This window comes from Citrobacter sp. wls716, assembly GCF_005280975.1.
GTDB lineage: Bacteria > Pseudomonadota > Gammaproteobacteria > Enterobacterales > Enterobacteriaceae > Citrobacter > Citrobacter youngae.
In genome coordinates this window covers 1-57,671 of record NZ_SZWX01000038.1, presented here as the reverse complement: position 1 = coordinate 57,671, position 57,671 = coordinate 1, and the positions used below count along the sequence as shown (strand labels likewise).

General features: G+C 52.9%; 49 protein-coding genes (1 of these 49 running past the window's edge). 16 read left to right on the top strand and 33 right to left on the bottom strand.

Annotated elements, in window-relative coordinates; genetic code table 11:
• The 3 genes from FDX24_RS13770 to aegA form a co-directional block, all read right to left on the bottom strand.
• Positions 1 to 565 carry the 5' portion of a DUF1176 domain-containing protein gene (locus tag FDX24_RS13770; RefSeq protein ID WP_048212548.1) on the bottom strand. 479 nt of this gene lie to the left of the window's left edge, so the window shows 565 of its 1,044 coding nt (coding positions 1-565); the start codon lies at positions 563 to 565; its stop codon lies off the left edge, out of view.
• A 124-nt stretch (positions 566 to 689) separates the two neighbouring features.
• Positions 690 to 1,265 carry a GDP-mannose pyrophosphatase NudK gene (gene nudK, locus FDX24_RS13765; RefSeq protein ID WP_137364483.1) on the bottom strand — a complete coding sequence of 192 codons (576 nt, stop codon included), beginning with the start codon at positions 1,263 to 1,265 and terminating at the stop codon, positions 690 to 692.
• A gap of 156 nt (positions 1,266 to 1,421) precedes the next feature.
• Positions 1,422 to 3,401, bottom strand: coding sequence for a formate-dependent uric acid utilization protein AegA (gene aegA, locus FDX24_RS13760; RefSeq protein ID WP_137364482.1), 1,980 nt, complete (start codon positions 3,399 to 3,401; stop codon positions 1,422 to 1,424).
• A gap of 264 nt (positions 3,402 to 3,665) precedes the next feature.
• Between aegA and narQ the strand changes: the two genes are divergently transcribed.
• Both narQ and acrD read left to right on the top strand, forming a co-directional pair.
• On the top strand, positions 3,666 to 5,363 hold the full coding sequence (narQ, locus tag FDX24_RS13755) for a nitrate/nitrite two-component system sensor histidine kinase NarQ (RefSeq protein ID WP_048210954.1): 1,698 nt from the start codon (positions 3,666 to 3,668) through the stop codon (positions 5,361 to 5,363).
• A 184-nt stretch (positions 5,364 to 5,547) separates the two neighbouring features.
• Positions 5,548 to 8,661, top strand: a complete 3,114-nt coding sequence (gene acrD / locus FDX24_RS13750) for a multidrug efflux RND transporter permease AcrD (protein WP_137364481.1) — start codon at positions 5,548 to 5,550, stop codon at positions 8,659 to 8,661.
• Between the two features lie 74 nt (positions 8,662 to 8,735).
• Here acrD and ypfM read toward each other — a convergent pair whose 3' ends face one another.
• On the bottom strand, positions 8,736 to 8,795 hold the full coding sequence (ypfM, locus tag FDX24_RS13745; RefSeq protein ID WP_001386977.1) for a protein YpfM: 60 nt from the start codon (positions 8,793 to 8,795) through the stop codon (positions 8,736 to 8,738).
• A gap of 388 nt (positions 8,796 to 9,183) precedes the next feature.
• On the opposite strand from ypfM, the gene FDX24_RS13740 reads away from it, so the two are divergent.
• The 3 genes from FDX24_RS13740 to FDX24_RS13730 are packed head-to-tail and all read left to right on the top strand — an operon-like array spanning position 9,184 to position 10,899.
• Positions 9,184 to 9,540 (top strand): ArsC family reductase, encoded by a 357-nt coding sequence (locus FDX24_RS13740; RefSeq protein ID WP_115601680.1) that lies wholly within the window; start codon positions 9,184 to 9,186, stop codon positions 9,538 to 9,540.
• 3 nt (positions 9,541 to 9,543) lie between these two features.
• Complete coding sequence (gene dapE / locus FDX24_RS13735; protein ID WP_061068318.1) at positions 9,544 to 10,671, top strand: succinyl-diaminopimelate desuccinylase; 1,128 nt, start codon at positions 9,544 to 9,546, stop codon at positions 10,669 to 10,671.
• Positions 10,672 to 10,698: 27 nt separating this feature from the next.
• Positions 10,699 to 10,899, top strand: a complete 201-nt coding sequence (locus FDX24_RS13730; protein WP_003835080.1) for a YpfN family protein — start codon at positions 10,699 to 10,701, stop codon at positions 10,897 to 10,899.
• A 98-nt stretch (positions 10,900 to 10,997) separates the two neighbouring features.
• Here the strand turns inward: FDX24_RS13730 and ypfH are convergent, their stop codons facing one another.
• From ypfH to dapA, 6 genes are all read right to left on the bottom strand, one after another.
• Positions 10,998 to 11,696, bottom strand: a complete 699-nt coding sequence (gene ypfH, locus FDX24_RS13725) for an esterase (RefSeq protein WP_048210950.1) — start codon at positions 11,694 to 11,696, stop codon at positions 10,998 to 11,000.
• A gap of 73 nt (positions 11,697 to 11,769) precedes the next feature.
• Positions 11,770 to 13,785, bottom strand: coding sequence for a tRNA(Met) cytidine acetyltransferase TmcA (locus tag FDX24_RS13720; RefSeq protein WP_137364480.1), 2,016 nt, complete (start codon positions 13,783 to 13,785; stop codon positions 11,770 to 11,772).
• Between the two features lie 15 nt (positions 13,786 to 13,800).
• Entirely contained in the window at positions 13,801 to 14,667 is an 867-nt protein-coding gene (locus FDX24_RS13715; protein WP_137364479.1) for a neutral zinc metallopeptidase, read from the bottom strand.
• A gap of 128 nt (positions 14,668 to 14,795) precedes the next feature.
• On the bottom strand, positions 14,796 to 15,509 hold the full coding sequence (gene purC, locus FDX24_RS13710) for a phosphoribosylaminoimidazolesuccinocarboxamide synthase (RefSeq protein ID WP_003835086.1): 714 nt from the start codon (positions 15,507 to 15,509) through the stop codon (positions 14,796 to 14,798).
• A 111-nt stretch (positions 15,510 to 15,620) separates the two neighbouring features.
• Positions 15,621 to 16,655, bottom strand: a complete 1,035-nt coding sequence (gene bamC / locus FDX24_RS13705) for an outer membrane protein assembly factor BamC (RefSeq protein ID WP_048210947.1) — start codon at positions 16,653 to 16,655, stop codon at positions 15,621 to 15,623.
• A gap of 16 nt (positions 16,656 to 16,671) precedes the next feature.
• Positions 16,672 to 17,550 (bottom strand): 4-hydroxy-tetrahydrodipicolinate synthase, encoded by an 879-nt coding sequence (dapA, locus tag FDX24_RS13700; protein ID WP_137364478.1) that lies wholly within the window; start codon positions 17,548 to 17,550, stop codon positions 16,672 to 16,674.
• 145 nt (positions 17,551 to 17,695) lie between these two features.
• Here dapA and FDX24_RS13695 point away from each other — a divergent pair, with 145 nt between their 5' ends.
• Together FDX24_RS13695 and bcp are read left to right on the top strand one after the other, a co-directional pair.
• Positions 17,696 to 18,268 carry a glycine cleavage system transcriptional repressor gene (locus FDX24_RS13695; protein ID WP_197081302.1) on the top strand — a complete coding sequence of 191 codons (573 nt, stop codon included), beginning with the start codon at positions 17,696 to 17,698 and terminating at the stop codon, positions 18,266 to 18,268.
• Positions 18,268 to 18,738, top strand: a complete 471-nt coding sequence (gene bcp / locus FDX24_RS13690; RefSeq protein ID WP_048210945.1) for a thioredoxin-dependent thiol peroxidase — start codon at positions 18,268 to 18,270, stop codon at positions 18,736 to 18,738. The genes FDX24_RS13695 and bcp overlap by 1 nt, the downstream gene beginning before the upstream one ends.
• Positions 18,739 to 18,856: 118 nt before the next feature.
• Here bcp and iadA read toward each other — a convergent pair whose 3' ends face one another.
• The 4 genes from iadA to FDX24_RS13670 form a co-directional block, all read right to left on the bottom strand.
• Positions 18,857 to 20,020 (bottom strand): beta-aspartyl-peptidase, encoded by a 1,164-nt coding sequence (iadA, locus tag FDX24_RS13685; protein ID WP_137364477.1) that lies wholly within the window; start codon positions 20,018 to 20,020, stop codon positions 18,857 to 18,859.
• Between the two features lie 11 nt (positions 20,021 to 20,031).
• A complete protein-coding gene (locus tag FDX24_RS13680; protein ID WP_003037948.1) occupies positions 20,032 to 20,493 on the bottom strand; it encodes a YjiG family protein in 462 nt (153 codons plus the stop codon).
• Position 20,494: 1 nt separating this feature from the next.
• On the bottom strand, positions 20,495 to 21,154 hold the full coding sequence (locus FDX24_RS13675) for a nucleoside recognition domain-containing protein (protein ID WP_121584886.1): 660 nt from the start codon (positions 21,152 to 21,154) through the stop codon (positions 20,495 to 20,497).
• A gap of 166 nt (positions 21,155 to 21,320) precedes the next feature.
• A complete protein-coding gene (locus tag FDX24_RS13670; protein ID WP_116360859.1) occupies positions 21,321 to 22,385 on the bottom strand; it encodes an AI-2E family transporter in 1,065 nt (354 codons plus the stop codon).
• 226 nt (positions 22,386 to 22,611) lie between these two features.
• Between FDX24_RS13670 and bepA the strand changes: the two genes are divergently transcribed.
• Positions 22,612 to 24,075: a beta-barrel assembly-enhancing protease gene (gene bepA / locus FDX24_RS13665; protein ID WP_137364476.1), complete on the top strand. Its 1,464-nt coding sequence runs from the start codon at positions 22,612 to 22,614 to the stop codon at positions 24,073 to 24,075.
• 12 nt (positions 24,076 to 24,087) lie between these two features.
• Positions 24,088 to 24,447, top strand: a complete 360-nt coding sequence (gene arsC, locus FDX24_RS13660; protein ID WP_003037937.1) for an arsenate reductase (glutaredoxin) — start codon at positions 24,088 to 24,090, stop codon at positions 24,445 to 24,447.
• A 34-nt stretch (positions 24,448 to 24,481) separates the two neighbouring features.
• Here arsC and FDX24_RS13655 read toward each other — a convergent pair whose 3' ends face one another.
• The 4 genes from FDX24_RS13655 to FDX24_RS13640 form a co-directional block, all read right to left on the bottom strand.
• Positions 24,482 to 25,183 (bottom strand): DnaA inactivator Hda, encoded by a 702-nt coding sequence (locus FDX24_RS13655; RefSeq protein WP_211924219.1) that lies wholly within the window; start codon positions 25,181 to 25,183, stop codon positions 24,482 to 24,484.
• Between the two features lie 95 nt (positions 25,184 to 25,278).
• Complete coding sequence (gene uraA, locus FDX24_RS13650; RefSeq protein ID WP_137364475.1) at positions 25,279 to 26,568, bottom strand: uracil permease; 1,290 nt, start codon at positions 26,566 to 26,568, stop codon at positions 25,279 to 25,281.
• A 96-nt stretch (positions 26,569 to 26,664) separates the two neighbouring features.
• Positions 26,665 to 27,291, bottom strand: coding sequence for a uracil phosphoribosyltransferase (upp, locus tag FDX24_RS13645; RefSeq protein WP_003037929.1), 627 nt, complete (start codon positions 27,289 to 27,291; stop codon positions 26,665 to 26,667).
• 183 nt (positions 27,292 to 27,474) lie between these two features.
• The gene (locus tag FDX24_RS13640) at positions 27,475 to 28,905 is read right to left on the bottom strand and encodes a 6-phospho-beta-glucosidase (protein WP_137364474.1); all 1,431 of its coding nucleotides are present in this window, start codon (positions 28,903 to 28,905) and stop codon (positions 27,475 to 27,477) included.
• Between the two features lie 295 nt (positions 28,906 to 29,200).
• On the opposite strand from FDX24_RS13640, the gene purM reads away from it, so the two are divergent.
• The 4 genes from purM to ppx all read left to right on the top strand — a co-directional run bounded on the left by purM (position 29,201) and on the right by ppx (position 34,703).
• Positions 29,201 to 30,238 carry a phosphoribosylformylglycinamidine cyclo-ligase gene (gene purM / locus FDX24_RS13635; RefSeq protein WP_020996702.1) on the top strand — a complete coding sequence of 346 codons (1,038 nt, stop codon included), beginning with the start codon at positions 29,201 to 29,203 and terminating at the stop codon, positions 30,236 to 30,238.
• Positions 30,235 to 30,876 carry a phosphoribosylglycinamide formyltransferase gene (purN, locus tag FDX24_RS13630; protein ID WP_137364473.1) on the top strand — a complete coding sequence of 214 codons (642 nt, stop codon included), beginning with the start codon at positions 30,235 to 30,237 and terminating at the stop codon, positions 30,874 to 30,876. Before purM ends, purN begins: the two co-directional genes overlap by 4 nt.
• A 214-nt stretch (positions 30,877 to 31,090) precedes the next feature.
• Entirely contained in the window at positions 31,091 to 33,157 is a 2,067-nt protein-coding gene (ppk1, locus tag FDX24_RS13625) for a polyphosphate kinase 1 (RefSeq protein ID WP_101741994.1), read from the top strand.
• A gap of 4 nt (positions 33,158 to 33,161) precedes the next feature.
• Positions 33,162 to 34,703, top strand: coding sequence for an exopolyphosphatase (ppx, locus tag FDX24_RS13620; protein WP_061068325.1), 1,542 nt, complete (start codon positions 33,162 to 33,164; stop codon positions 34,701 to 34,703).
• On the opposite strand, the gene FDX24_RS13615 is transcribed toward ppx, so the two are convergent.
• A complete protein-coding gene (locus tag FDX24_RS13615) occupies positions 34,683 to 36,953 on the bottom strand; it encodes a sensor domain-containing phosphodiesterase (protein ID WP_137364472.1) in 2,271 nt (756 codons plus the stop codon). The two genes, ppx and FDX24_RS13615, sit on opposite strands and share 21 nt — an antisense overlap.
• 366 nt (positions 36,954 to 37,319) lie before the next feature.
• On the opposite strand from FDX24_RS13615, the gene FDX24_RS13610 reads away from it, so the two are divergent.
• Together FDX24_RS13610 and mscS are read left to right on the top strand one after the other, a co-directional pair.
• Complete coding sequence (locus FDX24_RS13610) at positions 37,320 to 37,523, top strand: YfgG family protein (RefSeq protein WP_071887371.1); 204 nt, start codon at positions 37,320 to 37,322, stop codon at positions 37,521 to 37,523.
• A gap of 363 nt (positions 37,524 to 37,886) precedes the next feature.
• Positions 37,887 to 38,765 (top strand): small-conductance mechanosensitive channel MscS, encoded by an 879-nt coding sequence (gene mscS / locus FDX24_RS13605; RefSeq protein WP_137364471.1) that lies wholly within the window; start codon positions 37,887 to 37,889, stop codon positions 38,763 to 38,765.
• A gap of 97 nt (positions 38,766 to 38,862) precedes the next feature.
• Here the strand turns inward: mscS and guaA are convergent, their stop codons facing one another.
• Both guaA and guaB read right to left on the bottom strand, forming a co-directional pair.
• The gene (guaA, locus tag FDX24_RS13600) at positions 38,863 to 40,440 is read right to left on the bottom strand and encodes a glutamine-hydrolyzing GMP synthase (RefSeq protein ID WP_048224996.1); all 1,578 of its coding nucleotides are present in this window, start codon (positions 40,438 to 40,440) and stop codon (positions 38,863 to 38,865) included.
• A gap of 63 nt (positions 40,441 to 40,503) precedes the next feature.
• Positions 40,504 to 41,970 carry an IMP dehydrogenase gene (gene guaB, locus FDX24_RS13595; RefSeq protein ID WP_048210934.1) on the bottom strand — a complete coding sequence of 489 codons (1,467 nt, stop codon included), beginning with the start codon at positions 41,968 to 41,970 and terminating at the stop codon, positions 40,504 to 40,506.
• A 160-nt stretch (positions 41,971 to 42,130) separates the two neighbouring features.
• On the opposite strand from guaB, the gene xseA reads away from it, so the two are divergent.
• Complete coding sequence (gene xseA, locus FDX24_RS13590) at positions 42,131 to 43,504, top strand: exodeoxyribonuclease VII large subunit (RefSeq protein WP_137364470.1); 1,374 nt, start codon at positions 42,131 to 42,133, stop codon at positions 43,502 to 43,504.
• Here the strand turns inward: xseA and FDX24_RS13585 are convergent.
• The 12 genes from FDX24_RS13585 to pbpC form a co-directional block, all read right to left on the bottom strand.
• Entirely contained in the window at positions 43,501 to 43,716 is a 216-nt protein-coding gene (locus tag FDX24_RS13585) for a zinc ribbon domain-containing protein (protein ID WP_061068331.1), read from the bottom strand. The genes xseA and FDX24_RS13585 overlap by 4 nt on opposite strands.
• A gap of 52 nt (positions 43,717 to 43,768) precedes the next feature.
• Positions 43,769 to 44,803 carry a Gfo/Idh/MocA family oxidoreductase gene (locus FDX24_RS13580; RefSeq protein WP_137364469.1) on the bottom strand — a complete coding sequence of 345 codons (1,035 nt, stop codon included), beginning with the start codon at positions 44,801 to 44,803 and terminating at the stop codon, positions 43,769 to 43,771.
• 63 nt (positions 44,804 to 44,866) lie between these two features.
• On the bottom strand, positions 44,867 to 46,408 hold the full coding sequence (locus FDX24_RS13575; RefSeq protein ID WP_115601669.1) for a peptide MFS transporter: 1,542 nt from the start codon (positions 46,406 to 46,408) through the stop codon (positions 44,867 to 44,869).
• Positions 46,409 to 46,697: 289 nt separating this feature from the next.
• Positions 46,698 to 48,170, bottom strand: coding sequence for a ribosome biogenesis GTPase Der (der, locus tag FDX24_RS13570; RefSeq protein WP_048210929.1), 1,473 nt, complete (start codon positions 48,168 to 48,170; stop codon positions 46,698 to 46,700).
• Between the two features lie 118 nt (positions 48,171 to 48,288).
• Positions 48,289 to 49,467, bottom strand: coding sequence for an outer membrane protein assembly factor BamB (bamB, locus tag FDX24_RS13565; RefSeq protein ID WP_048210928.1), 1,179 nt, complete (start codon positions 49,465 to 49,467; stop codon positions 48,289 to 48,291).
• 10 nt (positions 49,468 to 49,477) lie between these two features.
• The gene (locus FDX24_RS13560) at positions 49,478 to 50,098 is read right to left on the bottom strand and encodes a YfgM family protein (RefSeq protein ID WP_005120429.1); all 621 of its coding nucleotides are present in this window, start codon (positions 50,096 to 50,098) and stop codon (positions 49,478 to 49,480) included.
• A 13-nt stretch (positions 50,099 to 50,111) separates the two neighbouring features.
• Positions 50,112 to 51,386: a histidine--tRNA ligase gene (hisS, locus tag FDX24_RS13555; protein ID WP_061068334.1), complete on the bottom strand. Its 1,275-nt coding sequence runs from the start codon at positions 51,384 to 51,386 to the stop codon at positions 50,112 to 50,114.
• A gap of 110 nt (positions 51,387 to 51,496) precedes the next feature.
• Positions 51,497 to 52,615: a flavodoxin-dependent (E)-4-hydroxy-3-methylbut-2-enyl-diphosphate synthase gene (gene ispG / locus FDX24_RS13550; RefSeq protein WP_040233471.1), complete on the bottom strand. Its 1,119-nt coding sequence runs from the start codon at positions 52,613 to 52,615 to the stop codon at positions 51,497 to 51,499.
• A 26-nt stretch (positions 52,616 to 52,641) separates the two neighbouring features.
• Positions 52,642 to 53,634: a cytoskeleton protein RodZ gene (gene rodZ / locus FDX24_RS13545; protein ID WP_137364468.1), complete on the bottom strand. Its 993-nt coding sequence runs from the start codon at positions 53,632 to 53,634 to the stop codon at positions 52,642 to 52,644.
• Between the two features lie 285 nt (positions 53,635 to 53,919).
• On the bottom strand, positions 53,920 to 55,086 hold the full coding sequence (locus tag FDX24_RS13540; protein ID WP_003037713.1) for a bifunctional tRNA (adenosine(37)-C2)-methyltransferase TrmG/ribosomal RNA large subunit methyltransferase RlmN: 1,167 nt from the start codon (positions 55,084 to 55,086) through the stop codon (positions 53,920 to 53,922).
• A gap of 290 nt (positions 55,087 to 55,376) precedes the next feature.
• Complete coding sequence (ndk, locus tag FDX24_RS13535) at positions 55,377 to 55,808, bottom strand: nucleoside-diphosphate kinase (RefSeq protein ID WP_003037710.1); 432 nt, start codon at positions 55,806 to 55,808, stop codon at positions 55,377 to 55,379.
• A 137-nt stretch (positions 55,809 to 55,945) separates the two neighbouring features.
• A partial coding sequence (pbpC, locus tag FDX24_RS13530; protein WP_137364467.1) for a penicillin-binding protein 1C occupies positions 55,946 to 57,671 on the bottom strand: 1,726 nt, incomplete at its 5' end.

Here is a 57,671-nt window from a genome sequence, read left to right as displayed (position 1 = left end):
TAACCACCGCCACACCTTTCAGAGCGGGAGCTGGCGGAACGCTGAGCGGCGGCTCGTCACCTTTCTCAATCCAGGCGGTTTCGCTACCGACGCGCTTTTGTTGCGCATCAATAAACAACAATGCTGCTTTCAGCCCAGACAGAGAAAGCGTTTGCGTACCTTTTTGCAGGGTAATGGCTTTCGCATCCTGCACGGCTTGTAAAAATGTAGCGATGGTAGCCGGATCATCCGTCATCAAATGCCAGGGCGTAAGACGCCAGTGTTCACCGGCCAGTGGGAGTGGCGCGCCGTCCAGCAGCAAGCGCGGCGCAATATCTGCCTCTTTGACATCAGGAGAATCCATACCGCCAAGTTCAATACGCAACACGGCATCGGTATGTGCCCCGGCGCTGCGGCTCAGGGTCATCACCAGACCGTGATGATCTCCCGTATTTCGCGCAACGCAGAAGTTTTGGTTATTGCACGTCACCTGCCAGTCAGCAAACGCCTGTTGCGCAGGCGCCGCCCACAGCAAATGGGCCGGTAGCAGGCCGAGCAGGAACACGAAAATAATGCGATAGCGCATGGACGGTACAACTCCGAAATCAAAACACACAGCCCAGGCGGTATCTTCCTTGCGCGACTAATGAGGCTCAATAAGAATCGTCGGATTGGCCTGTATCTTTGTAAAGAAATATAAGCCCTGATCGCTAATCCATAAGATGCGACGATTGCAGGTAGTTCAGTAGCAGCACCGTTTTCCCGTCGCGAATCTCGCCCGTTTTGATCATCGACAGTGCCTGTTCAAAAGGTAATTCCAGTACTTCAATATCCTCATCTTCAATACCGCCACCCGCATTTGCGCGCTGATTGTCACTGTATTGCGCGATAAAAAAGTGGATTATCTCCGTCACGCCACCCGGCGACATATATAACTCAAAAAGTTTCCGTGCTTCGCCCACTTCATAGCCAGTCTCTTCAATGGCTTCTTTACGAATGCAAACTTCCGGCTCATCGTTGTCCAGCAACCCGGCGCAGGCTTCAATCAATTGTCCACTTTCATTGCCGTTAACCCAGGTCGCAATACGAAACTGACGGGTCAGCACGACGTTTTTTTTCTCCGGGTTATACAGCAAAACTGTGGCGCCGTTACCGCGATCGTAAACCTCTCGTTTGTGGCGAATGACCTCGCCATTGCTGCGGGTCAGGTCATAGGTGATATTGCGCAGGATGAAGTAGTTATCGGACAGGACTTTATCTTTGATGAGGGTGATTTTTTGCGACATACCGACTCCACGGTGAGAAGTGAGAAATAATACTACGCCGTGAAACCGGGTTTGTCCTGGAACTATGAATGCCTGATAAGCAAAGCGCCATCAGGCATTCATCCGGCACATTGCCGGATGGCAACGCTAACGCGTTTTATCCGGCCTGGACGCTGATTAGTGAGATTTGACTGATTTTACACCCAGCCAATCAATGATGCCTTGTGCGGCATGCCGCCCTTCCGCCATCGCTGTAACAACCAGATCCGCACCGCGAACCGCATCACCACCGGCAAAGATTTTCGGGTTGCTGGTTTGATAACGGTATGCGCTTTCAACATCGGCGGCAATACGTCCCCAGTTATCGACCTTCACACCCTGACTCTCGAGCCACGGCATGCCATGCGGGTGAAAACCAAACGCCATGATCACCGCATCTGCTGGCATGACAAACTCACTCCCGGCGATGGGAACCGGGCGACGACGCCCCTGCGCATCAGGCTCACCAAGCTGGGTTCGTAAGAAACGCACGCCGCTGACGCGGCCGTCGGCATTCAGCACCAGCTCCACCGGCTGGACGTTAAACTCGAAATTGGCCCCCTCTTCACGCGCGTTCTTCACCTCTTTTTTCGAACCTGGCATGTTGGCTTCATCACGACGATAGGCGCAGGTCACCTGGCTTGCACCGTGACGCAGCGCGGTACGTACACAATCCATCGCCGTATCACCGCCGCCCAGCACGACCACGTTCAGCCCTGCGGTGTCGATAAACGGCTCTTCAGGCAACTCGTCCAGCCCCATCACCTTCTTGGTATTGGCAATCAGGAACGGCAGCGCGTCATACACGCCAGGCGCGTCTTCATTCGGCAGATCTGCCTTCATCGAGCGATAAGTCCCGACGCCCACAAACACGGCATCGTAGTCCTCGAGTAACGCGGCCAGCGCCACGTCCTTGCCGACCTCACAGTTCAGCTCGAAATGAATACCCATGGCGCTGAAGATTTCACGGCGACGCGTCAGCAGCGATTTGTCCAGTTTGAAGGCCGGAATGCCGAACGTCAGCAAACCGCCGATTTCGGGGTGGCGATCGTACACGGTAGCGCTGATACCGCTACGCGCCAGCACATCCGCGCAGGCCAGGCCCGCCGGACCTGCGCCGATGATGGCAACGCGTTTATCGACTTTCTGCACATGGCTTAGGTCGGGTCGCCATCCTTTGCTCAGCGCCCGATCGGAGATGTAACGCTCAATATTACCGATAGTCACCGCGCCATGCTCGTTACGCACGGTACAGGCTCCTTCACAGAGTCGGTCCTGCGGGCACACGCGCCCGGTCACTTCGGGCAAGCAGTTGGTTTGATGTGAAAGCTCAACCGCCGCATCGATATTCCCGGCTTTTACCAGTTCAATCCACTGCGGGATGTGGTTATGCAACGGACAGGTCCATTCGCAAATACTGTGGTCGCCGCATTTCAGGCAGCGGGACGCTTCCCGTTCAGCCTGCACTGTGCGAAACGGCAGATAGATCTCTTCAAAACTGGTTTTACGCGCCTCAATCGGCAGTTTATCCGGCTCGCCACGCGCAGGCATCGCCTGCATTTGCTCACGTTTGGTGATGATATGTGGAACAAAATCGGTAGCGCTGGTATGCCATGGCTGGCTTTCCAGACTGGCGGTACGCAACCTGCGCGCTTTTGACAGACCGGTAAGCGAATTCTCCGTCACCAGTTGCAACGCCTGCGCCGGACAGTTCTCCACGCAAGCCGGGCCCTCTTCACGCCCATGACACAGGTCGCATTTGTGCGCCGTTGCTTTTACCTTTCCTTTAGCGACCGGAGTGAGTACGATCTGCATCGTACCAAAAGGACAGGCCACGGCGCACGATTTGCAGCCAATACACTTTTGCGCATTTACCTGAACGCTGTCGTACTCATGACTAATGGCCCCATTCGGGCAACTTCTGGCGCAGGGGGCATCTTCACAGTGGTGGCAGGTGACTGCACTGCGTTGTTGCTGATGCTTGATGACAGTAATTCGGGGCTGAAAATGCCGTTGGCTCAGGACATGCTGCTCGCCGTTGTGGGCCATGACACAGGCGACCTCACAGGCGTGGCATCCCAGGCACTGTTGGCTATTGACCATAATAAAACGATTCATGGCTTCCTTCTTTTTTGGTTGCGAAAACCTTATTCTTTATATGACTGTTGTTATTAACCGACCCTGAAGAGGGCGGCAATGTTCATTTGCCCAGGAAGCACAACTATTTATCCAGAACCTGTGGCAGATCAATTTATTTCATCGAATATGAAATTGTGTTTCATTTAACAATCAGTTTCATGATTACTTTTTTAACATTTATCAAATACGCTGAATCGTTCAGGTTGAGTCGGAGCGTGGCGTGAATTGTGTGAGGGTGCGCAAGTGACGGTAAAGCGTCCGGTCTCAGCCAGCCTGGCTAAGGCTTTTTTCTATATAGTGTTGCTGTCGATTCTCTCAACGGGTATTGCACTGCTTACGCTGACCAGCAGCTTGCGGGATGCTGAGGCCATCAACGTTGCGGGCTCATTGCGCATGCAAAGCTACCGTTTGGGTTACGATCTGCAAAGCCAAAGCCCACAGCTCAACGCTCACCGCCAGCTTTTCCAGCAGGCGTTAAACTCGCCCGCATTACAAAATCTGAACGCATGGTATGTCCCGCAAGCGGTAAAAAGCCGCTATGGCCGCCTGCATGCCAACTGGCTGGAAATGAACGCCCGTCTGATCGATGGCGATTTAAAATGGTACCAGGCCAATATCAATAGCTATGTCGATCAAATCGATCTCTTCGTGCTGGCACTTCAGCATTATGCCGAACGCAAGGTGATGTTGGTTTTTGGCATATCGCTGGCGGGGGGGATCGGCATCTTCACCCTCGTCTTCTTTACGCTACGGCGTATTCGCCAGCAGGTGGTGCGTCCGCTGAATAAGCTGGTGATGGCCAGCCAGCATATTGAACACGGTCGGTTTGATATCTCACCGCTGGATACACAACTCCCCAACGAACTGGGATTACTGGCAAAAACGTTTAGCCAGATGTCGAGTGAGTTGCATAAGCTGTACCGTTCACTGGAAGCCTCCGTCGCCGAGAAAACCCACGATCTCCACGAAGCCAATCGCCGCCTGGAAGTGTTATATCAATGTTCCCAGGCACTGAATACCAGCCAGATTGACGTGTACTGCTTCCGCCATATTTTACAGATTGTCCGCGAACATGACGCCGCGTATTTCCTGGAGCTCACCGTCGGTGATAACTGGCGAATCAGCGAAGGAACGGCAAGCCCTGAACTGCCAATGCAGATCCTGCCCGTCACGATGCAAGATACAGTTTACGGTGAACTGCACTGGCAAAGCCCGAATGTGAATGCTTCCACACCACTGCTCAACAGCGTATCAACTATGCTCGGGCGCGGGCTGTACTTCAACCAGGCGCAAAAGCATTTTCAGCAACTGCTGCTAATGGAAGAGCGAGCAACTATCGCCCGCGAGCTGCACGACTCGCTGGCGCAGGTGCTCTCTTATTTACGTATTCAGCTTACGCTACTGAAACGTGCTATTCCGCAGGATAACGTTCCGGCGCAAAGCATCATGGCGGACTTCTCCCAGGCGCTGAATGATGCTTATCGCCAATTGCGCGAACTGCTTACCACCTTCCGCCTGACCTTACAGCAGGCCGATTTGCCTTCTGCCCTGCATGAAATGCTGGAAACGTTGCAAAATCAAACATCGGCTAAACTGACTCTCGATTGTCGACTGCCAACACTGGCACTGGACGCGCAAATGCAGGTACATCTGTTACAGATCGTCCGTGAAGCGGTGCTGAATGCCATTAAGCATGCCAATGCCAGCGAAATTGCTGTCAGCTGTGTGACCGCGCCGGATGGTAATCATACCGTTTATATCCGTGATAACGGTGTCGGTATCGGTGAGCCTCATGAGCCTACGGGGCACTACGGTCTGAATATCATGCGTGAGCGTGCAGAGAGACTCAGCGGTACGCTGACCTTCTCGCAACCTTCCGGCGGGGGAACGCTGGTGAGTATCAGTTTCCGTTCAGCTGAATCAGACAGTGAGCTAACGTAAAGAACCGCAAAGCGCCGTCGGGTCTGGATCCAGGCCTGACGGCGTTGGCACGAAAGGTATGCTGTAAACGGGCATGATAATTTACATTATCTTCTTTTTTTCTCCACGTTTGACCCGTACCTTGCCGCTAAAGTGAAGCAAGCCATACCCATAACGATACGCAGAAACACGAGGTCCTCTTTTAATGGCGAATTTTTTCATCGATCGCCCCATTTTTGCCTGGGTGTTAGCTATCCTGTTGTGCCTGACAGGAGCCCTGGCTATTTTTTCGCTGCCCGTTGAGCAATATCCCGACCTGGCACCGCCAAACGTGCGGGTCACCGCCAACTATCCTGGCGCATCGGCTCAGACTCTGGAAAACACCGTCACCCAGGTGATCGAGCAGAACATGACCGGCCTCGACAATCTGATGTATATGTCGTCGCAGAGCAGCGGGACAGGCCAGGCTACGGTGACGCTTAGCTTCGTTGCCGGAACCGATCCTGACGAGGCCGTCCAGCAGGTGCAAAACCAGCTGCAATCGGCAATGCGTAAGCTGCCGCAGGCGGTACAGGATCAGGGGGTCACGGTGCGTAAGACCGGGGACACCAATATTCTGACAATCGCCTTCGTCTCCACCGATGGCTCAATGGATAAGCAGGACATCGCCGACTACGTGGCGAGTAATATTCAGGACCCGCTTAGCCGTATTAACGGTGTAGGGGATATTGATGCTTACGGTTCACAGTACTCGATGCGTATCTGGCTCGACCCGGCCAAACTTAACAGCTTTCAGATGACCGCCAAAGATGTGACTGACGCTATTGAATCACAGAATGCGCAAATTGCGGTTGGGCAGCTTGGCGGTACGCCTTCGGTGGACAAACAGGCGCTAAATGCGACGATCAACGCCCAGTCCCTGCTGCAAACGCCGGATGAATTCCGTGCAATTACGCTTCGCGTTAACCAGGACGGGTCTGAAGTTAAACTGGGCGACGTCGCCACGGTTGAAATGGGTGCGGAAAAGTACGACTACCTTAGCCGGTTTAATGGCAACCCGGCTTCCGGTCTGGGGGTGAAACTGGCCTCCGGCGCCAATGAAATGGCAACGGCAGAGCTGGTGCTTAACCGCCTTGACGAACTGTCACAGTATTTCCCGCACGGGCTGGAATACAAGGTCGCGTATGAAACCACCTCCTTTGTTAAAGCCTCAATTATCGACGTGGTGAAAACGCTGCTGGAAGCCATCGCGCTGGTATTCCTCGTGATGTATCTGTTCCTGCAAAACTTCCGCGCCACGCTTATCCCGACCATCGCCGTTCCCGTCGTCCTGATGGGCACCTTCTCCGTGCTTTATGGTTTTGGCTACAGCGTTAACACCTTAACAATGTTTGCAATGGTGCTGGCAATTGGCCTGCTGGTCGATGATGCCATCGTGGTGGTGGAAAACGTCGAGCGTATTATGAGTGAGGAAGGCCTCTCACCGCGTGAAGCGACGCGAAAATCGATGGGGCAAATCCAGGGAGCGCTGGTCGGTATCGCCATGGTGCTGTCGGCGGTGTTTATCCCGATGGCCTTCTTCGGTGGCACGACAGGGGCTATTTACCGCCAGTTCTCAATTACTATCGTCTCCGCAATGGTGCTGTCTGTTCTGGTGGCGATGATCCTGACCCCTGCCCTGTGCGCTACGCTACTTAAACCGCTGCATAAAGGTGAGCATCATGGTCAAACAGGCTTCTTCGGCTGGTTTAATCGGATGTTTAACCGCAACGCCGAGCGTTACGAAAAAGGCGTTGCGCGGATCCTGCATCGCAGCCTGCGCTGGATACTGATCTACGGACTGCTGCTTGGCGGCATGGTGTTCCTGTTCCTGCGCCTGCCAACGTCCTTCTTGCCGTTAGAAGACCGCGGGATGTTTACCACCTCTGTACAGTTGCCGAGCGGCTCCACGCAGCAGCAAACGTTGAAAGTGGTTGAGGAAGTGGAGAAGTATTACTTCACCCATGAGAAAGACAACATTATGTCGGTCTTTTCCACGGTCGGTTCCGGCCCTGGCGGGAATGGTCAAAACGTAGCGCGTATGTTTGTCCGCTTAAAAGACTGGGATGAGCGAGATACCACTACCGGTACCTCCTTTGCCATTATCGAGCGTGCAACCAAAGCCTTCAATAAGATTAAAGAAGCCCGCGTCTTCGCCAGTAGCCCTCCGGCTATCAGTGGCCTCGGAAGCTCTGCCGGTTTCGATATGGAGCTGCAGGATCACGCTGGTGCGGGACATGACGCGTTAATGGCCGCACGCGACAAATTAATTGAGCTTGCCGGGAACGACTCTTCACTGACCCGTGTTCGTCATAACGGCCTGGATGACAGTCCGCAACTGCAAATTGATATCGATCAGCGTAAAGCTCAGGCGCTGGGCGTTTCCATTGATGACATCAACGACACATTGCAAACGGCGTGGGGCTCCAGTTACGTAAACGACTTTATGGACAGGGGCCGCGTGAAGAAGGTTTACGTCCAGGCTGCGGCAAAATACCGCATGCTCCCGGACGATATAAACCTGTGGTACGTGCGCAACAATAGCGGCGGCATGGTGCCTTTCTCGGCCTTTGCCACATCGCGCTGGGAAACCGGTTCACCGCGTCTGGAACGCTATAACGGCTACTCCGCCGTCGAGATCGTCGGCGAAGCCGCCCCCGGCATCAGCACTGGTACTGCGATGGACATCATGGAATCGCTGGTCCATCAGTTGCCGACCGGATTTGGCCTCGAATGGACTGCGATGTCTTATCAGGAACGGTTATCAGGATCTCAGGCTCCTGCCCTGTACGCTATTTCACTGTTGGTCGTGTTCCTGTGTCTGGCTGCGCTGTACGAGAGCTGGTCGGTACCGTTCTCCGTTATGCTGGTCGTACCGTTGGGTGTCATTGGCGCGCTGTTGGCGACCTGGATGCGTGGTCTGGAAAACGATGTGTACTTCCAGGTCGGGTTACTCACCGTTATCGGGCTTTCGGCAAAGAACGCGATATTGATTGTTGAATTCGCCAATGAGATGAACGAAAAAGGACACGATCTGCTCGATGCCACACTGCATGCCTGTCGCCAGCGCTTGCGTCCGATTCTGATGACGTCGCTGGCGTTTATCTTCGGGGTACTGCCGATGACAATCAGCAGTGGTGCTGGCTCCGGCGGCCAGCATGCGGTGGGGACTGGCGTAATGGGCGGGATGATTTCAGCCACGATCCTGGCGATTTACTTCGTGCCTCTGTTCTTTGTGCTGGTACGCAGACGCTTCCCGTTGAAACCACGCCCGGAATAATCGGGCACAAAAAAGGCGACTTACGATGAGTCGCCTTTTTCATCCTTTGCAGGATATGAATTTCTTCCAGAAAATTATTTACGAAGCATCACTTCGATAAAGTCTTTCCAGTTCCCCAGTTCACGTTCAATCATAACAACCTCTCTTATTATTATGAGCATTCTACGAAATCATCCTCATTAAAAGAAGATAATTTAACCGATGGTTGTGATTACATCCTCCAGTGCTTGGGGTCATGTCATCACTATGCGCTATACCCATAAATTTTATGTGACTCACTGCAATATTTTGAAATATTCACACATAATCTACGACTTTGACAATTTTGATGGAAAAACAGACTGATGCAAACAGGTTAATTCTGAAATACCGATCGACGTGAAATTTTGGAACTTTCAGGAATCATTATTCACCGTTGTTCAACAATGTTATATTTTTCTATAACGAATGAATGACAATATGTATTATCAGAAACGCGAGAATACAAGAATAAGTATTCAAAATACGTTAATAAGGATTCACATGATCACCCTCTACGGCATTAAGAATTGCGATACAATTAAAAAGGCCCGACGCTGGCTGGAAACGCAGGGTATTGACTACCGCTTCCATGATTATCGTGTCGACGGTCTGGACAACACGCTGTTACAGTCCTTTATCAACGAGTTAGGCTGGGAGGCGCTGCTCAATACGCGGGGAACCACCTGGCGCAAACTGGATGAAGCAACGCGTAATCAAATCACTAATGCCACTGCTGCCGCCTCATTGATGATTGAAATGCCTGCAATTATCAAACGCCCATTGCTCTGCGCGCCGGGTAAGCCTATGCTGCTTGGTTTCAGCGAATCCAGTTATACGCAGTTTTTTAATGAGGTGTAATCTATGTCGTGCCCGGTTATTGAGCTGACACAGCAGCTTATTCGCCGTCCATCTCTGAGCCCGGATGATGCCGGGTGCCAGGCGTTAATGATTGAACGCCTGCGTGCGGTAGGTTTTACCGTTGAGCGAATGGATTTTGGTGACACACAGAATTTTTGGGCATGGCGCGGAAAAGGTGAGACCCTGGCATTTGCCGGTCACACCGACGTAGTGCCCGCAGGCGATGTTGATCGGTGGATCAATCCGCCGTTTGAACCGACCATTCGCGACGGCATGCTGTTCGGACGCGGTGCAGCCGATATGAAAGGTTCGCTGGCGGCAATGGTCGTGGCCGCAGAGCGTTTTGTCGCACAGCATCCAGACCATCAGGGTCGTCTGGCGTTTTTGATAACCTCTGACGAAGAAGCCAGCGCTAAAAACGGCACCGTGAAGGTGGTTGAAACGCTGATGGCGCGTAATGAGCGGCTGGATTATTGCCTGGTCGGTGAGCCGTCCAGCACCGAAATCGTCGGTGACGTGGTGAAAAATGGACGTCGTGGTTCACTGACCTGCAACCTGACCATTCATGGCGTGCAGGGCCACGTAGCCTACCCACATCTGGCCGATAACCCGGTGCACCGGGCTGCGCCAATGCTCAATGAGCTGGTGGCGATTGAGTGGGATCAAGGCAATGAGTTCTTCCCGGCAACCAGCATGCAGATTGCCAATATTCAGGCGGGCACGGGCAGCAACAACGTCATCCCTGGCGAACTGTTTATTCAGTTCAACTTCCGTTTCAGCACCGAATTAAACGACGAAATGATTAAGTCGCGGGTATTGGAACTGTTGGACAAGCACCAACTGCGTTACACAGTAGACTGGTGGCTTTCCGGTCAACCGTTCCTGACCGAACGCGGTAAACTGGTGGATGCAGTGGTGAACGCCATTGAGCACTATAATGAGATTAAACCGCAGTTACTGACGACAGGCGGGACATCCGACGGGCGCTTTATTGCCCGCATGGGGGCACAGGTGGTGGAACTTGGGCCGGTCAATGCCACCATTCATAAAATAAATGAATGCGTCAATGCCGCCGACCTGCAGCTGCTTGCCCGTATGTATCAACGTATCATGGAACAACTCGTCGCCTGATGAGTGTTCCTGCAAGAGGAAATGAGCATGGACTGGCTGGCAAAATATTGGTGGATTTTAGTGCTGGTGTTTCTGGTGGGGGTACTGCTGAATGTGATCAAAGATCTTAAGCGTGTCGACCACAAGAAGTTTCTCGCCAATAAGCCGGAACTTCCCCCGCATCGTGATTTTAACGATAAATGGGACGATGACGACGATTGGCCGAATAAGGATCAGCCGAAGAAATAATTTGGAGGCCGGATAACACATATCACGTTGCTATCCGGCACTATCACTGACTGTCATGCCGGATGGCGGCTTCGCCTTATCCGGCCTACGGTTATCAATCAGATCATTTCAATCACATCATCATCGTGAGGCTTACCACCGCTCAGCGCTTCATCAAAGTAGTGCTTCGGTACGGTAAAGCGCAGATGATCAAGCGCGAACTGCATGCTGTGCTCATCAATGGCGTGCCCCAGATTTTCGACGATATCCAGAGTCACATCCCCACCTGCACGAATTAACGCTTCCTGCGCAGCAACCGCATGAGATAACTCAATCACCCGATCTTCACCGCCGTGAATCAAATGCACTGTGGTCGCGGTGGTAGCGGCTTCCGGCAAGGTGGCGTAACGACCATTAAAGGCAATGACCCGCGATGCCAGCCCTGGCTCAGCTTTAATACTCTCGAGTGACATAATCGCCCCTTGCGAAAAGCCAATCAGCGCGGTGGCCTGAGGTGACACACCACTCTGTTTCTGCCAATAGCGAACGGTTTCGATAAACACCGGCATGATGGCATCAATACGCGCCTGACGGTTCTCTTCTGTTACACCCTGAACAGAAAACCATTGACGCCCACCGGCAGCGCTATAAGGCTCAGCGCCACCAATACTGACAATCAGCGCGTCCGGAAACAGTGGTGCAAACCAGGAACCAATTTCGCCCATGGCAACCGGGTTATCGCCGACCCCATGAAACAGCAACAGTAGCTGTTGAGCGGGTTTATCGGGACTTTGAACAACAAAATGGTCATGTTTCATGGCGATCTCCTTAACTGATGAGAATTATTCTACGCCGCTTAACCGCAATGACCATGCCAGGAAATTGAAGAAGTTAGTGAAAAAATTGCCATTGCATAATGCGATTACGTAACCGTTGCTGACGTTCGGTATCCAACTGCGCTAACGCCTGTGCCGCCTCCTCACGCTGAACCAGCAGCAATGCTTTGCGCCCCGAGACCTTCAGCCGCTTGCACAGTTCTGCGTCACTGCATTTTTCCTGTAAACGCCCACGCAGCGCCGGAAGAGGCTGTTCACAGTGCTGGAGAAGACGGCTTAAGCAACCGAGTGAGGTGAGTAACGGCCGATGCGCGAAGGCAAACCCTGCCAGCTCATCCCAGTCATCATCATTAAGCGTAGACTCTTTCAGTGGGACGACCGGGATACACTCATCATTCCATTGTGCGAGGATCGCCGCATCGCGACGCAATCGCTGATGCTCCCGCTCAGCCAGACGCTGCCCGGCATCACTGATGGGAAGCAACGCCATTGCCGTATAGCACCCGCTGCTGGCTTCACGATGATTCCCCATTCGCACCATGACAAAACCGCATCGCTGCCAAAAACGCCACAATTCGGCCGTATAACCAAAACTGACGGAAAGATAGTCACACTGCGAGGAATACTGATGGGCCTGCATAATCAGTTGTTGCCCGATACCTTCCCGCTGGCGAGCGGGATGAACCGCAATACGGCTAACCCGCCGGCCAACCAGCGTTGCGGCCAGAGGATCGCTGCCATGCGCCGCCAGTGACTGCGCAACCAGATTGCCTCTTGGCCGGCGATATCCTGCCCAAACGGCCTGGCTTAATTCTGCGGATAATCCCCCTTCATCGACCAACCAGACGGCTCCCGCAACCGAGCCCGCAACCGAAGCATGCAGAAAATGCTGACCCGGTGCATCCATCATGCGTCGCAGGTCCAGCGGTGAGGTACGGTAATGCGCCCCGGAAAGCAGTTGGTAGACCGCCAGAGGCAGATGCGGATTGCGATGCCAGGCGGTCGACTCAAAGGCAGAGAAGTGGATATTGCCCTGAGGGGGATGCGAAAAGGTTTCGTCGTCGAACACCAGTGCCTCGCTGACGATTTTTTCCAGCGGGCACCCCAGAGCCCACCTGATGGGCTGCTGCAGTTCATAGCGCCGCAGATAGGGGAAGCGAGCGCAGAATTTCAACAAAAACCCTCTGCCAGTTCCTTCATAGCCCTGAACGGTGGTGGTTAACATTGTTCGGGGAAAACGCGCCACCAGTTGGTGTAGCAGCGGCGCGGGGATCGCGGCGGCTTCATCCACGATCAGCCAGTCTGCAGTTGCAGTACTGCTTAACAGCGCGTCCGGCGCCAAAAAGCAGTAGCGTTCCCCAGCAAATTGCGCCAGTACATCCGTTGCCGCTTTCGCCGGAGCGGTAACAATAGCCGTCCCCGTCATGCGCGAAATCAACTGTCCTGCCAGCGCAGATTTACCCCGGCCACGCGCGGCGGTCACCGCAACCACACCCGGAGGCATATCCAGCAAATGATGTAAAATCTTCGCCTGTTCCGGCAGGGGATCGCCGTTTGCCGCCTGCCAGTCTGCCCGTACAGGAAAGTGCGGATAGGATTTCGCCTGATGCTGTTGCCAGTGCAACGTTTCCCCTTCACGAGTCACGGCTCGCCTGAAGTGTTCAACAAAGTGCGGTGTTGGGATAGGTTCGGCGCAGTCGCTCCAGCGCAGGGAATCCATGTCCGGAGACGTTTGCCAGGCCTGCCAGGGTGGGGTCAGCAACACCAGCCAACTCCCGGCGCGGAGCGTGCCGCTGAGTGCGGCAAACGCCGCCGCGTCAAATCCCTTTCCGGCGTCGAAAACCGCATGACGAAACTCGCGCCCCAGTAACGTTTGCAGCGCCTGTGGTGTGCAACCTGGCTCTGCGGGGGCTGTTGCCCCTACCCACAGCCAGTCGCCGGGCAATGTTTTGCGTAGCGCTAACGCTTGCGCCTGGCACCAGTTTTCTTCGCCGCTGATGACCAGCAGACGACGGATTCCTTCTCTGGCCATGCGTTCAGTGAGCGCACTCAGTGCTGCATTGTCAGACATCCCTGCCTCAATATCTTAAATGCCTTTGCCAAAGGTATTACATTGTCCCGGATCGCCACTGTCAAAGCCGCGTTTAAACCAGGTGTAACGTTGCTGCGAGGTGCCGTGAGTAAAACTATCGGGCACAACGCGCCCTTGCCCCTGCTGTTGCAAACGATCATCACCAATGGCCTGAGCGGCGTTTAGCGCCTCTTCCAGATCGCCAGATTCAAGTACACCCTGCTGCTGCATACTGTGACCCCAGACACCGGCAAAGCAATCTGCCTGCAGCTCCATACGAACGGAAAGGCGATTCACTTCGGCCTGAGAGGCATTTTGCTGCATCTGACGAACTTTCGGTTCAATGCCCAGTAGTTTTTGCACATGGTGGCCCACTTCGTGCGCAATGACATAGCCCTGAGCAAAATCGCCATCAGCGCCCAGCTTGTTTTTCATGTCATCATAGAATGAGAGGTCGATATACACCGTACCATCCGCCGGGCAATAAAACGGCCCCATCACGGACTGGCCCGCACCGCAGCCGGTACGCGTCGCGCCACGATACATCACCAGCTTCGGCTGTTGGTAGGTCTGGCCCATTTTTTCAAACTGCTGCCCCCAGGTATCTTCGGTCGTTGCCAGTATCACCGAGGTGAATTTTGCCGCTTCATCATCATTTGGGCTAATGGAGTGTGATGATTGCTGTTGGGATACAGGTTGGCCGGTCATTAATCCGGTAAGATCCACGCCATAATAGCCCGCGACAAGCACCACAATCAGCAGGATGATGCCGCCTTTACCACTGGGCAAACGAAAACCCGGTCCGCCCATAGAAGGGCCGCCGCCGGCGCTGTTTCGTCTGTCTTCCACATTGTCACTTTCACGACGCCCTTGCCAGCGCATAATCACCTCAACTTTTTATTCATTATGATGATGATCGTAGGCGGTTCGGAACAGGATTACCATAAGAAACAGTAATCAAAATCGGCGGGATTGATGAGCCGGAGAGCGATCGCCGGCTCAGGGGGGCGTTAGTCTAACTTCACACCCAGACGATGCGCGACAGCTTCATAGGCTTCGATCAGGCCGCCCAGACTCTGGCGGAAGCGATCTTTGTCCATTTTATCCAGTGTTTCTTTGTCCCACAGACGGCTACCGTCCGGTGAGAATTCGTCGCCCAGCACGACTTCGCCTTTGTACAAGCCAAACTCAAGTTTGAAGTCGACCAGAATCAGACCAGCATCATCAAACATCTTTTTCAGCACGTCGTTGGCTTTGTAAGTCAGCTCTTTCATACGTGCCAGATTCTCTTTGCTCACCCAACCAAAAGTTTCGCAATAGGAATCGTTAATCATTGGATCGTGCATAGCATCGTTTTTCAGGAACAGATCAAACAACGGCGGATTCAGTTCAATACCTTCCTCAACGCCTAAACGCTTAACCAGTGAGCCTGCCGCGCGGTTACGTACCACACATTCAACCGGTACCATCTCCAGTTTTTTCACCAGACATTCAGTATCGGATAGCAGTCGCTCCATCTGGGTAGGAATGCCTGCTTCTTGCAGTTTGGTCATAATGAAATGGTTGAATTTGTTATTCACCATACCTTTACGGTCAAACTGTTCAATGCGCGCGCCATCCCCTGCTGACGTATCATTGCGGAATTCGAGCACCAACAGGTCCGGGTTTTCCGTGCTGTATACGGTCTTCGCTTTACCACGATACAACTCAGCTTGCTTTTGCATCTTTATTACTCCTGGGTGTGAATTAACGATAAATATTGCGTTTTTCTGCCGACGCACACGTTTGCGTATCATATCAGAAAAAAAGGGCTGGAGTTATCCAGCCCTTTATTTTTACTTACTGAACGCTGCCTGGAAGACGGCGACCAGCGCGTCGTTCTGGCTTTGCGTCAGGGTATGCCCCTTAGGATCGATAAACTGCAAACTACTGCGGTTGTCTAAATCACCGACCTGCAGTTTGTAGTCGCCGGATACCAGACCCGGATCGCTCGCGCCCAGCTCCTGCCAGTTACTGTCTGACAGTGGTTTGTAAGTCACAGCGATGCTGCCCTGAGAACGGGTGCTGTCGGTCACTTTCATCCCCACTTTTTCCAGCGCTGCCGGCAGACGCTGCCATACCACGTTGAACGGTCCACGTACCACCAGCATCGGTAAACCGGTGTCATCTGCAGCACTCTGAACGTCCATAGTCGCGGCAGAACGGTTCTGCGCGGCATTCGCGGCGTCGGTGGCGTTCTTATCCAGACCAGCAGAGATAACGTTCATCATCTCAGCGCTGTAACGCTGCATTGATGCCGCATCGGCTACCGGTTTACCTGCCTGCTCGAGGTTAATCAGTTTCACCGTCACCGCTTGCTGATAGCCCTGCGGTTTAACCGAGATTTGATAACGCCCACGGTACTGTTCGTCTTCATCCAGACGGTTCCAGTCAACCCAATCGGTAGTCAGCGTCTGGCTGGCATCATCACGTTTGGCGATGGTGTAGTTTTTAGACTGAACAACGCTCACGACCTGCGGCCACAGCGTGTTGCCACGACCATTTTCCACCAGCAATGTCGCTGTATCGCCCGCGATCTGAGTACGGGCGCCAGTAACTAATGCTAACGGCTGAGCCGGTGGGCGAATATCCAGCGCTTTACCCACGGCACCGCTGCCGTTGGTTACCGGGATGTTATAGTCGCCGGTCATAACCGGCAGAATCATCCCAGCTGGCGCGTGAAGCTCAGCAAGCGGTGCGGCCTCCAGATAGGATTCATCACCGCTCACCTGGCGCTTATAGCGCGAGTCAGAACTACAGGCCGCGAGCAACATAACAAGCGAAACACCCGCAACCTTGGCCAGGCGCGACTTTTGTACTGAGTAAGCCATCAAATCTCCCTAAACTTTACAGCAAACCGGCATGCTTAAGCGCCGCTTTGACGATATCACGAGCATTGTCCGTGATTGGCGTCATCGGCAAACGTAGCGTATCGGTCGCCACAAGTCCCAACTCCTTACATGCCCATTTCACTGGGATAGGATTGGGTTCGACAAATAGTTTGTTGTGTAACGGCATCAGACGTTGGTTGATCACCCGCGCCTCGGCAAAATGCCCTTGTGCCGCCAGTTTGCACATTTCGGCCATATCGCGTGCCGCAACGTTAGCCGTTACGGAAATCACGCCATGACCACCAAGCTGCATGAAGTCCAGTCCGGTCGCATCATCACCGCTAAGCAGAATAAAATCGTCTGAAACCAGCTCTTTGATCTGGTGAACACGACTTAAGTTCCCTGTGGCCTCTTTGATAGCGACAATATTTTTTACCTTCGCCAGGCGACCCACGGTTTCCGGCAGCATATCGCAGCCGGTACGGGACGGCACATTATACAGAATTTGCGGCAGGTCAGTATGTTCCGCGATGGCTTTGAAATGCTGGAACAAACCTTCCTGAGTTGGGCGGTTGTAGTAAGGCGTCACCGTCAGGCAGCCGACAACACCGCTGTCGTTAAAACGCTGCGTCAGACTAATGCCTTCTGCGGTCGCATTGGCGCCCGTTCCGGCAATAACCGGAATACGCCCATCGGCCAGCTCCAGCGTCATCATTACCACATCGCCATGTTCATCATGACTCAGGGTAGCGGACTCACCGGTGGTGCCAACCGAAACGATCGCCGAGGTGCCGCTGGCGACATGATAATCAATCAGTTTTTTCAGGCTCGACCGGCAGACTTTACCTTTCTCATCCATCGGCGTAATAAGCGCGACAATACTTCCCGTGAACATGGGCCATCCTCTGTGCAAACAAGTGTCTCAATGGTACGTTTGGTACGACAATAAAAGCAAGCGACCATAGCCCTTCTGATTGTTGTATGCATGTTTTTTTTATGCTTTCCTTATGATTACCTCACCGCTCAAAGGAAGAACAGGTTTGACATCGCCATCGCAACACTATCTGGTCATTACTGCGCTGGGTGCTGATCGCCCGGGAATTGTGAACACTATCACCCGTCATGTCAGCAGTTGTGGCTGTAATATCGAAGACAGCCGACTGGCCATGCTGGGTGACGAGTTTACGTTTATCATGCTGTTATCCGGAACCTGGAATGCCATCACCCTGATTGAATCAACCTTGCCGTTGAAAGGCGCAGAGCTGGATTTATTGATTGTGATGAAGCGTACGACCGCGCGTCCCCGTCCGGCGATGCCCGCCACGGTATGGGTACAGGTCGATGTCCCCGACTCGCCTCATTTGATTGAGCGCTTTACCGCCCTTTTTGACAGCCATCAAATGAATATTGCGGAACTGGTTTCGCGCACACAGCCGGCTGAAAACGGCAAGACTGCACAGTTGTTTATTCAAATTACCGCACATAGTCCTGCGTCACATGATTCGGCAAATATTGAGGATGCGTTTAAAGCACTCTGTACAGAACTCAATGCGCAAGGCAGTATTAACGTCGTCAATTACTCACAGCATGATGAACAGGATGGAGTTAAGTAATGAACCCACTGAAAGCCGGTGATATCGCACCGAAATTTAGCTTGCCGGATCAAGACGGAGAACAAGTAAATTTAACCGACTTCCAGGGACAGCGTGTTCTGGTTTATTTCTACCCGAAAGCCATGACGCCCGGCTGTACCGTACAGGCCTGTGGCTTGCGCGATAACATGGATCAGTTAAAAAAAGCCGGTGTTGAAGTGCTGGGGATAAGCACCGATAAACCAGAGAAGCTTTCCCGATTTGCGGAGAAAGAAGTGCTTAACTTCACGCTCCTGTCTGATGAAGATCATCAGGTTTGCGAGCAATTTGGCGTCTGGGGTGAAAAGTCATTTATGGGTAAGACCTACGATGGCATCCACCGCATCAGCTTCCTTATTGATGCCGAAGGCAAAATTGAACATGTGTTTGATGATTTCAAAACCAGCAATCACCACGACGTGGTACTGAACTGGCTGAAAGAGAACGCCTGATTTACGTTTTGCTGGAAAAAGCCTGATGGCGCTTCGCTTATCAGGCCTACGCAGCTTATTAATATTGCGAAACTTGTAGGCCGGGTAAGGCATAGCCGCCCCCCGGCATAAAGGTCGTTTATTCAAACGTTCCTTTTACACACGCTTTCTTCTCTTTCACCATGGCTTTCCCCTTTGCCCAAAGGTAATTCACTTCCAGCGCGTCGTTCAGCACCAGAATGTCCGCATCGCATCCCACCGCCAAACGCCCTTTATGCTCTAGCCCCAAAAATTCTGCGACCGTACGCGTCAGCGGACACAGCGCCTGCTCCAGCGGTACGGCATGAACCTTCACCAACTGGCGTACCGTTTCCGCCAGTGATTCAAATCCTGCGACGCCAATCCCAGTCAGATTACCGGACGCATCAAATTCCGGTTGGCTACCGTTGCCATCCGAGCTCAGGGTAATACGCGACAGCGGCACGTTCTGGCGCAACGCTGTAGCAATCGCCATTGCCGGATCAACAGGCTCATCAATGCTGCTGGTGATATCGATATAACCGCCCTGGCGGGCGTACTCCAGCGCCGCCTGGAACAGCGGTTCCGCACGATTAACATGCGTTGGCAACAGTTTGGTAATCGGGACATCACAGCACTCGAGGATGTTGTACAACGGCTCCAGCATGCGCGGGCTGTCACCCATGTGGAAAACGCTTACCCCCGGTTTGCGCCCTAACAATCCACCTACCCGCGACTGCGCCGCCATGTTCGCCAGCACCGAGGTGTCCGGGGCGGAGGAACGATGGTCCGAAACCGCACATTTCACGCCAATGACTTTATCGATCAGCGCCACGTCGCGATCGATACTGCCGGTGATTGTCGGCGATGGCAGAGAATAAGCCCCGGTCAGCATCCATGCGCTGATGCCTTCAAACTCCAGCGCACGTGTTTTCGCCAGCAGCGATTCCGGGTGACGGGTGATGCCATCGGTACCCAGCAATCCCACCACCGAGGTGACGCCAGCTTCCACCAGTCGTGACAAGCGCACTTCCGGGGTGCGGGTATGTGGCCCTGCCTCTCCGCCACCGCCAATCAGATGGACGTGCTGATCGATAAAGCCGGGACAAACAATTGCCCCATCAAGGTTGATGCACTCACAACCGGGAAAATCTTCTGCTGCGATAGACGGGGCGATGGCGACAATTTTACTGCCGGAGACCAGTATATCCTGTCGCCCTAAATCTTCAGGTGCGTATACGTGTCCCTGCTGGAACAACGTCAAATTAAGAATGGAACAGTTCATAACCTTCCTTGTCAGGCAATTACCTGCATAACCCAAATAGAGAGCAGCGCATTAATGACGCATACCGCTATAATCAGCGGGTAGTAACGGGGATGGACCCCCGCAGTTCCCAGGCAGCGTCCCACATTTTGCACCGGATTGCCCATCAGGTAGATAGCCGGTAGCAATACAGTCGCATCATGCCCCGAAAGCGTACCAGCAACAACCAGACTGGCACAAACGCCGACGCCGCCTCCCATACTCATCACCGCCGCCAGCAGCACGGTGGCAGATTCCCCCGGTAGCCCCCACAACGCCATCACCGGTTCGCACACCCGCCCGACAATCTCGAGCAATCCCGTCACCTTCAGCGCCTGAATAATCACAAACGCCATCACCACGTTAGGTAACAGGCTGGTTGTAGCAATTGTAAACCCGCGCCGCGCGCCATCGATAAACATATCCATGACGTTTTTACGTACCTGCGTTGTCATCTCAGACCTCCTGCTGCAGACGGCGATTTTCCAGCTGCGCAATCCACAAACGCAGCAGATTCGCTCCCACAAATTTGAAGACAAGGATCACCGCCAGCGGCGTAATCACCGGAACGGTAACCACCGTAAACAGCGCAGCGCCAGAGGAAAAATAGTTGGTAATACACGCGCTGCCGCTGGTTTGCCAGCAGGCAAAAATGGCACGCTCCTGTTCAGTAATAATGCCCTCTTCCGCCATCTCTTTGGTCATCCCGGCCGCGGCATCGGTATTTTGCAAATTCGCAATTAGCGCCAGCGAACAAACTCCCGGAATACCGAGTAACGGGCGCAGGACCGGCGTCATCAGCTGTTGTGCCGCACGTAAACCACCTAACCCTTCGGTGACGGAAATAATCCCGAGTGAAAGAATGACGGAAGGTGCCAGCTCAAGCGCGAATAAGAAGCCGTCTTTGGCTCCCATCCCTCCAGAGCCGCGAAAAGAGACCGCTGTATCGCCTGCGGCATTAATCTGCCCAAACGCGCCGTTGAGGACGGTGAAGTCAAAGACCCGCCACCATTCGGTACTTTTCGCAAACATGCCGGAAAAAAGGATAATCGTAATAAAAAAAGCGAGATAACCGCTCCATCCCACCTTTTGCTGCGTGTGTGTGTTGTGGCCCATTTTGTTCTCCTGTTGGTCTTATTCCTTGCGTGACAGAAAGACATCACGCAGGTCAAGTTAAAGACAAATGCGGAGAAAAACGACAGCAGAAGAGATGATTCAGAAAGTGTGGATAGAGGTCAGACAAGTTCGGATCCGGCGACATGATATCGCCGGATCTTGCAGATTAGGGTTCGTCAACGACCTGACCATCCGGCCAGGCATGCACCACGGCTTTGATTAGCGTCGCCAGCGGAATGGCAAAGAAAACGCCCCAGAATCCCCACAGGCCACCGAATATTACGACTGAGAGAATAATGACCAGCGGATGCAAATTTACGGCTTCGGAGAAGAGTACGGGAACCAGCAGATTGCCGTCCAACGCCTGGATTATCAGGTACACGGCGAAACAGCTCCAGAACTCGGTGCCAAGCCCGAACTGAAACAGCGCCACACCAACAACCGGAATCGTCACCACAAACGCGCCGATATACGGGATCAGCACAGAGAACCCCACCAGCACCGCCAGCAGCAGAGAGTAGTTAAGGCCAAACATCAGGAAGCCCAGCCAGGTTGCAACACCGACCACCACCATCTCCAGTACTTTACCGCGGATATAGTTGGTGATTTGCTGGTTCATTTCTTTCCAGACCTGTCCTGCCAGTCCACGATTTCGCGGCAGCACCCGGCGCACAGCATTCAACATCTGGCTTTTATCCTTCACCAAAAAGAATACCATCAGTGGGACAAGCACCAGATAGACCGCCAGCGTCAACAACCCAACCAGAGAAGCCAGCGAATATTTCACCACTGAATCGCCCATGGTGAGCATCCGGGAACGCATATTTTCCGCCATCGCATCAATGATGCCCGCATCCATCAGCGCCGGATAACGTCGCGGTAAGGTGGCGGCAAAGTCAGACAACTTGTTGAGCATGCCAGGCATATCGCGTATTAGATAGATGCCCTGCTGCCATGCAACGGGCATCACCACAAACGCCATCAGCAGTAAAATACCGACAAACACCACCAGCACAATTGACGTCGCCCAGCGCCGCGAGCAACCGATATTTTCCAGCCGGGCGGTAGGCCATTCCAGCAGATAAGCCAGCACAATCGCGACCAGCAGCGGCGCCAACAGACCACTAAAGAAGAACAGGATGCCAAAACCGGCAACCAGAATAATCAGCAAGGCAATAGCCTCTGGGTCGCTAAAGCGGCGGCGATACCATTGCGTCAACATTTCGAGCATAAAACCTTCCCTGAACCTCAATAGCGGGATTGCGATCCCGAATTGTATCGAAATGTCACAAAAAAGACTTCGCTTTTTATGACTGATTACGCAAAGTGAAAAGACATTTTTCCTGGGTGTTCATCGTCAGGTTTCACAGTTACACTCCCTAAGCTTGCGGAGTGTGAACGATACTTCACAGCATTGGTCAAATGGCTATCTCAAAAAAGAATACAGGACAGAGGTTATGTTCAGGCAGTTGAAAAAAAACCTGGTTGCTACCCTCATTGCCGCACTGACTATCGGTCAGGTCGCGCCCGCATTTGCTGATACTGCGGACACCCTGCCTGATATGGGAACGTCGGCAGGCAGTACGCTTTCCATAGGACAGGAAATGCAGATGGGCGATTATTACGTACGCCAGTTGCGCGGCAGTGCGCCATTAATTAACGATCCATTGCTCACCCAATACATTAATGCGCTGGGGATGCGTCTGGTCTCGCACGCCGACTCGGTAAAAACACCCTTCACATTCTTTTTGATTAACAACGATGAAATCAACGCCTTTGCTTTCTTTGGCGGCAACGTTGTTTTGCACTCCGCACTGTTCCGCTATTCCGACAACGAAAGCCAGCTGGCATCGGTTATGGCGCACGAAATTTCCCACGTCACGCAGCGCCACCTGGCGCGCGCGATGGAAGATCAGAAACGCAGCGCACCGCTGACATGGGTTGGCGCATTAGGCTCGATTTTATTAGCAATGGCCAGCCCGCAGGCAGGGATGGCGGCGTTAACCGGTACGCTGGCGGGTACACGTCAGGGGATGATTAGCTTTACGCAACAAAATGAACAGGAAGCAGACCGTATCGGTATTCAGGTACTGCAACGTTCGGGCTTTGATCCTCAGGCCATGCCAACGTTCCTCGAAAAACTGCTCGATCAGGCTCGTTACTCTTCGCGTCCGCCGGAAATTTTGCTGACTCACCCCCTGCCTGAAAGCCGTCTGGCGGATGCCCGTAACCGCGCCAACCAGATGCGTCCGGTGGTCGTCCAGTCGTCGGAAGATTTTTATCTGGCCAAGGCGCGAACCTTAGGCATGTACAATTCAGGCCGCAACCAGTTAACCAGCGATCTACTGGATAACTGGTCGAAAGGCAACGTACGTGAACAACGTGCAGCCCAGTATGGCCGGGCATTGCAGGCGATGGAAGCCAGCAAATATGACGAAGCACGTAAAGCGCTACAGCCGCTGCTGGCGGCGGATGCTAACAATGCCTGGTATCTCGACCTGGCAACGGATATCGATCTCGGCCAGAAGAAAACCAGCGACGCCATTAACCGCCTGAAAAACGCCCGTGACCTGCGCACCAACCCGGTCCTTCAGCTCAACCTGGCGAATGCGTATTTACAGGGTGGACAAGCCAAAGAGGCGGCGACCATCCTGAATCGCTATACGTTTAACCATAAGGACGACCCTAACGGCTGGGATTTGTTAGCGCAAACGGAAGCCAACCTGAATAACCGCGATCAGGAGCTGGCGGCGCGCGCGGAAGGGTATGCCCTCGCCGGACGTCTGGATCAGGCGATTTCAATGCTCAGCAGCGCAAGCTCTCAGGTGAAACTGGGCAGCCAGCAGCAGGCCAGATACGATGCCCGTATCGACCAGCTACGCCAGCTGCAAGAGCGCTTTAAACCGTACACCAAGATGTAACAGGAAAGAAAAATGTCAGACGCGATTAAAATCTACCATAACCCACGCTGCTCCAAGAGCCGTGAAACGCTGGAATTACTGAAGTCCAACGGCGTGGACCCGGAAGTGGTGCTGTATCTGGAAACCCCGGCTGACGCCGCGACTCTGCGTGAACTTCTGCAGATGCTGGGTATGTCCAGCGCGCGTGAGCTGATGCGCCAGAAAGAAGATCTCTATAAGTCGCTTAACCTGGCGGACAAAAACCTGAGTGAAGATGCGCTGATTCAGGCAATGGTGGAAAACCCGAAACTGATGGAGCGTCCAATTGTGGTTGCCAAAGGCCAGGCGCGAATTGGACGTCCGCCGGAGCAGGTACTGGAAATCGTCGGTTAATCTTAAGACTGCCGCAGTTTTCCGGCTGCGGCGCTTACAGCTTCAGAATTTCTTTTACGAAGGGGATCGTCAGCTTTCGCTGGGCGGTGATCGATGCGTGATCAAGCTGATCCAGCGTCATAAACAGCGTACGCATTTCCCGATCCAGACGCTTAAGCAGGAAGCGTCCCACATCTTCCGGCAGTTCAAACCCACGTAGCCTGGCGCGTAATTGCAACGCCTGCAGTTTATCTTCATCAGAAAGCGGCTGTAGCTTGTAGATTTGTCCCCAGTCCAGACGCGAGGCGAGATCCGGCAATCCCAGATTTAGCTGTCTTGGCGGGCGATCGCCGGTGATCAGCAGGCGTGTTTTCCCCGACTCCAGGATACGGTTGTAGAGATCAAAGATCGCCATTTCCCACAGCGAATCACCGGCCACACATTCGATGTTGTCGATGCAGACCAGCGATAAATGCTCCATCCCGTCGAGCACCTCGGGGACGAACCAGGTGCGTTTGTCGAGCGGCACATAGCCTACCGCATCGCCGCGCGCGGACAGTTCCGCACAGGCTGCATGCAGCAAATGGCTACGGCCAGCGCCTTCACGCGACCAAAGATAAATATACCCGCTATGTTCCTGACGCAGCACGTTTTGCAGTGCAGCCAGTAAAGAGGAGTTATCCCCCGGCCAGAAACTTGCGAAAGTTTCGTCGTCAGGAAGATAAAGTGGCAAAGAGAGCTGTGCCGGTGTGTTCAGAGATACCTCAACCCAGGATTTCATAAAATCGCGTTGAGTTTAACACAGAAATGCGTCGCGATAGAACCGGGCAGCATCGCCGCCCGGTCAAAGGTTTACTGTTGCTCAGTGTCGGCATCTTTGGCGTCGAGCACCACTTCTTCCGGACGCAGCAGGCTGATAACTTTGAAAATCAGGCTCAGACAGACACCCACAATGGTCGCCAGCGCCATGCCTTTCAGCTCAGCAGCACCAATGTGAACTTTCGCGCCGCTGACGCCGATGATCAAAATGACCGAGGTCAGGATCAGGTTCTGTGCTTTGTTGTAGTCAACTTTTGACTCGATCAGTACGCGAATACCGGAAGCGCCAATCACGCCGTACAGCAGCAGAGATACACCGCCCATGACCGGCAGTGGAATAATTTGGATCGCCGCAGCCAGTTTACCCACGCAGGAGAGCAGAATGGCGAAAATCGCCGCGCCGCCAATAACCCAGGTACTGTAAACGCGGGTAATCGCCATGACGCCGATGTTTTCGCCGTAGGTGGTGTTAGGCGTCGAACCGAAGAAGCCGGAGATCACCGTCGACAGGCCGTTAGCAAACATAGAACGATGCAGGCCAGGATCGCGAATCAAATCTTTTTTCACGATATTCGCCGTTACCACCAGGTGGCCGACGTGTTCAGCAATAACCACCAGCGCCGCAGGCAGAATGGTCAGAATAGCGACCCATTCAAAGCGCGGCGTGTAAAACGTTGGCAGAGCAAACCAGTGGGCCTGCGATATCGGCGTAGTGTCCACGACGCCCATCACAAAGGAGAGCGCGTACCCGGCCAGCACCCCAATCAAAATCGGGATAATCGCCATAAAGCCACGGAACAGTACGGAACCAAATACCGTCACCGCCAGCGTCACCATTGAGATGATGATGGTTGTTGAGTCTGGCGCTTGTCCTTCAGCAGGCAGTAATCCCGCCATACCCGCAGCGACACCCGCCAGCTCCAGACCGATGACGGCAACGATTGCGCCCATCGCCGCAGGCGGGAACATCACATCCAGCCAGCCAGTACCGGCTTTCTTAACGATGAACGAAACCAGGCAGAACAGGATGCCACACATAATGAAACCGCCCAGCGCCACTTCATACCCTAGCGGCAGCAGCAGCAGAACCGGGGAAATGAACGCAAAGCTTGAACCGAGGTAAGCCGGAATTTTTCCTTTACAAATAAAGAGATACAGTAACGTACCAATGCCGTTAAACAGCAGAACGGTAGCTGGGTTGATATGAAACAGGACTGGCACCAGTACCGTTGCGCCAAACATGGCGAACAGGTGCTGCAAACTAAGCGGGATTGTCTGTAAAAGCGGCGGTCTTTCACTCACCCCGATAGCACGGCGCGTCATAGTGTTTTCCTCTGAGTGTTGTTTGTTATTAGCGATTGGGTTGTTTTATTCAAAAAAAAGCCGACTCTTAAAGTCGGCTTCTTTTCACTTATTCGTTTACTTGGTACCAAAAATCTTATCGCCGGCATCGCCGAGCCCCGGAATAATGTATCCGTGCTCGTTCAGTCCCTGATCGATGGAGGCAGTGTACAGCTCAACATCCGGGTGCGCTTTTTCCAGCGCCGCGATACCTTCCGGCGCCGCAACCAGCACCAGGACTTTAATGCTGCTGCAGCCTGCTTTTTTCAGCAGGTCGATGGTCGCGATAACGGAACCACCGGTTGCCAGCATCGGGTCAACGATCAGCGCCATACGCTCATCGATGTTAGAAACCAGCTTCTGGAAGTACGGAACCGGCTCCAGCGTCTCTTCATTACGGTACATCCCCACCACGCTGATACGCGCGCTCGGAACGTTTTCCAGAACGCCTTCCATCATGCCCAGGCCCGCACGCAGGATTGGCACAACGGTGATTTTTTTACCTTTGATTTGGTCAACTTCAACCGGACCGTTCCAGCCTTCAATGGTCACCTTTTCGGTTTCCAGACCAGCGGTTGCTTCATAAGTCAGCAGGCTGCCAACTTCCGAGGCGAGTTCACGAAAGCGTTTAGTGCTGATGTCGTTTTCACGCATCAGTCCCAGCTTGTGTTTGACGAGTGGGTGTTTGACTTCCACGATCTTCATACTCTTCTCCTTTCCTCAGACGAGTGGCAACCACAAAAAAAATCGCCGGATTATACCGCTTTTCGTCTCTGGCGCAACACTGCATACGCTTGACATGGATCAACCAAAATCGTTTGCGTCCGGATGATGAGTATAAAACAAGCCCCGCGTTGAGTGCGGAGCTTATTATCAACATTATGAATTTTATAGATTTTCAGCATTGTTCTGGATGACGTTTCTATACCAGGAAAAAGATTTCTTCGGCGAGCGTGCTAATGTCCCACTCCCGTCATTATTTTTATCAACATAGATAAAGCCGTAGCGTTTTTTCATCTCCCCCGTCCCGGCCGAGACTAAATCAATACAGCCCCACGGGGTATAGCCCATCAGATCCACGCCATCTTCCACCACCGCTTTTTTCATTTCGCGGATATGCGCGGCCATATAGTCAATACGATAGGAATCATCCACCGAGCCGTCAGCCTGCTGCACGTCAATCGCGCCAAAGCCGTTTTCTACAATAAACAGCGGCAACTGATAATGATCCCAGAACCAGTTCAGCGAATAGCGCAGACCGACGGGATCAATCTGCCAGCCCCAGTCCGACTTCTGCACATACGGGTTAGAAACCAGGCTTTTCGACTCGTCGTAATTCAGCTGCGGATTATCTGCCGTGGCCTGCGTCGCGAAAGACATATAGTAGCTAAAACCAATGTAATCAATACAGCCCTCGGTCAGCGCCTGACGGTCTTCCTCGGTGATATCCAGTTCAAAGCCACGACGGGCAAAGTAATTGAGAAGATGCTGCGGGTATTTGCCGCGCACATGGACGTCAGTAAACCAGTAACGCCGGTGCATAGCGTTCATCGCCATCATCATGTCGTTCGGCGCACAGGTCAGCGGATAAATTGGGCACATCGCAATCATGCAGCCAATTTGCAGCGCCGGGTTAATTTCACGTGCAAGCTTCACCGCCAGCGCGCTGGCAACCAGCTCGTAGTGCGCCGCCTGATACATGACCGGCTCGCGGTCTTCACCAGGCAGATATTTCAGGCCAGAGTTAGTAAAGGGCGCGAAGTCTTCGTGATAATTTGCCTGATTGTTAATCTCATTAAACGTCATCCAGTACTTCACTTTGTGCTGGAAACGAGTGAAAACCACCCGGGCAAAACGGACAAAGAAATCGATAAGCTTACGGTTGCGCCAGCCGCCATATTCCGTCACCAGATGGTAGGGCATCTCGAAGTGCGACAACGTAATCACCGGTTCAATGCCATATTTCAGACATTCGTCGAACAGATCATCATAGAACTGCAGGCCAGCTTCATTGGGTTGCGCTTCGTCACCTAAAGGGAAAATCCGCGTCCAGGCAATAGAAGTACGAAAGCATTTAAACCCCATTTCGGCAAACAGCTTTATGTCGTCTTTATAGCGATGATAAAAATCGATGGCATCGTGGTTAGGGTAGTTTTTACCGGCAATCACACCGTCAGTAATTTCACGCGCCACGCCGTGCGCCCCCGCCGTCATGACATCAGCAACGCTAATGCCTTTACCGCCCTCCTGCCAGCCACCTTCCAGTTGATGAGCGGCAACAGCGCCACCCCACATGAAATCTGCTTTAAATCCTGACATCCCCTTCCCCTATCGTGATGAGTCTGCGCAAAACGCTCCAAATGAGGCCTGCGACAGAAAACTGAAACCGGTTTCAGTATGATACTGTGCATTCGGCTGGCAGGTTTCAAGCACAAGACTGTACCCGGTTTCATTTTCGTGGCGCAGTTCAAACAAATAGATAAATGATTGTAAAATGCTGAAAAAACCAGCAGATAAAACTTGATGCAGAGCAGGCTCGCAAACGTTTGCTTTCCCTGTTAGAATTGCGCCGAATTTAACTTTTACTGCAAGTAAACATGTGGGGAAGCAGGCAGTGACCGATAAAACCTCTCTTAGCTACAAAGATGCCGGTGTTGATATTGATGCAGGTAATGCTCTGGTTGATCGAATCAAAGGCGTAGTAAAGAAAACGCGTCGTCCGGAAGTTATGGGTGGTCTGGGTGGCTTCGGTGCGCTGTGCGCATTGCCGCAAAAATATCGTGAACCGGTACTGGTTTCCGGCACTGATGGTGTTGGTACAAAACTGCGTCTGGCGATGGATCTGAAACGCCACGACACTATCGGCATTGACCTCGTCGCAATGTGCGTCAACGACCTCGTGGTTCAGGGCGCTGAGCCGCTGTTCTTCCTCGACTACTATGCAACCGGCAAACTGGATGTGGACACCGCAGCCAGCGTCATTAACGGGATTGCCGAAGGCTGCCTGCAGTCTGGCTGTGCGCTGGTCGGTGGGGAAACAGCTGAAATGCCGGGGATGTACCACGGCGAAGATTACGACGTGGCAGGTTTCTGCGTTGGCGTCGTCGAAAAATCAGAGATTATCGACGGTTCAAAAGTGGCCGACGGCGACGTACTGATTGCGCTCGGCTCCAGCGGTCCGCACTCCAACGGTTACTCTCTGGTGCGTAAAATCGTTGAAGTCAGCGGTTGTGACCCGGAAACCACCGAGCTTGAAGGCAAGCCGCTGGCCGATCACTTGCTGGCTCCGACCCGCATTTACGTAAAATCCATTCTGGAACTGATCGAGAAGGTTGATGTGCACGCCATTGCCCACCTGACCGGCGGCGGCTTCTGGGAAAATATTCCTCGCGTTCTGCCAGACAACACGCAGGCCGTGATCGACGAATCTTCATGGCAGTGGCCAGCCGTCTTCAACTGGCTGCAAACGGCAGGTAACGTCAGCCAGCATGAGATGTATCGCACCTTTAACTGCGGCGTAGGCATGGTTATCGCCCTGCCAGCTCCGGAAGTGGACAAAGCCCTGGCTTTGCTCAATGAGAAAGGTGAAAACGCATGGAAAATCGGTATCATCAAAGCTTCTGATTCCGAACAGCGTGTGGTCATTGAATGAAAAACATTGTGGTGCTCATTTCCGGTAACGGAAGCAATTTGCAGGCGATAATTGACGCCTGCGAACAGAAAAAAATCAATGGCACCATACGTGCAGTATTCAGTAACAAGGCCGATGCGTTCGGCCTTGAACGCGCACGCGAAGCGAATATTCCAGCGTACTCGCTGGAAGCCGCCCAGTTTGCCAGTCGCGAAGCCTTCGACCGCCAGCTGATTCAGGAAATTGATGCCTGGGCGCCGGATGTCGTGGTGCTGGCCGGTTATATGCGCATCCTCAGCCCGGCGTTTGTCGCGCACTATTCTGAGCGATTGCTGAATATCCACCCGTCTTTATTACCGAAGTATCCAGGCCTGCATACGCACCGTCAGGTGCTGGAAAATGGCGATGAAGAGCATGGAACTTCCGTCCACTTCGTCACTGATGAACTGGACGGCGGGCCCGTTATTCTTCAGGCCAAAGTTCCGGTATTTGAAGGCGATAGCGAAGATGACGTCACGGCGCGGGTTCAGGCCCAGGAACATACCATTTACCCGTTGGTGGTAAGCTGGTTTACCGATGGCCGTCTGAAGATGCGTGATAACGCTGCATGGCTGGATGGCGTTCGTCTGCCGCCACAAGGCTACGCCGCCGACGAATAATAAAATCCAACCTGTAAGCCGAATATCACCATCCGGCTTACAGGCATAAATACCTTTTCCGGTTAACATCTCCGGTATTCATCTACGCTCCCCCTTTCTCTTTGCTATCAGACGGTTTATTGTCATATTTTTCTGGCACAGTTGGACATCTGAGAGCAATGCTCGCCATAATTAACCGGTAGTGTCCCGTGAATGAAACGGAGTAAAAGTGGTAATGGGTCAGGAAAAGCTATACATCGAGAAAGAACTCAGCTGGTTAGCGTTCAACGAACGCGTACTCCAGGAAGCTGCTGATAAGTCAAACCCGTTGATCGAACGGATGCGTTTCTTAGGCATCTATTCCAACAACCTCGACGAATTTTACAAGGTGCGTTTTGCTGAACTGAAGCGCCGAATCATTATTAGCGAAGAACAGGGTTCAAACTCTCACTCCCGCCATCTGTTAGGCAAAATCCAGGCTCGGGTATTAAAAGCCGATCAGGAATTTGACGGCCTGTACAACGAGCTGCTGCTGGAGATGGCGCGCAACCAGATTTTCCTCATCAACGAACGTCAGCTATCAGCCAATCAACAGAGCTGGTTACGCCACTACTTCAAGCAATATCTGCGTCAGCACATTACGCCGATCCTGATTAACCGCGAGACGGATTTAGTCCAGTTTCTGAAAGATGACTACACCTATCTGGCGGTGGAAATTATCCGCGGCGATACAATCCGCTACGCGTTGCTGGAAATCCCTTCTGACAAGGTTCCCCGTTTTGTGAATCTGCCGCCGGAAACCCCGCGTCGCCGCAAACCGATGATCCTGCTGGACAACATCTTACGTTACTGCCTTGACGACATTTTCAAAGGTTTCTTTGATTACGATGCACTGAACGCCTATTCGATGAAAATGACCCGTGATGCCGAATACGATTTGGTGCACGAGATGGAATCGAGCCTGATGGAACTGATGTCATCCAGCCTGAAACAGCGTCTGACCGCAGAGCCTGTGCGTTTTGTTTATCAGCGCGATATGCCCAATGCGCTGGTTGAAGTACTGCGTGAAAAGCTGACGATCTCTCGCTACGACTCCATTGTCCCCGGCGGGCGTTATCATAACTTCAAAGACTTTATTAACTTTCCCAACGTTGGCAAAGCTAACCTGGTGAACAAACCCCTGCCGCGTCTGCGCCATATCTGGTTCGATAAAGAGAAGTTTCGTAACGGCTTTGATGCCGTACGTGAACGCGATGTGTTGCTTTATTATCCGTATCACACCTTTGAACACGTTCTTGAACTGCTGCGCCAGGCCTCATTCGACCCGAGTGTGCTGGCGATAAAAATCAACATTTACCGTGTGGCAAAAGATTCGCGCATCATCGACTCGATGATCCATGCTGCGCATAACGGTAAAAAAGTGACCGTGGTGGTGGAACTGCAGGCGCGCTTTGATGAAGAAGCCAACATTCATTGGGCCAAGCGTTTGACCGAAGCGGGCGTTCACGTCATCTTCTCCGCACCAGGCCTGAAAATTCACGCCAAACTGTTCCTGATTTCGCGTAAAGAAGGCGATGACGTCGTGCGCTATGCACATATCGGCACCGGGAACTTCAACGAAAAAACAGCGCGTCTGTATACCGACTACTCGTTGCTGACCGCCGATTCACGCATTACCAACGAAGTCCGCCGGGTGTTTAACTTCATCGAAAACCCGTATCGCCCGGTAACGTTCGATTATCTGCTGGTCTCCCCGCAGAACTCACGGCGCCTGCTGTACAGCATGATCGACAAAGAGATCGCTAATGCACAGCAAGGGTTGCCTTCTGGCATTACCCTGAAGCTGAATAATCTGGTCGATAAAGGGCTGGTTGACCGCCTGTATGCGGCTTCATGTTCAGGTGTCCCCGTTAATTTATTGATCCGCGGTATGTGCTCACTGATCCCGAATCTGGAAGGCATCAGTGACAATATTCGCGTCATCAGCATTGTTGACCGCTATCTCGAACATGACCGGGTCTATATCTTCGAGAACGGGGGCGATAAGCAGGTGTATCTCTCCTCTGCTGACTGGATGACCAGGAACATCGATTATCGAATTGAAGTTGCCACACCGCTTCTTGACCCACGCCTTAAGCAGCGCGTGCTGGATATTATCGATATCCTGTTCAGCGACACGGTGAAAGCCCGCTTTATTGATAAAGAACTTAGTAATCGCTACGTACCGCGCGGAAACCGCCGTAAGGTTCAGTCACAATTAGCGATTTACGACTACATCAAATCACTCGAGCAACCTGACTAACTCTATGCCAATACACGACAAGTCTCCACGACCGCAGGAATTTGCTGCGGTCGACCTTGGTTCAAACAGTTTCCATATGGTCATTGCCCGCGTGGTTGATGGCGCAATGCAAATTATCGGGCGACTGAAACAACGCGTACATCTGGCGGACGGCCTTGGCGCGGATAACAAGCTAAGCGAAGAAGCGATGGAACGCGGATTAAGCTGCCTGTCGCTGTTCGCCGAACGTCTGCAAGGCTTTCCCCCGTCAAGCGTATGCATCGTGGGAACCCATACTTTGCGTCAGGCGCTGAATGCGCCAGATTTTCTCAAGCGAGCGGAAAAAGTCATCCCCTATCCGATTGAGATTATTTCCGGTAACGAAGAAGCCCGACTGATTTTTATGGGCGTGGAGCACACCCAGCCGGAAAAAGGTCGCAAGCTGGTTATCGATATCGGCGGCGGCTCAACAGAACTGGTGATCGGCGAAGATTTCGAGCCTAAACTGGTCGAAAGTCGCCGTATGGGTTGCGTCAGTTTTGCCCAGATGTACTTTCCGGGTGGTGCGATCAGCCGGGAAAACTTCCAGCGCGCCCGTATGGCGGCAGCGCAAAAACTGGAAACGCTCACCTGGCAATTTCGAATCCAGGGCTGGAACGTTGCACTGGGAGCTTCAGGCACCATCAAAGCAGCCCATGAAGTGCTGCTTGAAATGGGTGAGAAAGATGGTTTTATCACCCCTGAACGTCTGGACAAGCTGACAACAGAAGTCCTGAAGCATGCGTCATTTGAGGCACTCAGCATGCCGGGGCTGTCAGAAGAACGAAAGGCGGTTTTTGTTCCCGGTCTGGCAATACTGTGCGGTGTTTTTGATGCCCTCGCTATTCGTGAACTCCGGCTTTCCGATGGCGCGCTGCGTGAAGGTGTACTGTATGAGATGGAAGGCCGTTTTCGCCACCAGGACGTTCGCAGCCGTACCGCCAGCAGCCTGGCAAACCAGTACAACATCGACAGCGAACAGGCCCGGCGCGTGCTGGAAACGACCATGCAAATGTACGACCAGTGGCATACACAACAGCCCAAACTGGCCAATCCTCAACTGGAAGCGTTACTGCGCTGGGCAGCGATGCTGCATGAGGTTGGGCTGAACATCAACCACAGCGGACTACATCGCCACTCGGCTTATATTCTGCAAAACAGCGACCTGCCAGGTTTCAACCAGGAGCAACAGCTGATGATGGCAACCCTGGTTCGCTATCATCGTAAAGCGGTTAAGCTGGATGATTTACCCCGCTTTACGCTGTTCAAGAAAAAGCAGTTCCTGCCGCTAATTCAGCTGTTGCGACTTGGGGTATTGCTCAACAACCAGCGCCAGGCAACCACTACGCCGCCGACGCTCACGTTGATTACCGACGATAACCACTGGACGCTACGCTTCCCGCACGACTGGTTTAGCCAGAACGCGCTGGTGCTGCTCGATCTGGAAAAAGAGCAGCAATACTGGGAAGCCGTCACAGGCTGGTGCCTTAAAATTGAGGAAGAAAACTCACCCGATATCGCTGCGTGAGTGATCGACAGGTGCCAGCGTGACTGGCACCTGTTCTTCCAGAGTTTTATGCAGCGGTCGCGGCTCACCAATCAGATAGCCCTGCAAATAATCAATCCCCAGAGAAATCACCGCACTGCGTATTTCTTCGCTTTCAACATACTCCGCGACCACCAACATTTTTTTCATCCGCGCCAGGTGACAAATCGAGGCCACGATTTGGTAGTCGAGACTATTTGAGACAATGTTACGGATAAAGCTTCCGTCAATCTTCAGGATGTCGGCACTCACATTTTTCAACCGCGCATAGCTGGCATAGCCGGTACCAAAATCATCGATTGCAATCTGACAGCCCAATGATTGCAGCTGCAGTAACGTTGCCTGTGCCTGTTCCGCATTGGTTAAGGCGTTGCTTTCCGTGACTTCAAAAATCAACTGCCACGCTTCAACCTTGTACTTAACCAGTAGCTGGTTGATGTCATGCGGAAGTCGGGCGCGACATATCGACGTGGGTGACAAGTTAATGGCAAACCGATGAGCGGGCATTTTCTCCCGATTCTGCGCCATAAATTTCAGCGTATTTTCAATGACCCACAGATCAATGCTGGATGACAAGCCAAACTCATGGGCTACCGGTAAGAAATTATCAGGAGCAATCGTTTCACCTTCATCGCCCTGAAGACGCAGCAGGATTTCATGATAAACATCGCCGCGTACGCCAGAAATCGGCTGTGCCATCAGGAAGAAGCGATCATGCTCCAGTGCCTGCTGCAAACGATTCATCATTGCCACTTTATCTTTCAGATCCCGCTGCAGGTGCATTACGCCACGTCGCTGCAAACTCTCCGGCATATTGGTTGCCAGCGAGAGCTCGGCGATGGTGCTTAACTCCCCCAGTAACAGATAAATGTGGTTAACGGGTGAGCGAACATAGCAAAAACTGATCCCAACCTGCGGTTGCAGGGGCATGCCATCCCAGACAAAACGGAATTGCCTGATATGTTTGTCCAGCGCTTCAATACGCTGCTGATGTGACTCAGTATTAAAACGCAGTATTAAATCATTACCGGATAATTGAAAAACATATTCGTCTTGTTCCAGCAACGGCGCTATCCAATGTGAGAGTTTTTGCTTGTACTGGATACGCAACATAATACCGTAGTTTTTCACCAACAGTTCCATGCCCGGTATACGCAGAAAACAAAGCACTGACCATGGTGCTTTTTTCAGCGCTCGGTTCAATGCCCGCAGGTTTGGCAAATGCACCATCGGATCAAAATATGCCATACGATGTGTGCGTCGGGTGACAAATCGCTGACGCGTTGCCAGCACGGCAATGTAATTTACGATGAAAGAAAAAACGAGGTAACTCGAAGAGGTAATTGCAAGTTGTGTATCGTAACCCGAATACCAGGGCATATAGCGCTGATAATAATGAATGGCAGTTATCAACACGACTGTCCATATCATTGAAATAAATCGGTAACCGTAACGCATTGCGCCCCATAACATGACGGGCAGTAACAGAGACAAGGTATAATTTGTGCTGAATATCGAACTCTGTTCATTTAACGGCATACACAACAGAGCCATCAATAAAGTCAATATTATCAACCAGACAGCAAACTCTGTTCGCGTTACTTTGGTGTCAAATTGCTGCTTTAATTGCGAAAAATAGCCCCGTATATGCAGCGGGTTTCGAATGGTTCGGATGATAAAATAGCATAGAGGTATACCAACAAGGTTCCCTACCAGCATAGCCTGGTAGTTGATCAACGTTCCGGTATTAAAGGGCATAACGCCCACCATACCTGATTTGCTCTCGTATACGCCAACAAACGCAGCGAACTGGAAGAGAATCAGGAATAGCGTTGCCGGACAGAAAACCTGCCAAAACATGCGCTGAAACATCAGATGGGAGTCGCCGTGCGCCACGTTGTTTCTCCGGGGAGCAAAAGCTTTATATCCGCCCCAACTAAGCACCACTGTAACTATAAAGTGCGTAATAATTGACAGCGTTTCAAATAACCCAACCTGCGGATATTTGTACCAACCGATAGCAATGATTATTCCTGGCAGTGCCGCCCAACTAAAAAACAACATCAAGCTAATCATCAGCGCTAAAGGCAGGTAAAAAAGGATGACTGTACCGGTACTAATATGTGCGTAGGTATTGGCAGTGCTCAATAACGGCAACAGTAAAGATGGTAAGATGAGGGGCAGCGCCCACCATTTATCTCTAATATTTATATAGTTTTTATTGAGTTTCATAGATGCTCAGTAGAATCCCTCACATCATGTAGGGGTATTTTCTGTGAAGGGCATTCAGACAGGCATCCCACCTGACTTTAAAACTATGATGTAATACACATCACAATGACTCATCAATTTTAGTTACGGATAACCGACGGGGTTTGATATATGTCAAAAAAAATATCCCCCATTAATCAATTATTACCTTTTTCTTTATTTATGATCGTTTATTCATTATTAATGCAAATAATAATATTAATTTCCATAACATAAGTGGATAAAACCGTTGATGCAATTTTACATAACGAAGAATTGACCATTCCCTCTTAGTGTGCCTTAATGTAAGTATCGCCCACTGGTTGGGTACACTTTAAGGAACCTTTTGTGAGCCAGGTTACCAGCCTACGCAAACGACACCGATTTAACAGTCGCATGATCCGGATCGTACTGCTTATCAGCTTCATCTTCTTCTTCGGACGCTTCGTCTACTCTGCTATCGGTGCGTGGCACCACCACCAGGACAAGAAAGAATCCCAGCAGACCACCTTGCCGCAACAGACTTCTCCTGCTCAAACTGACGAACGCTGAACGCTCGTATCTGTGATCCCCTGTCTTAAGATTCCTTACCGGATGGCTAATCGCCTGACATTTAACCATCCGGTAAGGGATTTGAGCGATGAAACAATACGCTGTCTTACCCACCACACGCACTGAGTTATCGGATAAAAGACCGTGTTTTTCGCACAAATGCACAATCTTTTAATCCCACTTCACCTCACCATTCGCGCTCATTTTTACGTTCCGATTTACTGGGTATAAAAAGACACACTGTGTTCAAATAGACGTCAATTAATATCACCAAAAAATATCACGGACGAAAGCATTAATATTATGTATGAAATTAAATGCTTATTTGAATCATTACCATTTTAAATTCTACAGGGTAATACCATGAGTGGTTTTTCATTATTTCCGAAAATAAGCAGCGGTCTTGAATGGATCGCTGGACACAGCGATGCGGTTATTCAATTCGGCTGGAATATCGTTGCCGCCGTAATTTTACTGTTTGTCGGTAAATTTGTCTCTCGCATGATCTCCAGTGGTCTGGAAAAATTACTGTTAAAACGTAAAGTTGACCGAACCATTATCCAGTTCTTCACCGCGCTGGTACGTTACATTACCCTCGCCTTTGCCGTTGTTGCCGCATTGGGTCGCGTCGGTATCGAAACATCTTCCATTATTGCCGTCATTGGTGCCGCCGGGTTGGCCATTGGACTCGCGCTACAAGGATCGCTTTCCAACTTTGCCGCTGGCGTACTATTGGTCTCCCTACGTCCATTCCGCGCCGGAGAAGTGGTACAAATTGGGGCAGTCACCGGAACGGTGGAAAAGGTGCATATTTTCTCCACCACCTTGCTCACCGCTGACAGCAAAGAAGTGGTCATTCCAAACAGTAAGATCATCGCTGACAATATCATTAACTATTCCCGCCACCCTTTCCGCCGTATCGATCTGGTGATTGGCGTCGGCTATCAGAGCCGGATAGCTGACGTTAAGCGCGTGATTAACCATATTATCGAGCAAGATACCCGCATCGATAAGCAACGTGGGGTAACCGTTCGTCTGGGCGAACTGGGCGCTTCAGCATTGAATTTTTACGTCCGCGTATGGGTACCCAACATCGAATACTGGAATACCTATTACGATCTGCTGGAAAACATTAAAGAGGCCCTGGACGACAACCATATCGCCCTGCCGTATCCGCAGATGGATATTCGCGTTGAGAACGTAGCCCCCCAATCTCAACCCCAGCTACAGTTGGTTGATTAATTCACAGCGCTTCGGTATGAGCGCAATAAAAAACCCTCTATAAAAAGAGGGTTTTTTTACATATTACCGGTTCAGAAACCGCTAACAGAAAGGGCTATTATTCCCACTCAATGGTAGCCGGCGGCTTACCGCTGATGTCATACACCACGCGGGAAATACCGTTCACTTCGTTGATAATGCGGTTAGACACGCGGCCTAAGAAGTCATACGGCAGGTGCGCCCAGTGCGCGGTCATAAAGTCGATGGTTTCAACAGCACGCAGGGAAACAACCCAGTCGTATTTGCGGCCATCGCCCATCACACCAACGGAACGTACCGGCAGGAACACAGTGAACGCCTGGCTGACTTTGTTGTACAGGTCAGCTTTGTGCAGTTCTTCAATGAAGATAGCATCCGCGCGACGCAGCAGGTCGCAGTACTCTTTCTTCACTTCGCCCAGCACGCGTACGCCCAGCCCCGGTCCCGGGAACGGGTGACGGTACAGCATGTCGTACGGCAGGCCCAGCTCCAGACCAATCTTACGCACTTCGTCTTTGAACAGCTCACGCAGCGGCTCAACCAGACCCATCTTCATCTCTTTCGGCAAACCGCCCACGTTGTGGTGAGATTTGATGACGTGCGCTTTACCGGTGGCGGAAGCGGCAGATTCGATCACGTCAGGGTAGATGGTGCCCTGTGCCAGCCACTTAACATCTTCCAGCTTCAGCGCTTCTTCGTCGAACACTTCAACGAATACGCGGCCGATGATCTTACGTTTCGCTTCAGGATCGTTCTCGCCTTTCAGCGCGTCGAGGAAACGCTGTTCGCCTTCAACGTGAACGATGTTCAGGCCGAAATGGTCACCAAACATATCCATTACCTGCTGGGCTTCGTTCAGGCGCAGCAGACCGTTGTCGACGAACACGCAGGTCAGGTTTTTTCCGATTGCACGGTGCAGCAGCATCGCAGTCACAGAGGAGTCAACGCCACCGGACAGACCGAGGATAACTTTATCATTGCCAACCTGCTCACGAATGCGGGCAACGGCGTCATCGATAATTTTTGCCGGCGTCCAAAGCGCTTCACACTGGCAGATGTCGCGCACAAAACGCTCCAGCATGCGCATGCCCTGACGGGTGTGGGTAACTTCCGGGTGGAACTGCACGCCGTAGAAGCGTTTTTCTTCGTGCGCCATGATAGCAAACGGGCAGCTGTCAGTGCTGGCAACAGTCACGAAACCTTCCGGAATGGCAGTCACTTTATCGCCGTGACTCATCCATACGTCCAGCAGAGGTTTGCCGTCGGCGGTCAGGGAGTCTTCAATACCGCGGACAAGCGCGCTGTCAGTCTGAACCTCTACCTGCGCATAGCCGAATTCACGTTCGTTAGACCCTTCAACATGGCCACCGAGCTGCATTGCCATGGTCTGCATGCCGTAGCACACGCCGAACACCGGCACGCCGGCATTGAACACGTACTCTGGCGCACGCGGGCTGTTTGCTTCGGTGGTACTTTCCGGACCACCGGAAAGAATAATACCGCTTGGGTTGAATTCGCGAATTTGTGCTTCCGTAACATCCCATGCCCACAGTTCACAGTAGACGCCCAGCTCACGTACGCGGCGTGCGACCAGCTGAGTGTACTGCGATCCGAAATCGAGGATGAGAATGCGATGTTTATGAATATTGTCTGTCATTGACGCTAATTCCGAGGCAAGTGAAACAAATTCGCCCGGCACAGAGCCGGGCGCGGAAACTTATCAGGAGCCCATGCGGTAGTTAGGGGACTCTTTGGTGATGGTCACATCGTGAACGTGACTTTCCTGAATACCCGCACCGCTGATACGGACAAATTCAGCCTGAGTACGCAGCGCGTCGATAGTACCACAGCCGGTCAGCCCCATACAGGAGCGCAGCCCGCCCATCTGCTGGTGAATGATCTCTTTCAGGCGACCTTTATACGCCACGCGGCCTTCGATACCTTCCGGGACCAGTTTGTCGGCGGCGTTATCGCTCTGGAAGTAACGGTCGGAGGAGCCTTTGGACATCGCGCCCAGAGAGCCCATACCGCGGTATGATTTGTAAGAACGGCCCTGGTACAGTTCGATTTCACCCGGGGATTCTTCGGTACCCGCCAGCATGGAGCCAACCATGACTGCAGCAGCACCTGCAGCAATCGCTTTCGCGATGTCGCCGGAGAAACGAATACCACCATCGGCGATAACCGGAATACCGGTGCCTTCCAGCGCTGCAACCGCGTCAGAAACAGCGGTGATCTGCGGTACACCTACGCCGGTAACGATACGGGTAGTACAGATGGAGCCTGGGCCGATACCGACTTTCACCGCGCTGCAACCGGCTTCCGCCAGTGCGCGAGCACCAGCGCCAGTTGCCACGTTACCACCGATGATCTGCAGATCAGGATATTTAGCGCGAGTTTCACGAATACGCTGCAGTACGCCTTCAGAGTGACCGTGAGAGGAGTCAATCAGCAGTACGTCAACGCCCGCGGCAACCAGCGCATCAACGCGCTCTTCGTTACCTGCACCCGCACCGACAGCAGCGCCAACGCGCAGACGACCATGCTCGTCTTTACAGGCGTTAGGTTTACGTTCCGCTTTCTGGAAATCTTTAACCGTGATCATGCCGAGCAGGTGGAAGCTGTCATCAACAACCAGCGCTTTCTCAACGCGTTTTTCGTGCATTTTGGCAAACACGACATCGCGCGCTTCGCCTTCGCGAACGGTCACCAGACGCTCTTTCGGCGTCATGTAAACGCTCACTGGCTGGCTGAGATCGGTCACAAAACGTACGTCACGACCGGTGATGATGCCGACCAGTTCGTTATCTTCAGTCACAACCGGGTAGCCTGCAAAACCGTTACGCTCGGTCAGTTCTTTCACTTCGCGCAGCGTGGTGGTTGGCAGAACGGTCTGCGGGTCGGTCACCACGCCAGATTCGTGTTTTTTCACACGTTTAACTTCTTCGGCCTGGCGCTCGATGGACATGTTTTTGTGGATAAAACCGATGCCGCCTTCCTGGGCCAGGGCAATTGCCAGGCGCGCTTCCGTCACGGTGTCCATTGCCGCGGAGAGCATAGGAATGTTCAGGCGAATGGTTTTCGTCAACTGGGTGCTAAGATCAGCAGTATTCGGCAGAACGGTAGAATGAGCGGGAACGAGGAGGACGTCGTCAAACGTCAGGGCTTCTTTTGCGATACGTAGCATGGGCAATATCTCACCTGGGAGGTTATTAAATATTGCCGCGGCATTATACAGAGCGTAACCGATTGCATCCACACTTTTTTGCAAAAAAACCTTGCGCTCCTCTGTGAGCATGTTACTTTCGACTGAATAACCTGCTGATTTAGAATTTGATCCCGCTCACATGTTATCCTCTCAGACCACCTCAATTTTTACCGTAAGCCGCCTGAATCAGACGGTTCGTTTGCTGCTTGAGCAGGAAATGGGGCAAGTGTGGATCAGCGGTGAAATCTCCAATTTCACTCAGCCGTCCTCGGGTCATTGGTACTTCACGCTCAAAGATGACACCGCTCAGGTTCGCTGCGCGATGTTTCGCAACAGCAACCGCCGGGTAACGTTCCGCCCACAGCACGGGCAGCAGGTACTGGTACGCGCCAACATTACATTGTATGAGCCGCGTGGGGACTACCAGATAATCGTCGAGAGCATGCAGCCAGCTGGCGAAGGGTTGTTGCAGCAGAAATACGAGCAACTGAAGGCGAAGCTCCAGGCCGAAGGCCTCTTTGACCAACAGTTCAAACAGCAGCTCCCCTCACCTGCGCACTGCGTTGGGGTCATCACCTCGAAAACCGGCGCCGCGCTGCATGATATTCTCCACGTGCTGAAGCGTCGTGACCCTTCCCTGCCCGTGATTATCTACCCAACCGCCGTCCAGGGCGACGATGCGCCGGGACAGATTGTGCGCGCCATTGCGCTGGCGAACGCGCGGGGCGAGTGTGACGTATTAATCGTCGGGCGCGGCGGCGGTTCGCTGGAAGATTTGTGGAGCTTTAACGACGAGCGTGTAGCACGGGCGATATTTGCCAGCCGTATTCCGGTGGTGAGTGCCGTCGGCCATGAAACCGATGTGACCATTGCCGATTTTGTCGGCGACCTGCGCGCGCCAACGCCATCTGCGGCGGCCGAAATTGTCAGCCGCAATCAGCTTGAACTGCTGCGTCAAATTCAACAGGGTCAGCAACGTCTGGAAATGGCGATGGACTACTATCTCGCCAACCGAACTCGCCGATTTACCCTGCTTAATCACCGCTTGCAACAGCAGCATCCGCAGCTGCGTCTGGCCCGTCAGCAGACCGTGCTGGAAAGACTAAGTCAGAGAATGAACGCCGCTCTTGAGAATAAGATTAAACAGGCAAATCAGCGTCAACAGCGCATGCTGCAGCGTCTGAATCAGCAAACCCCGCAGCCGCGTATTCACCGCGCGCAAACACGTATTCAGCAACTGGAATACCGACTGGCGGAAAATATTCGCTCGCGCGTCAGCCAGCAACGCGAACGTTTCGGCAATGCGGTCACGCATCTGGAAGCCGTCAGCCCGCTGGCAACGCTGGCACGTGGTTATAGCGTCACTACCGCGACAGACGGCAAAGTGCTGAAGCAAACCAAACAAGTGAAGGCCGGTGATGTGCTCACCACCCGACTGTCAGATGGCTGGGTAGAGAGCGAAGTGAAAGGCGTAACGGCGGCAAAGAAAACGCGTAAAAAAAAGCCGGATTAAACCGGCGCAAACTCCACGCGTTTTTTCGAGATAAGGCCATGACCGTTCTGACAGAAATAATCCACTGCGCCGCAGGCTTTTAACACTTGCAGTGGCAGATGGCACTCCGGACAGCGCGCTTCTAACGGAATATCTTTTTTGCAGTTTTCACAGTGCGCCACACCGTTTTGCTGTTCCAGTTCTGCGTGACATTCCGGGCAGTTCATTGACATGATGACTCCTATAAAGGGCGTTCGGCTCTGCGCTAATTTTACCACGATACGCTTAGTGTGGGCCACGCAGCTGTTGCTGCAAGGTGAGTAATCGTTCAACCTCCTCCAGTCTGCGCTGCGTTGTGCGCCTCACCTCCTGTGGGTTGCGTTCAAACAGACTTTGCGCCCCCAGAATATGTTCCGCCAGACAATGGGCATAAATCGTGCCAGGAAGCTTCCAGCGACGCACAGCATCACCGTCAATCACTTCCAGTACATCTTCTGTACCGCATCGGTCATGGCTGATAATACGTCCGTCACGCAGATAAAGCCGCAGACCTTTTTGCCCACCAGTTGGACCCGCGTACTTATTCAGCCAGATATCCAGTGGAATGCCGCTAATCTGCCCCTGAAGATGAGCTTCACCCTCTGCCGTGGTCAGGTCACTCTGGGGGATATCACGCCCCAGACGGTCTTTAGCACTCACTAACCGCAGCACCATCTCATTATTCCCTCCCAGATACCGTACCGTTTCCCGCAGCATTGCTAACACGTGCGTACCGATATCCAGAATCACGCCATCCGGGTGGCGAAGTTCACGCGTGTCCGGTTCACCGGTGGCAAAGTTAAGCGCTATCGGCTCCCCTGCGGTGTTAAACCCGCTTGGCTCCTGCAAGAAACCTTCGATTTTCACAATCTCGGCAAAAGTGCTGACCAACCCTCGCTTCACCGTTTCGATGCGCGCCATCCAGTGGTCTAGCGCCAGCACGCGATCAGCAACGCCGGGTTGAACCAGCAGCATTTTCAGTTTTTCAATTTGGGAAAGCGTGGCGACAATAGGTTTTTCAACCACGATACGTGCAATGGGAGAGGCCAGGGATTGTTCAAGCACCTCAAGGTGATGTAGGGATGCGGTCGTGATAAACAGGGTATCAAGAGGCTGAGTAAGCAGCTCTTCGAGCGACGTACAACGCGTCACGCCTGCTGGCTGTTTTGTGGGTTGAACGTCAAATCCCACGCAGCGTAGTGAATCACCGAACATGTTACGTAATGCAGGCAAGTATGCCGTTTCAACGACTGCGCCAAGTCCAACAAACCCAAACAGCATGTTCTTACCTCGAAAATTAAATGGCCGGGACATAACGTCTGCCCCGGCACAATCGAAGTGTTATCAGGCGCTGGTCACCGGTTTAGTTTGTGTATTCTCCAGCATGCGACGAATCGGAACAATGAGGACGATCAGTACTGCAGCGCAGATCAGCAGCGCAATCGAACAGCGCGCGAAGAGATCCGGCAGCATATCCAGTTGGTCAGCCTTCACATGGCCACCAATCAGACCCGCGGCCAGGTTACCCAGCGCACTGGCGCAGAACCACAGACCCATCATCTGTCCACGCATTCTTTCCGGCGCCAGCAGCGTCATGGTTGCCAGACCAATCGGGCTCAGACACAGTTCGCCAAGCGTCAGCATCAGAATACTACCCACCAGCCAGAATGGCGAAACGCCTGCACCACCATTATTCAGCACGTTTTGCGCTGCCAGCATCATCAGGCCAAAACCCGCTGCGGCACACAGAATACCGATAACGAACTTGGTGATACTGCTCGGGCGAATGTTCATGCTGGCAAGCTTCGGCCACGCCCAGCTGAACACTGGTGCCAGCAAGATGATAAACAGCGCGTTGATCGACTGGAACCAGACTGCCGGGATTTCAAAATCGCCGATCATACGATTAGTGTAGTCGTTAGCGAACAGGTTAAACGACGTTGGTTTTTGCTCAAATGCCGACCAGAAGAAGGCCGCGGAAACCAGCAGAATAAAGCAGACCAACAGTCTGGCGCGCTCTTTACGGTTCAGCCCCGCAAAGACAAACAGGTAGATGAAGTAGAGGGCTACGGATGCCGCAATCACATACACCAGCACGCTGGCTACCGCGACCGGGTTAATCACAATCACGCCCTGCGCAATCAGGGTAACAACAATTGCTACACCAACTGCCAGCGCCAGCAGCCACGTGCCCACACCGTTACGCTTCACAACCGGGCTGTTCCAGGTAGAGTCCAGCCCGACTTCGCTGTCGTAGCGTTTCATCGCCGGAACAGCAAATACGCGGAAGATAATTAACGCGACCAACATCCCGATGCCACCGATTCCAAAACCCCAATGCCAGCCATGAGATTTAATCAGCCACCCGGAGATCAACGGCGCGATGAAGGAGCCCATGTTGATGCCCATATAGAACAGCGAGAAACCGCCATCACGACGCGCATCGCCTTTTTTATACAGCGTGCCGACCATCACCGAGATACAGGTCTTGAACAGACCAGAGCCGAGCACGATAAACATCAGGCCGATAAAGAACAGGTTGTCACCCATGATGGCCGAGAGCGCAATCGACAGGTGACCAAGCGCAATCAGGATGGAGCCATACCATACCGCCTTTTGTTGGCCGAGCCAGTTATCCGCCAGCCAGCCACCCGGCAACGCGGCAAGATACATCGTACCGGCAAAGATACCGACAATCGCCGAGGCATTTTCACGCGCCAGCCCCATACCGCCGTCATAAACGGTAGCCGCCATAAACAGGATCAGTAACGGACGAATGCCATAAAACGAAAAACGCTCCCACATCTCAGTAAAGAACAATGAGCCGAGCGGATAAGGATGACCGAAGAAAGTTCGGCTTTCTTTTTGATTAACAGAGGATTGCATAATTCTCCCGAAAAGATATGTCGTGTGCTTGTAAACACCGTGATGTACGCCGGCCAGTTACGTAGCTGGTCGATTTTTTACATACGGCGAAGAGTTATTTAACCATTTTATAACCTGACAGTAGTTTTGTCTAGTACCAACCGGGTGACTTTAAGATGAAAATTCGACAATTGTCTACTTTCTTAGATTTAAACTTGGTAAAAAGCGAATAGTCATTGACAGCAAACAGACAGGTACAGGCGAAAAAAAAGCCCGCGATTTACGCGGGCCTCTATCGCCATCAGCAAGGTTACTTACTTTTTTTGATGTGCTTAATCAAACGCTTACGCTTACGCATCTGCGTTGGTGTCAGTGTATTACGTTTGTTGGCAAACGGGTTTTCCCCTTCCTTGAACTGAATACGGATTGGTGTACCCATGACTTCCAGTGATTTGCGGAAGTAGTTCATCAGATAGCGCTTGTATGAATCCGGCAGGTCTTTCACCTGGTTACCGTGGATCACCACAATCGGCGGGTTATAACCACCGGCGTGTGCGTACTTAAGCTTCACACGGCGACCACGCACCAGCGGCGGCTGATGATCTTCTACTGCCATGGTCATGATGCGAGTCAGCATCGCGGTGCTGACGCGACGGGTTGAGCTGTCATACGCTTCGCGCACGGATTCGAACAGGTTACCTACACCGCTGCCGTGCAGCGCGGAGATAAAGTGAACACGGGCAAAGTCGATAAAGCCCAGACGGAAGTCCAGTGTCTCTTTTACCTGTTCTTTCACTTCCTGCGTCAGGCCATCCCACTTGTTGACGACGATAACAAGTGAGCGCCCACTATTGAGGATAAAGCCCAACAGCGAGAGGTCCTGATCGGAGATCCCTTCGCGAGCGTCAATCACCAGCATCACCACGTTGGCATCTTCAATTGCCTGCAACGTTTTGATTACGGAGAATTTTTCTACCGCTTCGGTAATTTTACCGCGCTTACGTACACCCGCAGTGTCAATCAGCACATATTCGCGCTCATCACGCTGCATTGGGATATAAATACTGTCACGCGTGGTCCCCGGCATGTCGTAAACCACCACGCGGTCTTCGCCAAGAATACGGTTAGTCAGTGTAGACTTACCTACGTTCGGGCGCCCGACAATCGCCAGTTTGATCGGCAGATCCTGCGGATTGAAGTCGTCTTCAGGCTCTTCTTCGCCGTTTTCCTCGGCTTCCAGTTTCGCCCAGTATTCCGCATCTTCATCCACTTCTTCCTGCGGTGCGATATCATCCATCCACGGCAGCAGAACATGCTCCAGCAGGCTGAGGACGCCGCGACCATGGGACGCCGCGATGGGGTAAATTTCGCCCAGCCCCAGTGAATAGAAATCGACAACAGCCTGATCCGGATCGAGTCCGTCAGTTTTGTTGGCAACAAGGAAGGTTGGTTTCTGGCGCGCACGCAGATGCTTGGCAATGGCTTCATCTGCCGGCATCAGACCAGCACGCGCATCCACCATAAACAGCACAACGTCCGCTTCTTCGATAGCCAGCAACGACTGCTCAGCCATTCGGGTTTCAACACCGTCTTCGGTGCCATCAATACCACCAGTATCAATGCAGATAAACTCGCGGCCTTCAATTTCCGCACGACCGTACTTACGGTCACGAGTCAGACCCGGGAAATCCGCAACCAGCGCATCTCGGGTGCGAGTTAGACGGTTAAATAACGTGGATTTGCCAACGTTAGGGCGCCCGACAAGCGCGACCACAGGTACCATGTTTAAAGCCTCATTTAAAAAATCATCAGACAACGGACGCTATTTTTGCGCCATTGTTAAAAACAGTAAAACGGCCCCTGCACCAGGAGCCGTTTTTCAAAGCGAGCGGCCAGGACGATTAACGCGTAATGGAGTACAGCGTACCGTCTTTCGCCTGGATCAGCAGTTTACCATCAGCAGCGACCGGCTCGGTCAGGAAACCTGAGCTATCGACTTTCTGCTGAGCGACAAAGCGACCATCTTCAACGTTAATCCAGTGCAGGTAGCCTTCGCTATCGCCTACGACCAGGTTACCGTTATACAGAGCCGGAGACGTCAGCAGACGGTGCAGCAGATCGCTTTGCGTCCACAGCGTCACGCCGCCGTCGGTGGTCAGCGCCAGCACACGGTCATTCTGATCAACCAGATAGATACGATTACCATCGACGATGAAATCATTCACCGAGCCGAGCTCACGTTTCCACATGATCTGGCCACTGCGCAGATCCAGCGCCGTCAGGTTACCATTATAAGCCAGTGCGTAAACTACGCCATTGACGATAACCGGCGTGGTATCGACATCACTCAGACGATCGATTTCGGTTGGGCCAGTGGCCTGAGAGATACGCTGCTGCCAAATCATCTGGCCCTGCTGCATCAGTACGGCACTTACGCGACCATTATCGCCACCCACAATAGCTGCGCCAAAGGCGGTCGCTGGAGCAGATTCGCCGCGCAGTGACAGAGAAGGCATATCGAGGTTAACGGTCCATTTGATGGCGCCGTCAGCTTCGTTCAAGGCCTGCAACTGGCCGTTGCTGGTGTGGATTAACACCATGCCATCGCTCACCACCGGGCGAGACAGCGCTTCCCCGGCAACTTTCGTCTGCCATGCGGTTGTGCCGTCGCTGGTGTTCAGCGCATAAACTTGTGCTTTTTCGCTGCCAATATAAACATGGCCGCCGGACACGGTAACTCCGCCAGAAAGCTGAGCAGATGCACGGGAGAACCAGCCGTCTTTCTCACCCAGATTAACAGACCAGACTTCTTTGCCGTCGTCTGCGTTCAGCGCTTTCACCACACCGGCGCGAGAGGCAGCATAGACCACGTTATCCGCCAGTGCAGGATGAAGGTTGGAGTAGAAATCACCAATACCGTTGCCTACAGAAGTGCTCCAGGCAGTAGACGGAGTAAACTGGTTTTCAACCACCGGTAACGGGGACATCTTAACGACATCTTCTTCGCCACTAAACAGTGAACAACCGCTCAATAGGGTAACGGAAAGCAGCCCTGGCAGAAGTAATTTACGCAATTGCATCGGGTCCCTCTCAGATGGACAAATTATTGATTTTCATCTGCATCATTTCGCTCAGAGCAGGAGAGGCATCGCTTTTCACACCCGCTTCCCATGCGCTACGCGCACCTTGTTTGTCGCCTTTGCTCAGCAACGCTTCACCACGCAGATCGGCCACAATTGCCGCCCACCCTTCACCTTTAATGGTATCGAGTGTTTTCAGCGCGGTATCAGCCTGCTTAAGCTGAACCTGAACACGAGCAAGACGCAGATTAAGCACCGCTTTGAGATTCTCATCGCTGGTGGCAGCCAGGCCTTGTTGTAACTGGGCCGCGGCTTTCTCTAGTTCGTTTTGGTCAACAAACTGCTGTGCCAGTTCCATTGACGCTAATGCGCCGTAAGTATTTTTGTTCTCTGCGGCAAATTTCTCTGCGGCAGGAATGCTATCAGGCTTACCTGCGCTAACCGCAGTCACCGTATTTTGATACGCCAGAGAAGCAGAGCGTGCGGACTCCGTCTGATGACTGGTCCAGTAACGCCAGCCGACCAGCGCGCCAACCCCTAAAATTACCCCAACAACCAGCGCTTTGCCGTTTTCAGCAAAGAAGCGTTTTACCGCATCAACCTGGTCGTGTTCGTTCTCGTAAATTTCCACGCTGTCCTTCTCCTTAGCCCAGTAGAGTGCGCAAATGCGTGGCAACGCTATCCTGCGCTACTGCCGTTTGCTCACCAGAGCGCAAATCCTTCACTACAACGGTACCGTCAGCCACTTCGGACTCACCCAGTACCAGTGCAACGCGGGCGCCCCACTTATCGGCGCGGGCAAACTGTTTCTTAAAATTGCCGCCGCCGTGGTTTGTCATCAGTTTCACACCAGGAACTTCATCGCGCAGACGTTCTGCAAGCCGCATTGCCGCCGACTGCGTGTCTGCCCCCGAAGCGACCAGGTATATATCGACAACAGGATCGGCGTTAAATTCCGGATTAACTGCCTGAACTAACAAAACAAGTCGTTCCAGGCCCATGGCAAAGCCTACGGCCGGAGTTGCGCGACCGCCAAGTTGCTCTACCAGACCGTCATAACGGCCACCTGCACAGACGGTACCCTGTGAGCCCAGGCTGGTGGTGACCCACTCAAATACGGTGCGGTTGTAGTAATCAAGACCACGAACCAGACGCTGATTGACGGTGTAGGCAATACCTGCGGATTCCAGCAGTTTGCACAAGCCCGCAAAATGCTCGCGCGAGTCGTCATCCAGATAGTCGCCCAGCGCAGGCGCGTCGTTCAACAGCGCCTGTACTTCCGGGTTTTTGGAGTCAAGAACGCGCAGCGGGTTGGTGTACATGCGCCGCTTACAGTCTTCGTCCAGTTTATCTTTATACTGTTCCAGATAAGCGACCAGCGCATCACGGTAGTTCGCACGGGCTTCAAGCGACCCAATGGAGTTCAGCTCAAGGCTGACATGCTGAGAAATCCCCAGCGCACGCCACCAGCGGGCGGTCAGCAGAATGAGTTCAGCATCGATGTCCGGGCCTTGCAGGCCAAACACTTCGCAACCCAACTGATGGAATTGACGATAGCGCCCTTTTTGCGGACGTTCGTGGCGGAACATCGGCCCGATATACCACAGACGCTGTTCCTGATTGTACAGGAGACCATGTTCGATGCCGGCGCGTACGCAGCCCGCAGTGCCTTCAGGACGCAGGGTCAGGCTGTCGCCATTGCGGTCCTCAAAGGTATACATCTCTTTTTCAACGACGTCGGTGACTTCACCGATCGCGCGTTTGAATAACGGGGTCTGCTCTACAATCGGCAAGCGGATTTCACTGTAACCGTAGCTGCCGAGCACGTTTTTAAGAGTGCCTTCAATGCGCTGCCAGATGGCGGTTTCGCCAGGCAGATAATCGTTCATGCCGCGAATGGCTTGAATGTTTTTTGCCACGTTTATTCTCTTTATGGATATAAAAATGAACCCTCAGCGCTAACCCGGATAATACGGGCGCCATGCGGGTTCAATCATACACGGGAAGCACGCCGCTTCCCATCACGTTATTATTTTTCAAGCTGCTGCACGTCAATGCGTCGCGCTTCGTCCAGAATACTCGCTTTGGCGCGAATACGGGCTTCGAGCTGCGTAATCATGTCGTCGTTATCGAGTCGGTCCTTACGCACGCCGTCTTCATACAGGCCGCTTTTCTTGTTGCCGCCCGTCACGCCCAGCGTGGAAACCAGTGCTTCGCCAGGGCCGTTTACCACACAACCGATGATCGAAACGTCCATTGGCGTAATAATATCTTCCAGACGTTGCTCCAGCGCGTTCACTGTACCGATAACGTCAAACTCCTGACGCGAGCAGGTTGGGCAAGCGATAAAGTTGATGCCACGCGCACGAATGCGCAGCGATTTCAGGATGTCGAAGCCAACTTTGATCTCTTCTACCGGATCGGCCGCCAGAGAAACGCGCAGCGTATCGCCGATCCCTTCAGACAGCAGCAATCCTAAACCGATCGCGGATTTTACCGAGCCACTACGCAGGCCACCGGCTTCGGTGATCCCCAGGTGCAGCGGTTGATCGATCTGTTTCGCCAGCAGGCGATAGGATTCTACGGCAAGGAAAACATCAGACGCTTTAACGCTGACTTTGAATTGATCGAAGTTCAGACGATCGAGATGATCCACATGGCGCATAGCGGACTCCAGCAGCGCTTGCGGCGTCGGTTCACCGTATTTTTCCTGCAGATCTTTTTCCAGCGATCCGGCGTTGACGCCGATGCGGATAGGAATGTTTTTATCACGAGCGCAGTCCACCACCATGCGAATACGCTCTTCATTACCGATATTACCTGGGTTGATACGCAGGCAATCAACGCCGTATTCCGCCACCTTCAGCGCGATACGATAGTCGAAGTGAATATCGGCAACCAGCGGGACGTTAACCTGCTGTTTGATAAGCTTGAACGCTTCTGCGGCATCCATTGTCGGTACAGAGACACGAACAATGTCTGCGCCTACGCGTTCCAGCGCTTTAATCTGATTAACCGTCGCTTCCACATCTGTGGTACGCGTATTGGTCATCGACTGTACGGCGATGGGCGCGCCATCGCCGATCGGCACGTTCCCAACGTAAATGCGTGTCGATTTTCTACGTTGAATTGGAGCCTGGTTATGCATTAAAAAATCTCCCGCATTGCCGTCTGTTACTGAGCCGATGATTGTTCGGCATTAACGGTCAGACGCGCAACCTGGTTAGTTCTGATAAAACGACTCAGGTCGACAGGTTTACCCTGGAACTGAATCTGCACTGCCGCCGGAGCGCCAATTTTCAGTTTATATGGCGCCTGACCGACCAGATTCAGATTGCCATCTTTACGCTGCATGCCGCTGAACAGTTTTTTACCGGTTGCGTCGGTCACTTCCAGCCAGCAATCAGCGGTGAAATTCATCACCAGCGCGTTAGGATCGCCAGCCGGTGTAGTGACGCCAGCCTGGTCAGTCGGCAGCGGTGCCGCTGTCGCCGGTGCAGTGGGTGTGGTCGCTGCAGTATCAACATTGGCCTGAGACGGAGCCACAACGGCGTTTTGATCTGCGCCAGGAGCCGGAGTCGCTGCGGTATCCGGCGTTTGAGCGGCATCAGCCACTGCGCCATCATCCGGAGCCGGTGTACTGTCCTGGCTTGCAGAGGCGCTGGTATCCAGCGGCACACTCTGTGCGTTATCTTTACCAGCATTCAGTTCAGCGGAAGATTGATCGGCCATGGTGGTGATCTCTTCCTGCTGCGCTTTATGGTTCTGCCACCACCAGGCGCCGGTCAGTCCGACAACGACAAACAGTACCAGCCAGGTAAAGGTCATTAGCCAGCCGTCGCGTTTCTTACGACGCTTACCGAGCGAAAAACTTTGCATCGGTGCGACGTTGGCAGGACGAATCGGAGCCTGTTTTTCCAGCCCTGGCAACAGTTCTTCTTCAGGAATATGCACCAGACGCGCATAAGAACGGATATACCCGCGCAGGAATGTTGAAGCGAGATCGGCTGGTGCCTTATCTTCTTCAATATCGCGTACCGTGGAAACCTTCAGGCAGAGTCGTTCCGCGACCACCTGTTGGCTGAATCCGAGTTGTTCACGGGCATTGCGCAGACGAACGCCGGTGGAGAGTGCTTCATTTTTGTCGTGCGTGGCTTCAGTATTCATTCGCTACAGCTGCGTAATATTTGGGTTCTGATGCCGGCGAGCCACAATGCTCACCCACACCGCGAAACATCTGGTCAGTTAACCTTCGTCAGACAGTATAAAACCGTCAGACCATCAATGACAAAACAGCGTAAACCTGAGGGCTAAACGCTTGTTGCGCCGTTACATACTGCCTTAAAGTCGACAAAAACGCACCGTTATTATTGACCTGACGACAACAACAAAGAACCTCATCTGGTTTACGTTACACTACGGTACATGAATTATACCGTAGTGCACTCAACATCAAACGGTCTTGATGTCGATAGCATCACCCTGCATACGCTTACGCAGAGTACGCTTGGTACGGTCAATAACGTCGCCCGCCAGCTGACCGCAGGCTGCATCGATGTCATCGCCACGTGTTTTACGCACGATGGTGGTGAAACCATAGCTCATCAACACTTTGGAGAAACGATCGATACGGCTGTTGGAACTGCGGCCATACGGCGCGCCCGGGAACGGGTTCCACGGGATCAGGTTGATCTTACACGGCGTGTCTTTCAGCAGTTCAGCAAGCTGATGAGCATGCTCAGTGCCATCGTTGATGTGATCTAACATCACATATTCAATGGTTACACGACCCTGATTCGCATTGGATTTCTCCAGATAGCGGCGCACAGCCCCGAGGAACGTTTCGATATTGTACTTTTTGTTGATAGGCACAATTTCGTCACGAATTTCATCGTTTGGCGCATGCAAAGAAATCGCCAGCGCAACGTCGATCATATCGCCCAGTTTATCCAGCGCAGGGACAACGCCTGAGGTGGAGAGCGTGACGCGACGCTTGGACAACCCAAAACCAAAGTCGTCCAGCATGATTTCCATCGCCGGCACCACGTTGGTCAGGTTGAGCAGCGGCTCGCCCATTCCCATCATCACCACGTTGGTAATGGGACGCACGCCCGTAGCCTTCACCGCACCGACGATTTTCGCTGCACGCCAGACCTGACCAATGATTTCCGACACTCGCAGGTTACGGTTAAAGCCCTGCTGCGCCGTAGAGCAGAATTTACACTCTAATGCGCAACCGACCTGTGAAGAAACACACAGGGTGGCGCGATCGTCTTCCGGGATATACACGGTTTCTACGCGCTGATCGCCAACCGCGATGGCCCATTTGATCGTACCGTCAGAGGAGCGCTGCTCTTCCACCACTTCCGGGGCGCGAATTTCAGCCACTTCTTTCAGCTTGTTACGCAGCACCTTATTGATGTCAGTCATGTCATCAAAGTTGTCGCTGCAATAGTGGTACATCCACTTCATGACCTGATCGGCACGAAACGGTTTTTCGCCCATCTCTTTGAAGAATTCGCGCATTTGCTGACGGTTCAGATCCAGCAGGTTAATTTTTCCATTTTTATTTGGAACCGCAGGAATGACGACTTCAGAGGTGTTAACTAATTCAGACATAATTTTTTCCGGCCTCGTTGTTACACGTTGTGGCCCGTGGAGGGTTAAAAAGAAACGCCCCGGCAAGCGATCTGCTCTTCCGGGGCGTTGCATTGTACAAAGTCTGGCGCAGGGATGCCACGTTTGCACGAAGCATTAGCGAAAATAATATGTAAATCGCTAATTCATCTCCAAAGGATTTCGCGTCGCAGGAAGGCGGCAAGTTCGAGCATCCCCGGGAGCATAGAAAACTATGTGACCGGGGTAAACGAATGCAGCCAACGCATCTGCAACGTGAAAGACGCGGGAGATTAGCGAGTGCGCGGGCAAACCTCGCCTTCCCCAAAGAAATAGGCGATTTCACGCGCCGCAGATTCAACGGAGTCAGAACCATGGGTGCCATTCTCAGTAAAACTGTCAGCGTAATCTGCGCGCAGCGTACCTGCCAGCGCATTTGCCGGGTTGGTTGCACCCAGCAGATCGCGGTGGCGCTGTACGGCATTTTCGCTTTCCAGCACAGAAACAACAATCGGCCCAGAGGTCATGAATTCAACCAGACCGTCAAAGAACGGTTTGCCATCATGCTCGGCGTAGAAGCCGCGCGCCTGCTCAACGGTCAGGTGCAGCATTTTAGTACCGACAATTTTGAACCCTGCTGCTTCAAAGCGCGCAAAGATGCTCCCAATAACGTTTTTTGCCACCGCGTTTGGTTTGATGATGGAAAAAGTACGTTCAATAGCCATGATTACCTCTGAAAAAGATGTTTTGTTGTGGTTTACCTGGCGCGGATTATAAAGAGCATCCCGGCAATTGACTATTGACGAAGATAACATTTCTTTAAAATAAGATGAATTTTAGCAACAAACAGTGACCAACTGGTCTACTGCAACGAAAATCTCACCGCCGCCACCTGTCCGGCGTCATCCATCACCAGCAGTTGATAATCCCCTTTGGTCGCCAGCCGTAGCGTAAGACGACGTCCGCGTTCATCCAGCCGTTCACCGTTAAGAAACCACCAGCGTTCACCGCTCCCACCGCTGGTTTGCACCGGCAATGAGGCTTGAGCAGAACCGGGTAAACGCTTCACAATCGCGCCATCACGAATGCCTGTCAACTGCAACGGCTGCGAAGCGTCTTGTCCCAGCGGCGGACATGTGGCAGAAACTGGCGGTAATCTCGCCCCACGGCGTTCTGATTCCGGTAGCCATGGCTCCAGCGGCAACGGCCAGACGATTAACGTTTGCTCGTGCGCCTGCGGGCAATCCGCCGCCACACGCTTGCCTTCATCATCCAGCCAGACGGGGAAACGAATACCACTCACGCCCTCCTGTTCGGGCAATAACAACGTTGGCGGTTGGCTACCGTCCAGTAGCCAGGTCGCTAAGCGGCGACGACAGTTGCCGTCTCCGTCTGGCAAAAATTGCCCGCCTGGCCAGCACACCACGCCCCGACTGACCGATTTTGGTCGTGGGTCTTCCGGCGCATTTGTCCCGCGAGAGAGCAAAAGATTGCTGACCTGATTGAGCAACGGCACGGCACTGGCGAAACCAAACTGTCCCACCACCGGCGTACCGTCTGGCCTGCCGGTCCAGATGCCAATCACATAACGGGCGTTAACACCAATCGCCCACGCATCGCGATAGCCATAGCTGGTTCCCGTTTTCCACGCCAACGGCACCACGCGGCTCAGCGCGTTATCCGGCAGCGGTTGCGCTTCGTCAGCCATAATGCGGCGAATAATCCACGCCGCGCCGGCCGACATCAACGGACGTTCCAGCAGAGGATCGTCTGGCTGCAGACGCAGTTTTCCCGCTTTCCCCTGGCGGGCAAAGGCGCTGTACGCCGCCGCCATATCCTCAAGCCTTGCCCCCGCACCGCCCAAAATCAGCGACAGATTCGGTGCGGCCCCTGCGGGAAGATACAGCGGTAAGCCAACGTTACGTAACGATGCGGCAAAACGCTTCGGACCATAGGCTTCGAGTACCTGCACGGCGGGTAAATTCAGCGAGCGCACCAGCGCTTCGCTCATACTCACCGGGCCATGAAAACCACTGTCAAAATTCCCTGGTCGATAATCCCCGGTTCGACGCGGTACATCCTGCAACAATGAAGCCGGATGAATGAGTCCGTCATCCAGCGCGAGACCATAAACAAACGGCTTTAGCACCGAGCCCGGCGAACGGATCGCATTCACCATATCCACATGACCAAAACGGGAGTCGTCATTCATATCTACCGAGCCGACCCAGCCACGCACGCTCATATCGGTGTGATCGACCACAATCATCGCCAGCGAACTGCGCGCAGGTAAGCGCCCTTTCCAGTTTTGCGCCAGCTCTTCCAGTTGACGCTGCAATCCGGCATCAAGGGTAGTCACGATTTTATCGCTTCGGTTTTTTCCCAGCATCATGCGCGAGAATAACGGTGCTAACTGCGGCATTTGCCGGGGCGCCAGCCAGACCGGTTCTTCACGCGACTCCTGCACCTGTCTGGCAGGCCAAATGCCCTGGGTCGCCATACGTTCGAGCACTTTATTACGCGCCGCTTCAGCGCGGTCCGCCCAGCGATCCGGGCGCAGGCGGCTCGGTGCCTGCGGCAGCACGGCC

What these genes read in the sequence shown, in the direction of transcription:
- nudK (WP_137364483.1), bottom strand. Translation starts at nt 1,265, where the DNA reads ATGTCGCAAAAAATCACCCTCATCAAAGATAAAGTCCTGTCCGATAAC.
- aegA (WP_137364482.1), bottom strand. Translation starts at nt 3,401, where the DNA reads ATGAATCGTTTTATTATGGTCAATAGCCAACAGTGCCTGGGATGCCAC.
- acrD (WP_137364481.1), top strand. Translation starts at nt 5,548, where the DNA reads ATGGCGAATTTTTTCATCGATCGCCCCATTTTTGCCTGGGTGTTAGCT.
- FDX24_RS13740 (WP_115601680.1), top strand. Translation starts at nt 9,184, where the DNA reads ATGATCACCCTCTACGGCATTAAGAATTGCGATACAATTAAAAAGGCC.
- dapE (WP_061068318.1), top strand. Translation starts at nt 9,544, where the DNA reads ATGTCGTGCCCGGTTATTGAGCTGACACAGCAGCTTATTCGCCGTCCA.
- FDX24_RS13730 (WP_003835080.1), top strand. Translation starts at nt 10,699, where the DNA reads ATGGACTGGCTGGCAAAATATTGGTGGATTTTAGTGCTGGTGTTTCTG.
- ypfH (WP_048210950.1), bottom strand. Translation starts at nt 11,696, where the DNA reads ATGAAACATGACCATTTTGTTGTTCAAAGTCCCGATAAACCCGCTCAA.
- FDX24_RS13720 (WP_137364480.1), bottom strand. Translation starts at nt 13,785, where the DNA reads ATGTCTGACAATGCAGCACTGAGTGCGCTCACTGAACGCATGGCCAGA.
- FDX24_RS13715 (WP_137364479.1), bottom strand. Translation starts at nt 14,667, where the DNA reads ATGCGCTGGCAAGGGCGTCGTGAAAGTGACAATGTGGAAGACAGACGA.
- purC (WP_003835086.1), bottom strand. Translation starts at nt 15,509, where the DNA reads ATGCAAAAGCAAGCTGAGTTGTATCGTGGTAAAGCGAAGACCGTATAC.
- bamC (WP_048210947.1), bottom strand. Translation starts at nt 16,655, where the DNA reads ATGGCTTACTCAGTACAAAAGTCGCGCCTGGCCAAGGTTGCGGGTGTT.
- dapA (WP_137364478.1), bottom strand. Translation starts at nt 17,550, where the DNA reads ATGTTCACGGGAAGTATTGTCGCGCTTATTACGCCGATGGATGAGAAA.
- bcp (WP_048210945.1), top strand. Translation starts at nt 18,268, where the DNA reads ATGAACCCACTGAAAGCCGGTGATATCGCACCGAAATTTAGCTTGCCG.
- iadA (WP_137364477.1), bottom strand. Translation starts at nt 20,020, where the DNA reads ATGAACTGTTCCATTCTTAATTTGACGTTGTTCCAGCAGGGACACGTA.
- FDX24_RS13680 (WP_003037948.1), bottom strand. Translation starts at nt 20,493, where the DNA reads ATGACAACGCAGGTACGTAAAAACGTCATGGATATGTTTATCGATGGC.
- FDX24_RS13675 (WP_121584886.1), bottom strand. Translation starts at nt 21,154, where the DNA reads ATGGGCCACAACACACACACGCAGCAAAAGGTGGGATGGAGCGGTTAT.
- FDX24_RS13670 (WP_116360859.1), bottom strand. Translation starts at nt 22,385, where the DNA reads ATGCTCGAAATGTTGACGCAATGGTATCGCCGCCGCTTTAGCGACCCA.
- bepA (WP_137364476.1), top strand. Translation starts at nt 22,612, where the DNA reads ATGTTCAGGCAGTTGAAAAAAAACCTGGTTGCTACCCTCATTGCCGCA.
- arsC (WP_003037937.1), top strand. Translation starts at nt 24,088, where the DNA reads ATGTCAGACGCGATTAAAATCTACCATAACCCACGCTGCTCCAAGAGC.
- uraA (WP_137364475.1), bottom strand. Translation starts at nt 26,568, where the DNA reads ATGACGCGCCGTGCTATCGGGGTGAGTGAAAGACCGCCGCTTTTACAG.
- upp (WP_003037929.1), bottom strand. Translation starts at nt 27,291, where the DNA reads ATGAAGATCGTGGAAGTCAAACACCCACTCGTCAAACACAAGCTGGGA.
- FDX24_RS13640 (WP_137364474.1), bottom strand. Translation starts at nt 28,905, where the DNA reads ATGTCAGGATTTAAAGCAGATTTCATGTGGGGTGGCGCTGTTGCCGCT.
- purN (WP_137364473.1), top strand. Translation starts at nt 30,235, where the DNA reads ATGAAAAACATTGTGGTGCTCATTTCCGGTAACGGAAGCAATTTGCAG.
- ppk1 (WP_101741994.1), top strand. Translation starts at nt 31,091, where the DNA reads ATGGGTCAGGAAAAGCTATACATCGAGAAAGAACTCAGCTGGTTAGCG.
- ppx (WP_061068325.1), top strand. Translation starts at nt 33,162, where the DNA reads ATGCCAATACACGACAAGTCTCCACGACCGCAGGAATTTGCTGCGGTC.
- FDX24_RS13615 (WP_137364472.1), bottom strand. Translation starts at nt 36,953, where the DNA reads ATGAAACTCAATAAAAACTATATAAATATTAGAGATAAATGGTGGGCG.
- mscS (WP_137364471.1), top strand. Translation starts at nt 37,887, where the DNA reads ATGAGTGGTTTTTCATTATTTCCGAAAATAAGCAGCGGTCTTGAATGG.
- guaA (WP_048224996.1), bottom strand. Translation starts at nt 40,440, where the DNA reads ATGACAGACAATATTCATAAACATCGCATTCTCATCCTCGATTTCGGA.
- guaB (WP_048210934.1), bottom strand. Translation starts at nt 41,970, where the DNA reads ATGCTACGTATCGCAAAAGAAGCCCTGACGTTTGACGACGTCCTCCTC.
- xseA (WP_137364470.1), top strand. Translation starts at nt 42,131, where the DNA reads ATGTTATCCTCTCAGACCACCTCAATTTTTACCGTAAGCCGCCTGAAT.
- FDX24_RS13585 (WP_061068331.1), bottom strand. Translation starts at nt 43,716, where the DNA reads ATGTCAATGAACTGCCCGGAATGTCACGCAGAACTGGAACAGCAAAAC.
- FDX24_RS13580 (WP_137364469.1), bottom strand. Translation starts at nt 44,803, where the DNA reads ATGCTGTTTGGGTTTGTTGGACTTGGCGCAGTCGTTGAAACGGCATAC.
- FDX24_RS13575 (WP_115601669.1), bottom strand. Translation starts at nt 46,408, where the DNA reads ATGCAATCCTCTGTTAATCAAAAAGAAAGCCGAACTTTCTTCGGTCAT.
- der (WP_048210929.1), bottom strand. Translation starts at nt 48,170, where the DNA reads ATGGTACCTGTGGTCGCGCTTGTCGGGCGCCCTAACGTTGGCAAATCC.
- bamB (WP_048210928.1), bottom strand. Translation starts at nt 49,467, where the DNA reads ATGCAATTGCGTAAATTACTTCTGCCAGGGCTGCTTTCCGTTACCCTA.
- ispG (WP_040233471.1), bottom strand. Translation starts at nt 52,615, where the DNA reads ATGCATAACCAGGCTCCAATTCAACGTAGAAAATCGACACGCATTTAC.
- rodZ (WP_137364468.1), bottom strand. Translation starts at nt 53,634, where the DNA reads ATGAATACTGAAGCCACGCACGACAAAAATGAAGCACTCTCCACCGGC.
- FDX24_RS13540 (WP_003037713.1), bottom strand. Translation starts at nt 55,086, where the DNA reads ATGTCTGAATTAGTTAACACCTCTGAAGTCGTCATTCCTGCGGTTCCA.
- ndk (WP_003037710.1), bottom strand. Translation starts at nt 55,808, where the DNA reads ATGGCTATTGAACGTACTTTTTCCATCATCAAACCAAACGCGGTGGCA.